General features: G+C 40.4%; 54 protein-coding genes, 1 pseudogene and 1 riboswitch. Of the genes and pseudogenes, 30 read left to right on the top strand and 25 right to left on the bottom strand.

Going from position 1 to position 54,075, the window contains the following annotated elements:
• Window positions 1-183 (top strand): hypothetical protein (locus NL42_RS02830; RefSeq protein ID WP_461311699.1); only part of this gene is annotated, 183 nt, incomplete at its 5' end.
• A gap of 56 nt (window positions 184-239) precedes the next feature.
• Window positions 240-1,061, top strand: coding sequence for a TorF family putative porin (locus NL42_RS02825; protein ID WP_461311698.1), 822 nt, complete (start codon window positions 240-242; stop codon window positions 1,059-1,061).
• A 42-nt stretch (window positions 1,062-1,103) separates the two neighbouring features.
• Here NL42_RS02825 and NL42_RS02820 read toward each other — a convergent pair whose 3' ends face one another.
• Window positions 1,104-1,982, bottom strand: coding sequence for a dihydrodipicolinate synthase family protein (locus tag NL42_RS02820; RefSeq protein WP_461311697.1), 879 nt, complete (start codon window positions 1,980-1,982; stop codon window positions 1,104-1,106).
• Between the two features lie 15 nt (window positions 1,983-1,997).
• The gene (locus NL42_RS02815; protein WP_461311696.1) at window positions 1,998-2,774 is read right to left on the bottom strand and encodes an aldolase; all 777 of its coding nucleotides are present in this window, start codon (window positions 2,772-2,774) and stop codon (window positions 1,998-2,000) included.
• Window positions 2,775-2,885: 111 nt separating this feature from the next.
• Between NL42_RS02815 and pdxR the strand changes: the two genes are divergently transcribed.
• Window positions 2,886-4,337, top strand: a complete 1,452-nt coding sequence (gene pdxR, locus NL42_RS02810; protein ID WP_461311695.1) for a MocR-like pyridoxine biosynthesis transcription factor PdxR — start codon at window positions 2,886-2,888, stop codon at window positions 4,335-4,337.
• On the opposite strand, the pseudogene NL42_RS02805 reads toward pdxR, so the two are convergent.
• The 4 genes and pseudogenes from NL42_RS02805 to NL42_RS02790 all read right to left on the bottom strand — a co-directional run.
• A pseudogene (locus tag NL42_RS02805) lies at window positions 4,334-4,441 on the bottom strand (magnesium chelatase subunit ChlI family protein); the annotation flags it as partial. The gene pdxR and the pseudogene NL42_RS02805 sit on opposite strands and share 4 nt — an antisense overlap.
• Before the next feature lie 6 nt (window positions 4,442-4,447).
• The gene (locus NL42_RS02800) at window positions 4,448-4,993 is read right to left on the bottom strand and encodes an NADPH-dependent FMN reductase (protein ID WP_461311694.1); all 546 of its coding nucleotides are present in this window, start codon (window positions 4,991-4,993) and stop codon (window positions 4,448-4,450) included.
• A 100-nt stretch (window positions 4,994-5,093) separates the two neighbouring features.
• Window positions 5,094-6,581: a YifB family Mg chelatase-like AAA ATPase gene (locus tag NL42_RS02795; protein WP_461311693.1), complete on the bottom strand. Its 1,488-nt coding sequence runs from the start codon at window positions 6,579-6,581 to the stop codon at window positions 5,094-5,096.
• 65 nt (window positions 6,582-6,646) lie between these two features.
• Complete coding sequence (locus tag NL42_RS02790; protein ID WP_003654412.1) at window positions 6,647-6,874, bottom strand: accessory factor UbiK family protein; 228 nt, start codon at window positions 6,872-6,874, stop codon at window positions 6,647-6,649.
• Between the two features lie 278 nt (window positions 6,875-7,152).
• On the opposite strand from NL42_RS02790, the gene glnK reads away from it, so the two are divergent.
• From glnK to NL42_RS02760, 6 genes are all read left to right on the top strand, one after another.
• A complete protein-coding gene (glnK, locus tag NL42_RS02785; RefSeq protein WP_000780326.1) occupies window positions 7,153-7,491 on the top strand; it encodes a P-II family nitrogen regulator in 339 nt (112 codons plus the stop codon).
• A gap of 56 nt (window positions 7,492-7,547) precedes the next feature.
• Window positions 7,548-8,942 (top strand): ammonium transporter, encoded by a 1,395-nt coding sequence (locus tag NL42_RS02780; RefSeq protein ID WP_461311692.1) that lies wholly within the window; start codon window positions 7,548-7,550, stop codon window positions 8,940-8,942.
• A 123-nt stretch (window positions 8,943-9,065) separates the two neighbouring features.
• Window positions 9,066-9,524: a transcriptional regulator NrdR gene (gene nrdR, locus NL42_RS02775; protein ID WP_003654416.1), complete on the top strand. Its 459-nt coding sequence runs from the start codon at window positions 9,066-9,068 to the stop codon at window positions 9,522-9,524.
• A 15-nt stretch (window positions 9,525-9,539) separates the two neighbouring features.
• Window positions 9,540-10,625, top strand: coding sequence for a bifunctional diaminohydroxyphosphoribosylaminopyrimidine deaminase/5-amino-6-(5-phosphoribosylamino)uracil reductase RibD (gene ribD / locus NL42_RS02770; protein ID WP_461311691.1), 1,086 nt, complete (start codon window positions 9,540-9,542; stop codon window positions 10,623-10,625).
• Window positions 10,622-11,914: a DNA adenine methylase gene (locus NL42_RS02765; RefSeq protein ID WP_336170003.1), complete on the top strand. Its 1,293-nt coding sequence runs from the start codon at window positions 10,622-10,624 to the stop codon at window positions 11,912-11,914. The genes ribD and NL42_RS02765 overlap by 4 nt, the downstream gene beginning before the upstream one ends.
• 43 nt (window positions 11,915-11,957) lie before the next feature.
• Window positions 11,958-12,617 (top strand): riboflavin synthase, encoded by a 660-nt coding sequence (locus NL42_RS02760; protein WP_005301612.1) that lies wholly within the window; start codon window positions 11,958-11,960, stop codon window positions 12,615-12,617.
• A 60-nt stretch (window positions 12,618-12,677) separates the two neighbouring features.
• Here NL42_RS02760 and NL42_RS02755 read toward each other — a convergent pair whose 3' ends face one another.
• From NL42_RS02755 to NL42_RS02740, 4 genes are all read right to left on the bottom strand, one after another.
• The gene (locus NL42_RS02755) at window positions 12,678-12,896 is read right to left on the bottom strand and encodes a hypothetical protein (RefSeq protein WP_461311690.1); all 219 of its coding nucleotides are present in this window, start codon (window positions 12,894-12,896) and stop codon (window positions 12,678-12,680) included.
• Between the two features lie 132 nt (window positions 12,897-13,028).
• Window positions 13,029-13,667, bottom strand: a complete 639-nt coding sequence (gene blhA, locus NL42_RS02750; RefSeq protein WP_461311689.1) for a cell division protein BlhA — start codon at window positions 13,665-13,667, stop codon at window positions 13,029-13,031.
• Between the two features lie 37 nt (window positions 13,668-13,704).
• On the bottom strand, window positions 13,705-14,112 hold the full coding sequence (locus NL42_RS02745; protein ID WP_016139524.1) for a DNA polymerase III subunit chi: 408 nt from the start codon (window positions 14,110-14,112) through the stop codon (window positions 13,705-13,707).
• Entirely contained in the window at window positions 14,105-15,553 is a 1,449-nt protein-coding gene (locus NL42_RS02740; protein ID WP_461311688.1) for a leucyl aminopeptidase, read from the bottom strand. Before NL42_RS02740 ends, NL42_RS02745 begins: the two co-directional genes overlap by 8 nt.
• Window positions 15,554-15,696: 143 nt before the next feature.
• Between NL42_RS02740 and lptF the strand changes: the two genes are divergently transcribed.
• The 4 genes from lptF to NL42_RS02720 all read left to right on the top strand — a co-directional run bounded on the left by lptF (window position 15,697) and on the right by NL42_RS02720 (window position 20,741).
• Window positions 15,697-16,797: an LPS export ABC transporter permease LptF gene (lptF, locus tag NL42_RS02735; protein ID WP_035366311.1), complete on the top strand. Its 1,101-nt coding sequence runs from the start codon at window positions 15,697-15,699 to the stop codon at window positions 16,795-16,797.
• Window positions 16,797-17,867: an LPS export ABC transporter permease LptG gene (gene lptG / locus NL42_RS02730; protein WP_461311687.1), complete on the top strand. Its 1,071-nt coding sequence runs from the start codon at window positions 16,797-16,799 to the stop codon at window positions 17,865-17,867. The genes lptF and lptG overlap by 1 nt, the downstream gene beginning before the upstream one ends.
• Before the next feature lie 126 nt (window positions 17,868-17,993).
• Window positions 17,994-19,541: a 2,3-bisphosphoglycerate-independent phosphoglycerate mutase gene (gene gpmI, locus NL42_RS02725; RefSeq protein ID WP_461311686.1), complete on the top strand. Its 1,548-nt coding sequence runs from the start codon at window positions 17,994-17,996 to the stop codon at window positions 19,539-19,541.
• Between the two features lie 15 nt (window positions 19,542-19,556).
• On the top strand, window positions 19,557-20,741 hold the full coding sequence (locus NL42_RS02720) for a S41 family peptidase (RefSeq protein ID WP_461311685.1): 1,185 nt from the start codon (window positions 19,557-19,559) through the stop codon (window positions 20,739-20,741).
• A 3-nt stretch (window positions 20,742-20,744) separates the two neighbouring features.
• Here the strand turns inward: NL42_RS02720 and NL42_RS02715 are convergent, their stop codons facing one another.
• From NL42_RS02715 to gacA, 3 genes are read right to left on the bottom strand one after another with little or no spacing between them, the layout of a single operon-like run.
• Window positions 20,745-22,163: a sigma-54-dependent transcriptional regulator gene (locus tag NL42_RS02715; protein WP_461311684.1), complete on the bottom strand. Its 1,419-nt coding sequence runs from the start codon at window positions 22,161-22,163 to the stop codon at window positions 20,745-20,747.
• A 24-nt stretch (window positions 22,164-22,187) separates the two neighbouring features.
• A complete protein-coding gene (locus tag NL42_RS02710) occupies window positions 22,188-23,756 on the bottom strand; it encodes a sensor histidine kinase (protein ID WP_461311683.1) in 1,569 nt (522 codons plus the stop codon).
• Window positions 23,757-23,766: 10 nt separating this feature from the next.
• A complete protein-coding gene (gene gacA, locus NL42_RS02705; RefSeq protein ID WP_003654436.1) occupies window positions 23,767-24,402 on the bottom strand; it encodes a response regulator transcription factor GacA in 636 nt (211 codons plus the stop codon).
• Window positions 24,403-24,614: 212 nt separating this feature from the next.
• On the opposite strand from gacA, the gene pbpG reads away from it, so the two are divergent.
• Complete coding sequence (gene pbpG / locus NL42_RS02700) at window positions 24,615-25,661, top strand: D-alanyl-D-alanine endopeptidase PBP7/8 (RefSeq protein ID WP_336170027.1); 1,047 nt, start codon at window positions 24,615-24,617, stop codon at window positions 25,659-25,661.
• A gap of 107 nt (window positions 25,662-25,768) precedes the next feature.
• Here the strand turns inward: pbpG and thrC are convergent, their stop codons facing one another.
• The 4 genes from thrC to xerD form a co-directional block, all read right to left on the bottom strand.
• Complete coding sequence (gene thrC, locus NL42_RS02695) at window positions 25,769-26,908, bottom strand: threonine synthase (RefSeq protein ID WP_003654438.1); 1,140 nt, start codon at window positions 26,906-26,908, stop codon at window positions 25,769-25,771.
• A 54-nt stretch (window positions 26,909-26,962) separates the two neighbouring features.
• Window positions 26,963-28,264: a homoserine dehydrogenase gene (locus NL42_RS02690; RefSeq protein WP_336170029.1), complete on the bottom strand. Its 1,302-nt coding sequence runs from the start codon at window positions 28,262-28,264 to the stop codon at window positions 26,963-26,965.
• A gap of 243 nt (window positions 28,265-28,507) precedes the next feature.
• Window positions 28,508-29,320, bottom strand: coding sequence for a DsbC family protein (locus NL42_RS02685; protein WP_016139513.1), 813 nt, complete (start codon window positions 29,318-29,320; stop codon window positions 28,508-28,510).
• Between the two features lie 146 nt (window positions 29,321-29,466).
• Complete coding sequence (xerD, locus tag NL42_RS02680; protein ID WP_461311682.1) at window positions 29,467-30,387, bottom strand: site-specific tyrosine recombinase XerD; 921 nt, start codon at window positions 30,385-30,387, stop codon at window positions 29,467-29,469.
• A gap of 143 nt (window positions 30,388-30,530) precedes the next feature.
• On the opposite strand from xerD, the gene NL42_RS02675 reads away from it, so the two are divergent.
• The 5 genes from NL42_RS02675 (at window position 30,531) to ftsW (ending at window position 35,644) form a co-directional block, all read left to right on the top strand.
• The gene (locus tag NL42_RS02675) at window positions 30,531-30,794 is read left to right on the top strand and encodes a FeoA family protein (protein ID WP_461311700.1); all 264 of its coding nucleotides are present in this window, start codon (window positions 30,531-30,533) and stop codon (window positions 30,792-30,794) included.
• Entirely contained in the window at window positions 30,791-32,644 is a 1,854-nt protein-coding gene (gene feoB / locus NL42_RS02670) for a ferrous iron transporter B (RefSeq protein WP_461311681.1), read from the top strand. Before NL42_RS02675 ends, feoB begins: the two co-directional genes overlap by 4 nt.
• A gap of 20 nt (window positions 32,645-32,664) precedes the next feature.
• Window positions 32,665-32,916 (top strand): DUF6587 family protein, encoded by a 252-nt coding sequence (locus NL42_RS02665; protein WP_461311680.1) that lies wholly within the window; start codon window positions 32,665-32,667, stop codon window positions 32,914-32,916.
• 160 nt (window positions 32,917-33,076) lie between these two features.
• A complete protein-coding gene (gene murD, locus NL42_RS02660; protein ID WP_461311679.1) occupies window positions 33,077-34,423 on the top strand; it encodes a UDP-N-acetylmuramoyl-L-alanine--D-glutamate ligase in 1,347 nt (448 codons plus the stop codon).
• Window positions 34,424-34,447: 24 nt separating this feature from the next.
• On the top strand, window positions 34,448-35,644 hold the full coding sequence (gene ftsW, locus NL42_RS02655; protein WP_016139507.1) for a putative lipid II flippase FtsW: 1,197 nt from the start codon (window positions 34,448-34,450) through the stop codon (window positions 35,642-35,644).
• A gap of 49 nt (window positions 35,645-35,693) precedes the next feature.
• Here ftsW and gluQRS read toward each other — a convergent pair whose 3' ends face one another.
• From gluQRS to NL42_RS02625, 6 genes are all read right to left on the bottom strand, one after another.
• Window positions 35,694-36,590 (bottom strand): tRNA glutamyl-Q(34) synthetase GluQRS, encoded by an 897-nt coding sequence (gluQRS, locus tag NL42_RS02650; RefSeq protein WP_461311678.1) that lies wholly within the window; start codon window positions 36,588-36,590, stop codon window positions 35,694-35,696.
• A 1-nt stretch (window position 36,591) separates the two neighbouring features.
• Window positions 36,592-37,128 carry an RNA polymerase-binding protein DksA gene (dksA, locus tag NL42_RS02645; RefSeq protein ID WP_336170043.1) on the bottom strand — a complete coding sequence of 179 codons (537 nt, stop codon included), beginning with the start codon at window positions 37,126-37,128 and terminating at the stop codon, window positions 36,592-36,594.
• A 210-nt stretch (window positions 37,129-37,338) separates the two neighbouring features.
• Window positions 37,339-38,151 (bottom strand): 3',5'-cyclic-AMP phosphodiesterase, encoded by an 813-nt coding sequence (cpdA, locus tag NL42_RS02640; protein WP_461311677.1) that lies wholly within the window; start codon window positions 38,149-38,151, stop codon window positions 37,339-37,341.
• Entirely contained in the window at window positions 38,148-38,783 is a 636-nt protein-coding gene (locus NL42_RS02635) for an NUDIX domain-containing protein (protein ID WP_461311676.1), read from the bottom strand. The genes cpdA and NL42_RS02635 overlap by 4 nt, the downstream gene beginning before the upstream one ends.
• A gap of 75 nt (window positions 38,784-38,858) precedes the next feature.
• Window positions 38,859-40,733, bottom strand: a complete 1,875-nt coding sequence (gene thiC / locus NL42_RS02630) for a phosphomethylpyrimidine synthase ThiC (RefSeq protein WP_461311675.1) — start codon at window positions 40,731-40,733, stop codon at window positions 38,859-38,861.
• An 88-nt stretch (window positions 40,734-40,821) separates the two neighbouring features.
• Window positions 40,822-40,956: riboswitch (TPP riboswitch) on the bottom strand.
• A gap of 34 nt (window positions 40,957-40,990) precedes the next feature.
• Window positions 40,991-42,076, bottom strand: a complete 1,086-nt coding sequence (locus NL42_RS02625; protein WP_461311674.1) for a hypothetical protein — start codon at window positions 42,074-42,076, stop codon at window positions 40,991-40,993.
• Between the two features lie 107 nt (window positions 42,077-42,183).
• Between NL42_RS02625 and NL42_RS02620 the strand changes: the two genes are divergently transcribed.
• From NL42_RS02620 to phoU, 4 genes are all read left to right on the top strand, one after another.
• A complete protein-coding gene (locus NL42_RS02620; RefSeq protein WP_461311673.1) occupies window positions 42,184-42,765 on the top strand; it encodes a TetR/AcrR family transcriptional regulator in 582 nt (193 codons plus the stop codon).
• Window positions 42,758-43,663: a DMT family transporter gene (locus NL42_RS02615; RefSeq protein ID WP_461311672.1), complete on the top strand. Its 906-nt coding sequence runs from the start codon at window positions 42,758-42,760 to the stop codon at window positions 43,661-43,663. The genes NL42_RS02620 and NL42_RS02615 overlap by 8 nt, the downstream gene beginning before the upstream one ends.
• Window positions 43,664-43,743: 80 nt before the next feature.
• Entirely contained in the window at window positions 43,744-45,090 is a 1,347-nt protein-coding gene (abuO, locus tag NL42_RS02610; protein ID WP_461311671.1) for a multidrug efflux outer membrane protein AbuO, read from the top strand.
• 105 nt (window positions 45,091-45,195) lie between these two features.
• The gene (phoU, locus tag NL42_RS02605) at window positions 45,196-45,918 is read left to right on the top strand and encodes a phosphate signaling complex protein PhoU (protein ID WP_013199117.1); all 723 of its coding nucleotides are present in this window, start codon (window positions 45,196-45,198) and stop codon (window positions 45,916-45,918) included.
• Window positions 45,919-46,227: 309 nt separating this feature from the next.
• On the opposite strand, the gene NL42_RS02600 is transcribed toward phoU, so the two are convergent.
• Together NL42_RS02600 and argH are read right to left on the bottom strand one after the other, a co-directional pair.
• Window positions 46,228-46,497 carry an oxidative damage protection protein gene (locus NL42_RS02600; RefSeq protein WP_004795121.1) on the bottom strand — a complete coding sequence of 90 codons (270 nt, stop codon included), beginning with the start codon at window positions 46,495-46,497 and terminating at the stop codon, window positions 46,228-46,230.
• 9 nt (window positions 46,498-46,506) lie between these two features.
• Window positions 46,507-47,940 carry an argininosuccinate lyase gene (gene argH, locus NL42_RS02595; protein WP_035366301.1) on the bottom strand — a complete coding sequence of 478 codons (1,434 nt, stop codon included), beginning with the start codon at window positions 47,938-47,940 and terminating at the stop codon, window positions 46,507-46,509.
• Between argH and NL42_RS02590 the strand changes: the two genes are divergently transcribed.
• From NL42_RS02590 to NL42_RS02560, 7 genes are all read left to right on the top strand, one after another.
• On the top strand, window positions 47,931-49,070 hold the full coding sequence (locus NL42_RS02590) for a sensor histidine kinase (RefSeq protein WP_461311670.1): 1,140 nt from the start codon (window positions 47,931-47,933) through the stop codon (window positions 49,068-49,070). The genes argH and NL42_RS02590 overlap by 10 nt on opposite strands.
• Before the next feature lie 60 nt (window positions 49,071-49,130).
• Complete coding sequence (locus tag NL42_RS02585; protein WP_005301691.1) at window positions 49,131-49,871, top strand: LytR/AlgR family response regulator transcription factor; 741 nt, start codon at window positions 49,131-49,133, stop codon at window positions 49,869-49,871.
• Between the two features lie 101 nt (window positions 49,872-49,972).
• Window positions 49,973-50,890, top strand: coding sequence for a hydroxymethylbilane synthase (hemC, locus tag NL42_RS02580; protein ID WP_461311669.1), 918 nt, complete (start codon window positions 49,973-49,975; stop codon window positions 50,888-50,890).
• A gap of 3 nt (window positions 50,891-50,893) precedes the next feature.
• Window positions 50,894-51,661: a uroporphyrinogen-III synthase gene (locus tag NL42_RS02575; RefSeq protein ID WP_461311668.1), complete on the top strand. Its 768-nt coding sequence runs from the start codon at window positions 50,894-50,896 to the stop codon at window positions 51,659-51,661.
• Window positions 51,662-51,669: 8 nt separating this feature from the next.
• On the top strand, window positions 51,670-52,512 hold the full coding sequence (locus NL42_RS02570) for a hypothetical protein (protein WP_461311667.1): 843 nt from the start codon (window positions 51,670-51,672) through the stop codon (window positions 52,510-52,512).
• A 9-nt stretch (window positions 52,513-52,521) separates the two neighbouring features.
• Window positions 52,522-53,715, top strand: a complete 1,194-nt coding sequence (locus tag NL42_RS02565) for a heme biosynthesis protein HemY (RefSeq protein ID WP_461311666.1) — start codon at window positions 52,522-52,524, stop codon at window positions 53,713-53,715.
• A gap of 7 nt (window positions 53,716-53,722) precedes the next feature.
• The coding region (locus NL42_RS02560; RefSeq protein WP_461311665.1) for an acyl-CoA thioesterase at window positions 53,723-54,075 on the top strand (353 nt) is incomplete at its 3' end.

Below are 54,075 nucleotides of genomic sequence, written 5' to 3'. Positions count from 1 at the left end.
AGGGGTTTTCATATGTTTATTATTTCTAAACACACAAGAATTTTATTTTATTCTATTGTTTTTTATAGGTATATATTTATAAAAAATAAGCAGGGGTTTGATTGTAAAACAAGTTTGATCTCAAAATTAATGAAGCGCGGTGATAGTAAATATGGAATTGGCACAGCAATTGCTAAAGCTTAAGTAACACAATGTGTTTTATATACATAAATCGTGCATTCATTATGGGGGAGATCAGAATGATGAAATTTGCACTTAAGACCTTAGGTCTTGGTATCTTTGCAGCAGGCTCAACTATGGTTATGGCTGAACCTGCACCATCTTTTTATGGCATCACGGCAACAGGGAGTGTAGCGGCAACTACAGACTACCGTTTCCGCGGAGTTACTCAATCCTCAAATAACCCTGCAATTCAAGGTGGTTTTACTTTTTCTCATAAGTCTGGTGCTTATTTATCACTCTGGGGTTCAAGTGTTGATTTTGGAGTAACTGGCAACTCAACAGAAACTGATGTGGCTTTGGGTTATACCAATACTTTGAAATTAACGGATACGCTTGCGCCTACTTATGATGTCGGTGTAATTCATTATGGCTATATTGGTTCGGGCCATAGTTTTGACCGTAACGGCATTGGTTATGATGGTAAAAATGGATTAGATTTTAATGAGGTTTACGGTAAATTAACTTTTGCTGATTCTTTATTTAAAGGGGATGCACTTAGCGTAGGTGTGAACTATTCAGATGATTACTGGGCTCATTCTAAGCAGTTCTGGTATTTTAATGTCGGTTATTCAGCGCCAATTGCAGATACAGGATTTACTGGACTTGCATCAGTTGGCTATAACAAATTCAAAAATAAAGATGCTTTAGCCGTAGTTGCGGGTGGACCAGGTGAAGACGATAGCTATATTGATTATAAAGTTGGTGTAAACCGTAACATCCTAGGCATTTTGGCTGAGCTAGATGTTGTTGGTACAGACATTAGCACTTCTGGCATGACTGATGCTCAGAAAAAACCTTACGACACAGGTCTAGTATTTAGTTTAACTAAAACATTCTAAGTTTATGCTGTAAAAAAGCGGGTTTATTGACCCGCTTTTTTATTAGTTTTCTATTTCAGAAAGTAGCTGTTTTAACTGGTTAAGCTCAATATCCGCAGCTTTAGACAGAGGCTTACGTGGAGAACCCGCAGCAACACCTTTTAGCTGTAAACCTGCTTTAATCGTTTTGGGTAAACCACCAGTTACGATAAAGCGTAGTAGAGGAAGTTGCTGATAAAATGATTTCTGGGCCTGTTCTAACTCACCATTTTTTACATGTTCGATAAGCTGTTGAGGTCGTTGACCTAACAGATTTGGCGCTGCTGTACACCAACCGCTTGCTCCAGCACATAAAGCTTCTAAAGCTAGAGGATTACAACCGTTATAAAATGGAAGTTCTCCTTTTGATAGCTCTTGAATTTGATGCATACGTTGAATGTCACCGCTGCTTTCTTTCACCATCGTGATGTTTGCAATGTTGTTAAACATACGCACGATTAATTCTGGAGACATATCAACACCACTAGTCGCAGGGTTGTTATAAATCATAATTGGCAAAGTCGTTGTTTGGGCAATTGCCTGATAATATTCAAAAATCTCTTGATCTGTTAGCTTCCAATAAGATACAGGAATCACCATAAGTGCATCTGCACCATAGCTTTGAGCGATCTGCGCTTTTTTAAGGGCTTGATCTGTCGTGAGTTCTGAAATTCCAATAATGACAGGCACACGTTTGTTAATGCTTTCAATTGACGTTTTAGCGACTAAACACCATTCATCCCATTCAAGATAAGCGCTTTCGCCAGTACTGCCTAAAGGTGCAATTGCATCGCAGCCGTTTTCAATAAGCAAATCGAGCATCTGTTTTAAAACAGGAAGATTAATGGTGTTGTCATCAGAAAAAGGAGTAACAGGGTAGCCAATAATGCCGTTTAGTTTCATGGTCGAAATCTCTTTTTAAATACAGTCAGAATGTTTTTTCAAAGCTTTACGTGCGTAGTAAGCAAAGTTCACTTTGTTGCGTTTATCAGTAGACAACCAGTCATGAGCTTCTGTTGCTAAAGCGTGGGGGATCGGCTGAATTTGTCCGGCAGACATAGCCAATAGTTGCAGTTGAGCTGCTCGTTCAATTAGAAGAGCCAAGTTGCACGCTTCTTCAATGGTTTTTCCTGTGACCAGTTGACCATGGTGAGACAACAAAACAGCACGGTTTTTACCCAGAGCAGAAGAAATCAAAATACCTTCTTCATTACCTACAGGAACTCCTGGCCAATGGCCTACAAAAGAGCAATCTTCATAGAGTGCACAAACATCCATTTGAGAAATCATGAGTGGAATTTGAAGCATCGACAATGCAGCTACATGGGTGGGATGTGTATGGATAATGCAGTTAACTTCTGGATGTTCTTTATAAATCCACGTATGAAAGCGGTTGGCTGGGTTTGCCATACCTTCTTGACGGATTGGTTCTAAGTCTTGATTCACCTCAAGCAAGTTTGAGGCAGTAATTTCATCAAAACCTAAACCAAAACGTTGGGTAATAAAGGAATCTTTATTTTCACTACGGCAAGTAATTTGGCCAGCTAAACCAGAATCATGGCCATGATCAAATAAAATACGACAAGTGAGTGCAAGCTTTTGGCGGTCAGTTAAATCTGAGTCACTAATCCACTTTTGCATGTCTTGCTGTGCATGTTGCATCAGGTCTTGTTTGTTTACAGAAGCAGTCTTCATCTCTTCTCCAGTCCAGTTGACCAAATTCAGTAGGTGAAGGCAGAATAGAAAATAACTGGATGAATCAATACATCCAGTTTTTATAAGTTATATGGTCCAGATGAGGCAAATATGCTAAGACCTTGGCAAGTGCATTTTCGTATCGATGAAAGAGAAGAAAAGACGGTTTTTTTAAAGCTTACTAACTTGATTAGTCAGGAAATTTTAAGTGGCCGTTTGGCGCAAGGTACTATGCTGCCGGGGTCTCGTAGTTTGTCGAAAGAACTAGGGATTAATCGAAAAACGGTACAAGCAGTATATGAAGAATTAGAAGCGCAAGGCTGGCTTGTGACTCGCCCTCGAAAAGGCACATTTGTGGCAGATGTTTTGCCAGAAAAACAACTTCAAATAGAGTCGATATCTGAAAGAAAAGTTAATAATAAGCCAATAATCCAAGAAGTTATTCAACACCCACATAATGATGGAGTGCCAGATCCACGGCTTATTCCCTACGAACTATTTTCACGCACCTATCGGCATGCACTGATTAAAATTACTCAAAACCAGTATATGGGATATGGTGATCCGCAAGGTATGGTTGAGCTAAGACAAGCCTTACAACAAATGTTGTCGATGGAACGTTTTATGAATGTTGCCGAAGATGAGATTTGTATTGTACGTGGTAGCCAGATGGGAATTTTTGTTGCATCCCGTGCACTGCCGAATCGGCAGGGAGTTATTGTTGTTGAAGAGCTGTATTATCCATCTGCTTTTAAAGCATTCCAGTCAAATGGTTTTCAGGTCGTTTCTGTCAAATTAGATGAACAAGGCATTGTTATTGAAGATTTAGAACGGATTTTAAAAGAACACTCGGTTGCTGCCATTTATACAACTCCGCATCATCAATATCCTACAACTGTCACGATGCCAATGAGTCGCCGTCTTCAACTCTTAGAGCTTTCAAAAAAATGGGGCTTTTATATTATTGAAGATGACTATGATCATGAATTTCATTATGACAGTCGGCCCATGCCACCCTTAGCAAGTTTGCCTCATTCTGAATTAGTCATTCATGTGGGTTCATTGTCAAAAGTCTTTGCACCCGGGATTCGTTTAGGTTACATCGTGGCATCGTCACCCATCATTCAATCGATTACTGAAGATATTTTATTGATTGATCGGCAAGGTAATAATATTACTGAACTTGCTTTAGCAGATTTAATGCAGCGGGGTGAAATCAAACGGCATATCCGTAAAATGAAAAAAATATATCAACAACGCCGTGACCATGCGTTAACTGAGTTCCACCGAATTTTTGCAGAGAGTGTTCAGGTACAACCACCCGCGGGTGGAATGGCTTTATGGGTAAAATTCCAGAAACCATTTACTCAAGATCAGCTTATAAAAATAAAAGAACTCAACATTGATACAGAGCATAAATTTAAAAAAATCGAGTCTTCTAATCGTTGTATTCGCTTTGGTTTTGCAGCTTTATCAGAGAAAGAAATCACTTCTTTAATCGAGACCTTAAATCAAGTTCTTAACAAAGGAACAGAGGACTCATCATCCGCTGTTTCATTTTAAGAATGATTGCCTCGATAAGAGAGTGCTTCTGTGAGATGAAGGCTTTGAATGACCTCACTTTGAGCCAAATCGGCAATGGTCAGTGCTACTCGTAAAACAAGATGAGAAGTTCACTCTAATTGATCTTTATATTTTTGAATTTCTGAGACAAAGCTAAGCAGAAAGGGTGTAATTTGTGACTTATATTGTTCAGTTTGTAGCATCTCAACAATTTGTTCAGGGGATTTGCTAAGAAGAGAGAAGCGTAAAAATAAATCTTCAAAAAAATTACTACTCACTGTCGACAATACTCTTCTTAAAGAAACCAGCATATCGTCGCCGCGGCTAGATGCATGAACTAGAACGATAGGCTTGTCTACGATTTCGGTGCGTGAAACCATCCAATCAATTGCATTTTTAAGACCGCCTGGAATACAACGAATATATTCAGGACTTGAGATGATAATGCCATCTGAGGCAGAAACGGATTTGATGAATTCTTCTACTACGGCAGGTGTTTTTCCTCCCTCATCATCTGGAGAAAAGATAGGAAGATTATTAATTTGATCGAAAACTGAAAACTCAATACTGGACGGTGAGATATCTTTCATCGCTCGTAATAGTGCGGTATTTGTAGATGCTTTTCTTGTACTACCTGAGATAGCCAAAATTTTCATAGCGTCCTCTGTGCCTATTTATATAGGCAGTGATAAATTCTTTGATTAACAACTTATATAAATATTAAAGAACAGCGGACTCATCATCCGCTGTTTCACTTTAAGAATGATTGCCTCGATAAGAGAGCGCTTCTGTAAGATGAATGCTTTGAATCATCTCACTTTGAGCTAAATCGGCAATGGTCCGCGCTACTCGTAAAACACGATGATAAGCACGAGCCGATAGATTTAAACGCTGTTGAGCCATTTCAATCATTCGTTGTGAAGTGCTATCAAGTACAGCGTGTTGTTCTAGTTGTTTCGGTGAAAGCGCTTGATTTAAACAATTTTGTCTTTGCATTTGTTGTTCATAGGCATAAATCACACGTTGTCGCACTGCCGTAGAGTCTTCAGCAGGCGTGGAATCTTGTAATTCCTGCGCCTTTAATGGTGGCACATCAATATGCAAATCGATACGGTCTAGTAATGGCCCCGATATACGATTTTGATAGCGCTTAATACTTTCAGGTGAACACTGACAACGACTATCTTGATTAAATGCATAACCACATGGGCAGGGGTTCATTGCAGCAATCAGTTGGAAGTTAGCTGGATAAGTAATTTGCCGAGCTGCTCGTGAAATAATGATTTCTTTTGACTCAAGCGGCTGACGTAAAACTTCTAGCACCTTTCTGTCAAACTCTGGAAGTTCATCTAAAAAGAGCACACCTAAGTGAGATAAGGTAATTTCGCCCGGTTTAGGATGAGAACCGCCCCCAACGAGTGCAATTGCAGATGCTGTATGATGGGGTGCTCGAAATGGTCTCTGACCAAAAGTATGTGATGTATTCGAAATCGAGTAAATACTCGCAACTTCAAGCGTTTCTTGATTAGAGAGCGGCGGTAAAATGGAAGGAAGACGTGAAGCGAGTAAAGTCTTACCTGTTCCAGGTGGGCCTTTAAAAAGTAAAGAATGCCCCCCGGCAGCAGCAATTTCGAGTGCACGGCGTGGTCGCAGCTGACCTTTTACATCTGCAAGGTCAAATTTATAAGGCATTTGGTTTGAGGTGGTCGTAGGCTCAACCGAAGTTAGAGATTTCGTGCCCAGAAAATGTTCACAGACTTCTTTTAAGTGACCTACTGGATAACATTTAAAATCGGGTAAGTGGCTAATATCCTGACTATTATCAAGCGGTAAAAGCATTTTATGCTTAGCTTGTTGGCAAGCCATGGCCAAAGTTAAAGTACCTGACACTGGTCTTACATGGCCATCCAGCGCTAATTCACCAATTAATTCAAAATCTTCGGCACAGTTTTCCGGAAGCTGACCAGAGGCAATTAAAATCCCTAATGCAATCGGTAAATCTAGACGTGACCCATCTTTGGGCAAATCTGCTGGTGCAAGATTAATGGTCAGCCGTTTAGTCGGGAATTGAAATCCACTGTTAATAATTGCTGAGCGAACTCGGTCTTTACTTTCTCTTACAGCCGCTTCAGCTAGTCCTACAATGGTAAGAGAAGGTAAGCCTTGACTCACATGGACCTCTACTTCAATGAGAGGTGCATGTAAACCCAAAAGTCCCCGTGTATAAATTTTAGAAAAAGACATCTTATTGTTCCATTATGGTGCTTCATTTTTAATCGTTGTAAAGTATAAGTGCGCTACATTGGTGCTTATTTTTTATTCTTTAAAGTTTCTTCTAATAGTTCCACTTGTTTTTGTAGCTCTGCTAAACGTTGGTTGGCCGATTGAAGGGCGGTCTTTTGGCGGTCAATTTCTTGTCTGGAAACAAGATCTAACTTTTCGACTGCTTCATTTAATAATGCACGTAAATTTTTTTCCAAATCTTTTTTAGGCTCATCAATTTGTTCCAGAATGGCCTGTAATAAAGTTTCTAGCATGAAATATCCAAAGTGTTGTATTACCTTATGCTTTACAGTTTACCACTGCTTGAACGTGGGATATAGGTTTCAATTCTTTTAGTACAAATAGAACATTAAATAAGCACTTAACTATACTGAAAATTCATTTTATTTTTAATAGCTCATCTACATCTTGATCACTAAATAGGTTATAAAGAAAGTTCATGCAATAGATTCATTTCCCTCAACCTTTGAAATATTGGCATGAAAATTGAACATAAAACCTTACTGGTGAAAAGAAGCCGAAGGAAACAAACATGAAGCTTGTAACTGCAATTGTAAAACCGTTTAAATTGGATGACGTGCGTGAAGCGCTCTCTGACATTGGTGTACAAGGGATTACCGTAACTGAAGTTAAAGGTTTTGGTCGTCAAAAAGGACATACAGAACTCTACCGTGGCGCGGAGTATGTGGTTGATTTCTTACCTAAAGTAAAAATCGAAATTGCGATTAGTGATGAAATGGTCGACGCGGTAATTGAATCAATTACACGTGTAGCAAGCACTGGGAAAATCGGCGATGGTAAGATTTTTGTGACTAACCTGGAACAAGTAATCCGTATCCGTACGGGTGAAACTGGACCAGATGCTGTCTAATTGGCACAAAGCTTGCTGAGTAGAAAATAACTCGTAAATGAGGTTGGGGGACACGAATGAAAAAAATGCTTATGGCGCTGAGTCTATCAGGCGCTCTTTTGGGTGGTACTGCCGTTTGGGCAGAAGAAGCTGTAACAACGCCTACATCGGAAGTTGCGGCTACATCAACATCTCCAGCTACTGCAACCACTGCAGAAGCACCAGTTGCTGAAACTCCGGCAGCTCCAGCACCAACACCAAAACTCGATACAGGCGATACATCTTGGATTTTGGTTTCAACAGCTTTGGTTTTATTAATGACCATTCCTGGGTTGGCACTATTCTACGGCGGTATGGTACGTAAAAAAAATGTATTAAGTACTATGATGTTCAGCCTTTCAGCTGCGATTTTAGTTAGTTTGCTGTGGGTGGTTGCTGGGTATTCAATCGCGTTCTCTGGCACAGGTGCATTTTTTGGTGATTTGTCTAAAGCAATGCTAAACGGAGTCGCGTTTGATGCATTGAGTGGAACAATTCCTGAAAGTCTCTTTGTTATTTTCCAAATGACCTTTGCCATCATTACAGTTGCAATTCTTAGCGGTTCTATTGCAGACCGTATGAAGTATTCAGCTTTCATGGCATTCATTGCAATTTGGGTACTTGTTGTTTATGCACCAATTACTCACTGGGTTTGGGCAACAGATGGCTGGTTATTTAAAGCAGGCGCATTAGATTTTGCTGGTGGTACAGTTGTACATATCAACTCAGGTGTTGCAGGTTTAGTTGCTGCTTACATGCTTGGCAAACGTATTGGCCTTGGCCGTGAGTCTATGGCTCCGCATAACTTGACTCTAACTGTTGTCGGTGCAAGCTTACTTTGGGTGGGTTGGTTTGGCTTTAATGGTGGTAGTGCTTTAGGCGCTGGTGCTCGTGCAAGCATGGCGATTTTAGTGACTCAAGTTGCTGCCGCTGCTGCTGCATTATCATGGTTAGTTGTTGAACGTATGATTCGTGGTAAAGCATCTGTATTAGGTGGTGCTTCTGGTGCTGTCGCTGGTTTGGTTGTGATTACGCCAGCAGCAGGTTTCGTCGGTGTAGGTGGTGCTTTAGTCATGGGCCTTATCGGTGGCGTAGTGTGCTTCTGGGGTATTACTGCACTTAAGCGCTTACTTAAAGCCGATGATGCTTTGGATGCGTTTGGTTTACATGCTGTAGGTGGTATTGTCGGTGCGATTTTAACTGGCGTATTTTACAGTGATGAAATTATCAAAGCAGCCAACGTTACCTTAGCACCAACATTCGCTGGTCAATTATGGGTACAAGTTGAAGGCGTATTGGCAACTATGATCTACAGTGGTGTTGCTACTTTTGTAATTCTTAAAGTGATTGATCTTGTGATTGGTATCCGTGTTAACGCCGATGATGAACGCATGGGTCTGGATTTAAGCCAACATGGCGAACGTATTGAATAATTCGTAATATATTCCAATCAAAAAACAGTCTTCGGACTGTTTTTTTGTCTTATAGAATGCTGGTTCTGTAAGTGTAGAAATTTTGCTACACTAGGTCAAAGTAATCGACCCTATAAATCCGCTATGCATTGTCCATTTTGCAACGCCGCAGATAGTAAAGTCATCGATTCACGTTTAGCCGCCGAAGGCTGTCAGATTCGTCGACGTCGTGAGTGTGTAAGTTGCGGTGAACGTTTTACCACTTTTGAAAGCTATGAAGTGGTAATGCCTCGTGTGATCAAATCGAATGGAAAAAATGAACCTTTCGATGAGGCCAAGCTACGCCGTTCGTTAATGCATGCTTTGCAGAAACGTCCAGTCACACAAGAACAGATAGAAACTGTTTTAAGTGATATTCAATTGCAGATTCGCCGTTTAGGTGAGCGTGACGTGAAGTCTCGAACAATTGGTGAAGTCGTTATGCAATCCCTATTTGCACTTGACCATGTCGCTTATGTCCGATTTGCTTCTGTTTATCAAGATTTTCAGGATGTTGAAGCTTTTCGCCGTCAAATTGAGCAAATGCAGCAACGTGAACAATAACTATTTGAGATTTTTATGTCTGAGTTGAAAAAAGATCAATATTGGATGCAGCAAGCTATTGAACTTGCCAAACGAGGTCTATATTCGACTAAGCCTAATCCAAATGTTGGTTGCGTCATTGTCAAAGATGATCAGTTAATAGGTGAGGGCTTTCATCCTAAAGCAGGTCAACCGCACGCAGAGGTTTTTGCCTTACGTCAGGCAGCCGAGCAGGCTCAAGGTGCAACAGCGTATGTGACGCTAGAGCCATGTGCACACTACGGGAGAACTCCTCCTTGTGCTGAAGCATTGGTTAAAGCCCAAGTTAAAAAAGTAGTGGTAGCATGTCCTGATCCAAACCCACTCGTTGCAGGTAAAGGCGTTCAGATTTTGAAAAATGCTGGCATTGAAGTAGAAGTTGGTATTTGTGAAGATTTAGCAGAAAAATTAAATCAAGGTTTCTTAAAGGCGATGTCTACGGGCATGCCTTATGTACGCTTAAAAGTAGCTTCAAGCCTAGATGGACGTACGGCAATGGCATCTGGTGAATCAAAGTGGATTACCGGTGCAGTTGCACGTCAAGATGTCCAGCATTGGCGTGCCATTTCAGGCGCAGTGATTACAGGCATTGAAACTGTGATTGCAGATGATTGTCAGCTTAATGTACGCTCACTGAGTCATATTGATATTGAGACAGTTGCTCAGCCAAAGCGAGTTGTTCTAGATCGTCAGGGACGTTTGCCGCTCGCTGCTAAAATTTTAGAAAACCCTGAAACTGTGATGGTGATGGGGCCATATCGTCAAGAACTTGCCGATTTAGGCGTGATACAATTAGAAATTCAGCCTTTAAAAATGCTGTTACAGATCCTCTCTAAGCAACATCAAATTTATGATGTGTTGGTGGAAGCCGGTGCGACCTTATCTACTGCCTTTTTACAAGAAGGTCTGGTAGATGAGTTGATCAGTTATATTGCCCCGACATTCTTGGGGAAAAGTGCAAGAGCCATGTTCAATGCAGAGTTTGAATATATGGCACAACAACTTCGTTTTACACTTCTTGATGTGACACAACTTGATCAAGATATACGCTTAAGGTTAATCCCTACGCAAGAGAAAGTATGAATCCAGAGTCTTCGGTTTATCACAAACGTCGTCATGCGGCCCGTACGACAGACGAATATCTTTTCCATCAGCTTGTTCCTTACCTAGGTAACAAGCGCCGATTGCTCCATCTAATTTTAGAAGCCCTTGAAATTACAGGGACGCTGAATAGCAAGAAAAAGAATCCTCCGATTTTTGCCGATTTCTTTGCCGGCAGTGGTGTCGTATCTCGTTTGGCGCGTCAAAATGGTTACCGTGTGATTGCAAATGACTGGGAACCTTATAGCCATGCATTAAATCATGCGATTTTAGCTTGTACCGATGCACCTGCTTTTAAAGAACTGGGTGGTTATCAGAAGGCAATCGATTATTTAAATCGCTTACCTGAAGTTAAAGGTTGGGTAACCCATAATCTTTGTCCACGTAACGATGATATTTATGATCCAGCTCGTGACCGTTTGTTCTTTAAACGCCGCAATGGTATGCGTATTGATGCGATTCGCCAGCAGATTGCAACATGGCAATCTCAAGGTGCAATTAATGATGTAGAGATGAGTGCTTTGCTCGCACCTTTGCTCTATTCAGCAAGTTTTGTTAGTAATACCAGCGGTGTATTTAAAAGCTTTCACCAAGGGTGGGGCGGTCGTACTCAAACTGCATTAGAACGAATTGAGTCATTACTTTGGTTAACACCAAGCCGTTTTTGCGAGATTGGTGACCGTAAGCGTCCTGCTGCTGAAATGTGGTGTGTAGATTCACAGCATCTAGCAAATCAAATGAGTGGTTTTGAAGTCGATGTTGCCTATCTCGATCCACCATATAACCAGCACGCATATAGTAGTAATTACCATGTTTTAAATGCATTAACATTATGGGATCAGGTCGATTTACCATCACCAGATACCAAAGGTTATAAGAGTGGAATTGATAGAGCTTGGCGTAAAGAGCGTCCAAGTCCATATAACTCTTCTAAATATGCGAAAGATGCGTATGAAAAACTACTTTCAACCATTAATGCTCGCTATATTCTGACCAGTTATTCAACTGATGGTAATATCGAGCCTAAAGATTTGCTTATGGCCAATCTGGAGCGCGGCAAAGTGACCTTGTTAACACAAGATGTTCCACGCTATCGAGTAAGTAAACAGCGACAGTCTGAACGTGCACGCGTGCTTGAGTTTATTGTGATTACAGATACTCATGCTAAGTCGGGCCCACCATTACGTCAGTTATTAGGCCAGCTTTACCACTTCGCCGAGCTAGGTGGTGTAGATACTTCAGGTAATAGTACACAGCTCGCACTTTGGTAAGCGCTGCAATTTAAGCAGTGTAAAAAGATTTGGAGATTGAGCCATGTTTACAGGCATTATTGAAAGTTTAGGAAAAGTTGAAAGCCTGCAAAGCGTAGGTGGCGATGTACGTTTACGTATTCAGACTGATCTGGATATGTCGGATGTACATTTGGGTGACTCAATTGCGACCAATGGTATTTGTCTCACCGTGATTGAATGGGGCGATAACTGGTACGCAGCTGATGTTTCTCGTGAAAGCTTGAATCGAACAACTTTGGGTAACTGGAAAGTTGGGCAACGTGTCAATGTTGAAAAGGCAATGTTGCCGACAACACGCTTTGGTGGACACATTGTAAGTGGTCACGTTGATGGCGTCGGTGAAATTACCGTAGTACGTGAAGATGCTCGCTCAATCTATTATGAAGTTACGGCACCCGCAGAACTTGCTAAATATTTAGCAGAAAAAGGTTCTGTGACTGTAGATGGTATTAGTTTAACGATTAATCACTTACGTGGAAATATTTTAAGCTTAAATCTAATTCCGCATACAGCAGAGCGTACTAACATTGGAACATGGCAAGTAGGCAGCAAAGTAAACCTTGAAGTCGATGTTTTAGCACGTTATATCGAGCGTTTATTGCTAGGTGACAAAGCTGCTGAACAAAAAACAGAGTCAAATATTAGTATGGCTTTTTTAGCTGAAAATGGTTTTTTAAAATAAAAAGCTAAATCGTTAAAATAAAAAACCGGACGCATGTTCCGGTTTTTTTGTTTTGAAAATTTAATGCTTGGTTAGCGTAACAGAGTGGGTGCCGACCCATGGCTTGTTATGCTGAGTGCGAGTAATTGAAAAATCACGATTTTCAGACTCGCGTGTAAGTAAGATAGATAAAGAGTTAAAGTCGTTATGACTCATATAAAATTCTTGTGCTGAAAATGTCCATTGCTCACCCTGATTAAGCTGTTCAACTTGCTTTGAAATCTGATGCAGAATGTCCATCTCTTATCCTCATTAATTATCTTAAAATTTCAGCTTTTCTTTCTTATAATCAATTGATCTATAAGAATAATCTATGTGTCTATTTTGTGACATATAGGTGTCATTTTTATGACAAGAAAAAGATTTAACGGTTTACTTTTCTATTTTTTCATCAGAAAACTTAGAATTTTTCAAAATATAATCTATTTCTTCTTGAGCTGCCGAATTTAGCTTGGCTCGGAAAGCCGTTACAGACTGTTCAATTAAGCTCTCAGCTTCAAGTTCTAAACGAATGCGTAAACTTTCAAGCTCAGATAAGATTTGATCATCAGTAATACTCAGTTTTACGCCAGCAGCGTAATTGACCGCTGGTGTTTCAGGGTTTTTCTGATAACGCGCAGTTTGCTCTGCAACCTCTTGTTCTAAATGACTACGTAATGTGTGTAATGTTTCAGTCTGTTCATTAAATTTTCGAACTTCGTCTGCTTGCAACTCCGCAGCATAGGCAGCTTCCGATGCACGTTTGTCCGCAAGCGCTTTTTCTAAAGCAAGTTGACGACGAATACGTGCTTGCTCAATAAGCTCGGCTTTGAGATCTGCGTAGGCTTGTTCAATTTTTTGCTGTGATTCTAACTGCGCTTTTTCGTCATTTAAAACCCAAAGCTGAATAGGCGTCTGAGGTTCTAGTAAGTCGCAAATACGTGCCAAATCCTGTTGATAGGTATGACGGACAGCTTCAGGCGCATTTAACCATCTTTTTTTAAAATCTTGCCCGACATTTAATGCCACCATGTTTCTCCTTGATCAACAGTATTTACATTTTAGCGCGTTATAATTTAAAGGTTCGCGGCTCTATACCCAAACGGCGATACATTTTAAATTTTTCTCGACCAATTTGCTTGGCTGTTTCATTATTTTCAACAATTTCTATAATGTGGCTAAAATGATCAACTTGTTCAAGTGCATGATTGTTAAAATTAAATACTAACAGGCCTTGTTCAAGCGGTTGTTTAGCCGAAATACATACAGCAGCATCAGTCTGGTCAACACCATGCGCAATGAAACTGACAGGGTCGAATTCCCATAATCTTTCATCAAGAATCTGTTGTAGCTGCACATCTGGGCAATACCACCAGATTTTAGGATGCTTCTGTAATATTTTTCGACATAAACGGCAAGCACTATCGACTTGCCGTTCTTCGCTGGTTTCAAACAGATAAAAACTAACTTTAGCCATTCGTATTTACACGATTCGCTAGAAATTGCATGAGAAGTGGTACTGGACGACCAGTTGCACCTTTAGCTGGACCAGATAACCATGCTGTTCCTGCTACATCTAAATGAGCCCAACGATATTCACGTGTAAATCGCTCAAGGAAACATGCAGCCGTAATCGCGCCGCCGTATGGACCGCCGATGTTCGCAATATCTGCAAATGGTGAATCAAGTAACTCTTGATAATCATCAATGACTGGCATACGCCATACACGGTCAAAAGATTGCTCGCCAGCTTGTTGGAGCTCGGCTGCCAAAGCATCATCTGGTGAGAATAACCCACTGAGTACTTTACCTAAAGCGACTACACATGCACCAGTTAATGTTGCGATATCAACCACGACTGCTGGATTGAAGCGTTTGATATAGGTCAATGTGTCACACAGTACAAGACGGCCTTCAGCATCTGTATTCAAGATTTCAACAGTTTGCCCGCTCATGGTTGTCACAATGTCACCCGGACGAGTTGCTTTACCAGAAGGCATATTTTCTGCTGCTGCAATTGCACCTACTACATGAATAGGAAGTTTTGCTTCGCATAATGCACGAATGGTACCTAGTACAGAGGCTGCACCACACATATCGAATTTCATTTCATCCATGCCAAGGCCTGGTTTTAAAGAAATACCACCCGTATCAAAAGTTACACCTTTACCAACGAGAACAACCGGAGCTTGATCAATCTGTGCTTGATATTCGAGCGTTACAATACGGCCCGGACGATCAGATCCTTTGCTGACTGCAAGAAAAGCATACATGCCTAAATCAGCCATTTGTTGCTCATTTAAAACAGTGACTTTAAGTAAGTCTGGGAATTCTGCTGCTAAAGCTAGAGCTTGTTCTGCCAAATATTCTGGGAAACAAATATTACCTGGGCGGTTGCCAAGATCACGTGCATAAGACTGTCCAGACTGTACTGCATGTACTAAAGCCAGTTGTTTTTCATCTAGGCTAGTTGTTGAACTAATTAAATCAACCTGTTGTAACACAAATTCATTTTTTTTCGATTTAAACTCATCATAACCATAAGCTGCTTGAGTTAAGCTCAAAGCAAATAAATAATGGTGCTCGACAGGTAACGCAGCAATATCAATTGCGATATGCTTAAATTTATTTTGTGTCGATTTGATAATCGTTTGGGCAAGTTTAGCGAGCTTGACTGCCTGAAGTTCGGCTGTTTTTCCTAAGCCAAGTAATTGGCTGTGAGGCTGATTTGAAATCTGGCCAAATAAAGGCAGAGTTTCATTGAAGTTGCCTTTAAATTGGGTAGCGTTCAGAACGCTTTCTAGGTTATTGATTTGATATGCGTTGACGTTGCTTTGTAACTGTTCTGAATCAACTAAAACCCACAAAGATTCATTAGATGTCTGTTCGGGAAAAGTTGTATAAGTTGTAAATTTCATGGCTGTCGTGATTGCCTATAGAAAGTTATGATGAATTAAAACATTGAAACACTTTCAAGCATAGCGTTGCAATGTGCGGTTTTATATTTTTAACATTCGGGTAAACTAGCAGTCGTCCCGATTAGCCTTTTGGAAGTATTACTTTGATTATTCGGCGTTATCTCGTCAAGCAAGTTGTCTCTACCTCATTGGTGGTCATTTCCTTATTGACCCTAATCATGATGGGTGGTCGTCTGATCAAATACTTTGGTGTGGCGGCGCAGGGGCGTTTAGATGCCAGTATCTTGTTTAGCATCATTGGATATCGTTTACCTGAATTTCTAACACTCATTTTACCACTGGGTTTTTTCATTGGTTTAATGTTGGTGTTTGGTCGCCTATATGTTGACCATGAAATGGCAGTCCTGAATGGTAGTGGTGTGAGTCGTCATCAATTGGCTCGACTACTTATTCCAATGACACTTGTTTATATGGTGTGTCAGTCTGTGCTTATGCTCTGGATGACGCCGTGGGGATTGCGTGAGTTTGAAAAATTAACCACCACCCAAGCGGTTCGGACAGGCTTCGATTTGGTTCGCCCAAGAGAATTTATTTCTTCTGGACCCTATACGATTTATGCAGGTTCACTATCTGAAGATCGAAAAAATCTAAAAGACATTTTCTTTTATCAACGCGCGACCAAAGAAGATAAACCAGATGTCATGATCTTGGCAAAAGAAGCGACTCGTGTAGAAGTTGCAAATGACACAGCCAATGTGGTTGATCTGGTGCAAGGCCGCCGTTATGAAATATTTCCGGGACAACCAAAATATACACAAGCCGAGTTTCAGTCTTATCGTCTACGTTTAGAAAATGACAAAGATGTTAAGTTTGAAAGTGGTGATGTAGAAGCATTATCAACGACTAAACTTTTTGCAAAAACGAATGATCCAGTCATAAGAAGTGAGTTGGGATGGCGTTTGTTTGGGCCATTCACCATTCTTATCGCTTTAATGCTTTCAGTAGCATTGTCTGAAGTGAGTCCAAGACAAGGTCGTTATTATCGTCTTATTCCTGCAGTTTTTATTTTTTCCAGTCTGATCGTATTAATGATTGCAATCAAGACTCGTATTAGTAAAGAAGAACTCGATATTTGGGCTTATCCTGCCGTGTTGGTTGTTTATGGCGTTGCAGCTGCCTTATTTTCTCGTAAACAGAAGTTGGCACCAAAAATCAAGAAACAGATCAAGCGAGTGAAATTATAATGTTAGCACGTCGAATAGTCGCCAAATATGTGACGAAAACCACTGCGCTTGCAATGTTTGGCACCACAGTTGTTTTGTCGATTTTACAGATCTTATTTACGTACCTTGGCGAGTTAGGTGAGCTCAAACCAGACTATAACGCATGGCAAGCTCTCATCTATGTATTCTGGGGAGCACCTCGTTATCTATATGAAATTTTGCCTATTTCTGCCTTAATTGGTGCTGTAATTGGTTTAGGGTCACTGGCAACTAGCAGTGAACTTATTGTCATGCGCTCAGCTGGTATTAGCTTATGGCGTATTGTCGGTTGGGTGATGCGCTCAGCTTTACTACTTATTATTTTGTCTTTTGTCTTAAGTGAATGGGTTATTCCATATACGAATGAAAAAGCAGAAAGTGTTAAGAGTCACCGCTCTGTAGCTGCTTTAGGCGAAGTGAAAGGTTATTGGTCACGTGAAGGGCAGCGATTTATCTATATCGACTATGCTAACTCTCAGGGCAATTTAAAAGATATTCAAGTGGTCGATTTTGACCAGAACTATTACTTGCAATCATTAATTAATGCTCAGCAAGGACAGTTCGTAAAAGATGGTCAATGGGCTTTGAAGAAAGCAAAACAAATGGATATTTTGGCGGCAGGAAATGCCATAAAAACTGACCATGACGAACAATCGCTTTCTTTAGCATTACAGCCTAAATATGTGCATATGGTGACTTTAGATCCTGAAGATTTATCTCCAAGCCAGCTGATTAGTTTCATGCGCTATATGGATGAATATAGTCAGGTTCCAAAGACCTATCAATTGGCTTTCTGGCAAAAAGTTGCCTCGCCATTTTCGTTGATTGCTCTGGTTCTCGTGGCGTGTTCATTTATTTTTGGGCCATTACGCCAGCAATCGATGGGTTTCCGTTTGGTGATCGCATTGTTTATTGGTTTGAGTTTCTATTATTTGCAGGATTTCTTGGGTTACGCCAGCTTGGTTTATGCCCCATCTCCAGCATGGTTTGTACTCGTACCTATCTTGTTAATGTTTGGCGCCGGAAGTTATTTGCTTTACCGTGCTCGCTAGTAATAATTGATATTTATGGTTTTCATCAATCGTAGATATTGATGAAAGCCATAGGAAAAAATAGAGTCTTGACCGAAAATTCGGTAAGATATCGTGACGAAATTGTAGACAAAAGAGAAATAGATTATGACGGATGCAACTGCTGGCAAGATCCCTCACGTTCTGGTCATTATGGATGGTGTTGGACACCGTGAAGCGACTGAAGATAATGCTTTTCTTGCAGCAAAAACACCGAATTTGGCGGCAATGACAGCAAAGCATCCAAATAGTCTAATTTCTGGTTCTGGTGAAGATGTTGGCTTACCTGATGGGCAAATGGGTAACTCTGAAGTTGGCCATATGAACCTTGGTGCTGGTCGAGTGTTGTATCAAGACTTTACCCGTATTACTAAAGATATTCGTACTGGCGACTTTTTTAAACATGAAGTGTTGATCGACGCTGTTGAAAAAGCCAAAGCTGCTGGTGGCGCCGTTCATATTATGGGATTGCTCTCAGACGGTGGTGTTCACTCGCATGAAGACCATATTGTGGCGATGTGTGAGCTTGCATTGAAACGTGGTGCAAAAGTTTATTTACATGCTTTCCTTGATGGCCGTGATACACCTCCACGTAGTGCTCAATCGTCTTTAGAAAAACTAGATGCATTATTTGCTCAATACCAAGGTCAAGGCCGTATTGCGACCATGATTGGCCGCTACTTTGCAATGGACCGCGACAATCGTTGGGATCGCGTTGAGCAAGCTTATCGTCTGTTGACCGAAGGCGAGGCACTTCGTACTGTGCAAACAGCAGTGGAAGGGTTAGAGTTAGCTTATGCAGCCAATGAAAACGATGAGTTTGTAAAAGCGACTCGTATTGGGGATGTTGCTAAAGTCCAAGACGGTGATAGCGTTGTATTTATGAATTTCCGTGCTGACCGAGCTCGTGAAATTACTCGCGCATTTGTAGAAAAAGACTTTGCTGGCTTTGAGCGTAAAGTTGTACCAAATCTTTCTAAATTTGTGATGCTTACACGTTATCAGGCTAGCATTGATGCGCCAGTTGCATACATGCCAGAAGCTCTCAAAAATTCATTGGGTGAATATTTATCTTCTCTTGGAAAAACTCAGTTGCGTATTGCCGAAACTGAAAAATATGCGCATGTAACGTTCTTCTTTAGTGGTGGGCGTGAAGATGAATATCCAGGTGAGAAACGTATTTTAATTCCATCTCCAAACGTTGCGACATATGATCTTAAGCCTGAAATGAGTGCTTATGAAGTAACTGATGAATTGGTTAAAGCCATTAATTCTGGTGAATACGATTTATTGGTTGTGAACTATGCCAATGGTGATATGGTAGGCCATACAGGTATTTTTGATGCTGCAGTTAAAGCAGTTGAAGCGGTTGACCTTTGCCTAGGACGTGTCTATGAAGCGGTCATGGCAAAGAAAGGCCATATGTTGATTACTGCTGACCATGGTAACGTTGAACAAATGCAAGACTACGAAAGTGGCCAAGTTCATACTCAACATACAACGGAACTTGTACCGTTTATCTATGTTGGCCCAACACAAGCAACAATTGCAGAAGGTGGTGTGCTTGCCGATGTAGCACCAACGATTCTCAATTTAATGCAGATTCCTGTTCCTGCTGAAATGCAAGGACGTAACCTGATTACATTATCTGCATAAACCAAAGGTGATTGGATGCTGCAACACATTAAATATAAAAAACTTCTTGTAAGTATGTTGCTGTGTTGCAGCCAATTTGCTTTTGCAGCGCCAGTTGTAAAAGAGAAATTGTCACCTTTGCATTCTGATTCGGAAGAACCGGAACATAGTTATGCAGAGGTACCGATCGAGTCGATTCAACAGTTTGTACAAATCTATGGAATCGTTCGAGATAACTATGTCGATGTGAAGTCTGACGATGCCTTATTTCAACAAGCCATTAAAGGGCTAGTGAGTGGGCTAGATCGTTATTCACGTTATTTGTCAGCAGAAGAATATCGACAACTCATCCAATATACCGAAGGTGACCTTGCCTCGGTTGATTTTGCTTTAAGCCCTGAATTGCATCTCCATAAGTGGATGATTCGCGATCTTAAAACGGGTTCAGACTCATATAAGTTAGGTTTGAGAAATGGTCAGACGATTCTCAAGATTGATAACCAAGATTTAAAAAATTTAAACCAAGATCAGGTACTTGGTCTGCTTTACGGTTCTATTGGAAGTACGCTTCAAGTACAAGCAGAAGAGTTAAGTGGAAACATTAACTTAGTTCGTAATAAAAAAATAGAAACCGATATCGAACCTGTAATGCTACATAATCAGGTTTTAGTACTCAAAATTAGAGTATTTCAGCAAGACACAGCAAATGAAATTAAGCGGTTAATTGAAGAAAATAGTTCACCACGTTTAAAAGCTGTTTTAATCGATTTGCGAAACAATCCGGGTGGATTGTTATCGGCAGCAGTCGAGTCGGCAGATTTATTTTTAAATAACGGAATTATTGTTTCAACTAAAAGCCGTTCGGAAGGTAATCAGCAATTTCAGGCTTTGCCCGGCAATGAATTTCAGAATATAAAATTAGGTATATTAATTAATCATCGCTCTGCATCGGCAGCCGAAGTTTTTACTGCGGCCATGAAAGAACACCAGCGTGCGTGGGTTATGGGCGAAAAAAGTTATGGAAAAGGAGTTGTGCAAAAACTATTTCCTTTGCCAAGTGGTGCGGCATTACAAATGACCGTCTCACACTATTACACGCCAAATGGCAATATGATTGAAGGGCAAGGTATTCAGCCTAATCAGAGCTATCCTTTGCCCCCAGAAATGAAAGAAGACGTCTATTTAGATCGCGTTGCAGATTTATTTCTAAAGAAAAAGTAGTTTTTATACTTCTTCTCCCAATTCGGTATCTAAGCCAAACTTTTTCAGTCGATAGCGTAAAGAGCGAAAGGTCATTCCTAGCTTTTTAGCTGCTAAAGTCCTGTTCCAATGTGTCATGTCCAGTGCGTTCAATAGAAGATCTTTTTCAATATTTTCTAAGTAGCGTTCTAGGCCTTCCAGTGGTAATTTTGGTCGGGCATGAGTAATCGCAGTTGATGCCTCATTCTCTGGTTTAGTGGCGATTTGAGAGTTAACGCTACTGCCTCTGAGAAGAGGTGCTAGATGTGTTAAATCAATACATTCATCATCACTTAAAGTAATAGCTCGTTCAATCATATTTCTTAATTCACGAACATTACCCGGGAAATCTTGCTGTAATAAATAAGTTTCACCAGTTGTAGTTAATTGTTTGCTTGGAATTTCCCATTCCATACAAACTTTTTGAATAAAATGATTGGCTAATAACAAAATATCGCCACCGCGCTCACGCAGTGGCGGCAACATGATATCCATCACATGAATACGGAAAAATAAGTCCTGACGGAATTTCCCTTGTCGGACTAATAAATCTAAATCTTGGTGGCTGGCGCTGATTACTCGAAAATCAACATCAATTTCCTGATCTGAACCTACTGGGCGAATTTTCTTTTCTTGCACTGCCCGAAGCAATTTAACTTGCATACTTAATGGCAATTCGGCAATTTCATCTAAAAATAAACTGCCGCCATGAGCAGATAAAATAAGGCCTTGTTTGTCTTGGGTCGCTCCAGTAAAACTTCCTTTTTTATGTCCAAAAAGTTCACTTTCCATGAGCTCAGTTGGAATTGCGCCACAGTTAATCGCAATAAACGGGCCTTCACTGCGATTACTCAAGCGATGAATAAGATTAGCAACAACCTCTTTACCTGTACCAGACTCACCTGTAACAAACACAGGAGCTTGAGAGCGGGCTATTTTTTTTATAGCAATACGTAGGTTTTGTATTGGTGGAGAACGTCCGATTAATAGGTCGTTTTCCAATGTGGTTTCACCGAACTCATGCTCTAGTTTTGGCTGATTTAACGCTTTTTTTAATAACTGATCTAAATGAATTTGGTTAATAGGTTTACTTACAAAGTCAAAAGCTCCTGCCTTTAACGCTGCAATTGCAATATCCATATTGCCGTATGCAGTTAAAACTGCAATTGGTGTGTGTGGGTAAGTTTGAGAAACGTGTTTAACCAATTCTAAACCGCTACCGTCGGGTAGGTTCAAATCGGTTAAACATGCATCGTAATGAAACTGAGTAAAGAGTTGTTTGGCCTGTTCAACCCGATAAGCAAGATGTGTTTTAATCCCCATTCGTGCAAGAGTCATTTGCATTAAAAGGCACAGATCTTCTTCATCGTCTACAAGCAAAACCAGTGGTTGCTGTTCTGCCATTTCCCCAAAAACCTAATAAAAAAATCAATATATTATTGGGCATTCCATTCGGAAGCATGCCCCTTGTTTTTGCTCTACATAAGTGAGCTTTGCATGGTTTGCCTCACAAAAACTATGAGACAAATATAATCCTAAACCAGTTCCATTAATTTCGGTACTAAAAAATGGTTTAAATAGTTGAGATATATCACGTTTTGAAACCCCTTCACCGTAATCGATCACATCAATATAGATTTTATTTGTTTGTGAATGAATGTTGATCAGAACATGGGGGGAATCGGGCGCATTATGGCGTAAAGCATTTCTGACAAGGTTAATGAGCACTTGTCTGAGTTGTTTCTCATCAAATAATAATTTTAAGCATGAATCAGAAATTTTAAGCTGTATAGAATGTTTAACATCTAATAAATCTTCGTCTAATAACGTCTTTATGAAGTCGTTTAGTTCAATCTGGATTGGATGAGTTCTTTCACTGCTAGCAAGTCCTAATGTGTCTTGCACAATACTATCAATGCGTTTTGTTTGCTTACCAATCATACGGCGTAAAGTATTTTGCTGTTCTAAATCACTATCTTTAAATAATTCATTTGCCTGAACAATGGCTGCTAGCGGGTTACGAATTTCATGTGCAATACTGGCTGAAAGCTGCCCTAAGGCGGCAAGTTTGAGTTGTTGAGCTTGCTGATTAATCTGCTGTGCATCTTGTAAGATGAGTAGCGTCAATGCTTGTTGCGGCACTACAAGATGTTGCACTTTAATGTTAATAGAATAGGCCGATAGTCGAGACTCAAAAATAAATCGATCGCCTTCTTGTAGGTTATCAAACTTAAGAATTTCAAATAAATCGGGATGCCATTTCGCTAAAGGATATTTTTCACTGGCAAACTGTGGCGGAATACCTAACAAAGAGCAGGCTGCTGGATTACTTAGAACAATGTCATAGTTTTCATCTAGAACTAGATAGCCTTCTTCAATTTGTTCCAAAATATAGCGGTTAATATTTTGTAGTTGATAGAGTTCTATGGATTGGTGGAAAGTCAGCGCTTCAAGTAGTTTAAAGCGCTGTACCGCAATTTGCCCGATGCCATGCACCACAAAAAATAAGAAGGCTAATAAGGCGCTATTACCAATCGTATTTAGATTATTGTAGTCAAATAAACTACCCACAAAACGTTGGTAAATAATCGCAATGACCGCAAGTAATGTAATGAGTAAAGACATTCTTGCGCTGAGTAAAATTGCCGAAGTAAATATAGCAATAACATACAGCAAGCTGAGTTGCAGATTTGGTTCGCCTACAGAAAATGTAAGTAAACTCAGGCAGATAACATCGACTACAAAAAATAAAATAAGCTGCTTGGTTGCTTGAGTTGCAACAAACTTAAAACACAAAAGCTGAAGAAGGCTTAATATGGAATAGCCAAGCAGTGTGTAAGAATATAAAGTGGGTTGTCGTAGACTATTGTCGATTTGAGCGTCGGTTAAAACCAAAATAATATTTAGGCTAACCGCAATAATAAGACGATATAAACCATACCACGTGCCCAAACGAAAAATCGTATTGGACAACGAAGAGTTTAAGGGAAATTGCATATAGTTTTGATTACGGCTTGATCAGACCATAACGGATCGCAAGATGAGTCAGTTTAACGTCGCTATCGATGGCGAGTTTTTCAAAAATACGGTAGCGGTAAGTATTGACCGTTTTAACACTTACAAAAAGTTTGTCCGCAATTTCCTGAGCGCTAATACAATTTACAACCATCATTGCAACTTGCATTTCTCGTTCGGATAGAGCGTCAAAAGGCGACTGCTGTGTGTCCGATAGATAGGAACTCGCCAACTGTTCAGCAATATCAGCACTAAAGTATTTGCCGCCTTGCATGACTTTGTTGATTGCCCGAACCATTTCTGTAATTGGAGCACCTTTAGTGATATAGCCTTTAGCTCCTGCTTTAAGCAGAAGAGAAGGGTATGGCTCTTCTGATAAACCACTTACAGCAATAACTTTTGTGTCTGGTGCGGTTTGTAGTAAACGGCGTGTCGTTTCTACACCCCCGATGCCTGGCATGTTGACATCAAGCAGCACAACTTGAGGATGTTTCTGACGAACAATAGCAATTGCTTCTTCACCCGATTCGGCTTGTCCAATGACCTCTACATCGGCATGATCTTCTAACATACGGCAGATGCCTGTACGTACAAGTTCATGGTCATCCACAACTAAAACTGTAATCAAGAAGACCTCCTTTCTTTCAAAAAACAAGTTTTTTGTTACATAAAGCAAAATTAGCTTGCAATGGAATGACAAAATTAGCAATCCTATTCTTATATAGTGAGCGAATAGTTGTGCACAATTGTGTCGGTAAAAGCGTTATACCTTATACCTCAAATGTAAGGCATAATTATAGTAAGCGCAAATGTGTATCACCCTGAGTCGAGTATTGTGCCGTGAAAAATTCTAAAAAGTCTTTAATACATGTGCTAAGCATGTCTATTTTGCTTAGTTTGAGTTCAACAAGCTTTGCAGAACTCGTCAATAACCCGTCCTCAGGGAGTGGTGGGAGTGCAAGTTTAAATTGGTCTTCAGCTGACGCTAGTCAACTTTTGAATGATGAAGATGATGAGCCAACTATACAAGGTTCAACATCTGTAACTACAACTTTACGTGGTGGTAATGCACCCAAGGTTGTGGCATCTGCACCAAAATTTGCTCAAATCCGTGATACCTCTGGCTACAATGCCCAGCCGAGTGTAAGTGCTCGTGCCGCATTGGTGATGGACGCGCAAACTGGTGAAGTATTATTTAGTAAAAATACGAACGCTTCAGTGCCAATTGCATCTATTACCAAGTTGATGACAGCAGTGGTAACAGCAGATGCTCGTTTAAACATGTCCGAAGAAATTATGCTTGAGCAAATTGATTTTGCTGGGGCAAACGGTAAAAATTCAAGTTCAACACTGCGTGTTGGCGACAAAATGAACCGTGCAGAAGTGTTATTGTTTGCTTTAATGAAGTCTGAAAACCCAGCAGCGGCAGCTTTAGCGCGTACTTATCCAGGTGGTCGTCCTGCATTCGTAGCTGCAATGAATTCTAAAGCACGTTCTTTAGGTATGAACGCAACCCATTATTATGAGTCAACAGGTTTAGATCCACGTAATGTATCTTCTGCGCGTGACTTAGGAATTTTGGCAAGTACAGCTTCTCAATATGGCTTGATTCGTCAATTCTCAACTACACCAACTTATGACTTTAACTTGGGTTATCGTGTGTTGAAATCTAACAATACCAATGCTCTAGTGCGTAATGGTGGTTGGAACATTAACTTGTCTAAAACAGGTTATATCAATGAGGCCGGTCGCTGTGTTGTGATGCATACGACTGTAAACTCGCGTCCAGCCGTGATTGTGTTGCTTGGTGAGCCAAGTTCGCAAGCACGTAATAATGATGCCACTAACCTATTGGGTTGGTTAAGTAATTTACCAAAACGTATTTAATTTAATTATTCTAAAAACGCTTCTCTCAAGAAGCGTTTTTTTTATGACTATAAAAAGGCATAAAAAACGGCTGTATTGAACAGCCGTTTTTTTCGAAAATTCAGATTTTACATATTAGATAAAATCGAATCTTTTACTTGGCTCATTGTTGCATCAATTGACAACATAACTGCATCAGCACATTGTTTGATTGCAGTGTCAGGATCTTTCAAGCCATTACCAGTTACTGTACATACAATGACAGAACCTTCAGCAATCTTACCTGCTTTAATGTCACGAATCGCACCGCCAATAGAAGCAGCAGATGCAGGCTCAACAAATACACCTTCATACATAGAAAGTAAGCGTTGAGCTTCTAAAATTTCGCTATCTTGAAGTTCATCAAACCAGCCTTTAGAGTCGCGTACCACAGCTTTTGCATGGTTCCAGCTTTGTGGATTACCAATACGAATTGCAGTTGCAACTGTTTCTGGGTTTTCAACTGGAGCGCCACGTAAGAATGGAGCTGCGCCAGAAGCTTGGTAACCAACCATTGTTGGTAAACCTTCAGGTTTTGGACCAGTGAATTGATCAGTAGCTGCATCATAAATCACTTGTTCAAATTGATCAGCAGGTTGATTTGCTACAGCTTCGGTATAACCCATCCAGTGAGCTGTGATGTTACCCGCGTTACCTACAGGTAAGCAGTGATAATCAGGTGCACGGCCTAAAGCCTCAACGATTTCATAAGCAATGGTTTTTTGACCTTGCAAACGGTAAGGGTTGATTGAGTTTACAATCGTTACTGGCGCTTGATCAGCAACTTCTTTTACAAGACGCATACCATCATCGAAGTTACCACGGATTTGCATAGTGATCGCACCATACATCATCGCTTGCGCCATTTTACCCATCGCAATTTTGCCTTCTGGAATCAAAACAAATGCTTTGATACCTGCACGTGCAGCATAAGCGGCAGCAGCAGCAGAAGTGTTACCAGTAGATGCACAGATAATCGCTTTAGAGCCTTCTTCAACCGCTTTGGTTACAGCCATGGTCATACCACGGTCTTTAAATGAACCAGTTGGGTTTAAACCCTCATATTTCACATAAATTTCAACATCTTTGCCAATAATACGTGGAATATTCTCTAGTTTAATGAGTGGGGTGTTACCTTCACCCAAAGAGATAGCACGAGTAGTTGCCGAAACTGGCAAACGGTCACGATAACGATCTACAAGACCAGTATAACGATTGGCATTAGACATGATGGTGTTCCAATTAGAGGTGAAGCGGAAGAGGGAATCTTTCCCTCAACCTGATTAACTATCGAGCGATTCTAAACGAATTCTTACGATTTCGCCACGAATAGCAGGTAATGCTTGGATTTGTGCAAGAGCCTCATCCATTTTAGATTCAACGATTGGATCAGTCAGAATCACGATTGGAATAAGGTCTTTTAAACGGGATTGTTGCATGATGGCATCAATACTAATTCCAGCGCGGCTTAAGATAGTAGTGACATCTGCAAGTACGCCAGTTTGGTCTTCTGCATTTAAGCGGATGTAATAACCTGTGGTCATTTCTTCACGGCTTAAAATTGGCACATTTGTTAATGCTTCAAATGCAAGTTGAGGAATTGTCCCAGCACCATCTTCGGTATAAGAGATGTCGCGGACAATATCAATTACATCGGCAACAACAGCAGATGCTGTTGGACCAGCACCAGCACCAGCGCCATAATAAAGTGTAGGGCCTACAGCATGAGCTTGAACTAAAACAGCATTTTTAACGCCGTTTACATTTGCAATAAGCTGCTCATCTGGAATGAGTGTTGGGTGAACACGTAATTCAATACCCTTTTCAGCACGACGTGCAATTCCGAGGTGTTTAATGCGGAAACCGAGATCTTCGGCATATTTCACATCTTGTGCGGTAATTTTGCTAATACCTTCGGTATAGACCTTATCGAATTGAAGAGGAATACCAAAAGCACAAGACGCTAAAATTGTAAGTTTGTGCGCAGCATCAATACCTTCAACGTCAAAAGTTGGATCTGCTTCTGCATAACCCAATTCTTGAGCTTCTTTTAATACATCATCAAATGCACGGCCTTTTTCACGCATTTCAGTCAGAATAAAGTTGCCTGTACCATTAATGATGCCTGCCAACCATTCAATGTGGTTTGCAGCAAGGCCTTCGCGGATGACTTTAATAATTGGAATGCCGCCAGCAACTGCTGCTTCATAGGCAATTTGTACAGCATTGTCTTCAGCTGCTTTAAATAATTCATTGCCATGTTCAGCGAGTAAAGCTTTATTTGCAGTCACGACTTGTTTGCCGTGTTTGATCGCTTCCATGATAACTTCGTAAGCAGGATGAATACCACCCATCACTTCCACAACCATATCAACGTCTGGTTGACGAACGATATCAAGTAAATCTGCGCTTTGTTTAATCCCTTCCAGTTCGAGATCTGGACGAGGACGACGTGTTCCAACGTGGGTAATTTGAATTTCTCGACCGGTGCGACGTTTAATTTCAGCGGCATTTTCTTGTAGTAGTTTAAGGGCTCCTCCACCTACGGTTCCTAGACCGAGTATTGCCAGGCGAACTGGTTTCACGTCACACTCCATTCATCATTTAATCATTTAGTTGAAGCTAGATCATAGCTAAAAAAAACGCCAGACTCTAGCGCTTTTAGTGCCTGTTCAATGAATTAGAGTGCGATGTTTGGAAAACAAGAGTAGATCAGTCTTTAAACACTGATAGGTAAAGCATTATTTATTGAAAAAACAAAGCGCTGCAATGAGAGCAGCGCTTTTTATAAGAGATGAACGATTAATCATTCATCAATTTTGAGTAGATTATTTATCCAGACGTTTAATTAATTCATCTGGTGTTAGATATCCACCCAAGTACTCACCATCAACATTATAAATAGCAGGTGTACCATTTACACCCATGTTTAAGCCAAGTTGATATTGCTCTCGAACAGGGTTTTTACATTGAGCAGGCGGAATATTGACACCTTGTACTGCTTGGCTAAAGGCAGCTTTGCGATCTGCGCTACACCATACAGCTTCCATAGTCGGCATAAATTGCTCACCACGTGGCCAAGCAATATAGCGTACCTCAATACCCTTTTCATTAATTTCAGGGATGTGCTCATGTAGCTTATGGCAATAAGGACAACTTGCATCGGTAAACACATAGATCACGTGTTTAGCCTTACCTTTTGCAGGGTAGACAATCAGATCTTCATTTTTTAAAGCCGCAAGATGCTTTTTATTTTCTGAAGCTTGAAGATTATCTCCAATATTATGAAGCTCTTTGCCTCCTAATCGAATGACATCACCCTGAATTAAATATTTTCCATCACTGGTCGTATATACCGAAGTCATTCCTTCGAGATTTACCCAATACAAATTAGGAACTTCAGTCGGCTTAATATCTAAGATTTTGGCGTTGATATTTGCATTCTTAAATTGTTTCTGCAAAGTTTCGATCAAACGCTGTTTATCATTGCGTTCGATAATGGTTGAAGCTTCCCCTGTAGCAGGTGCAGTTGCTGTGAGCGCATCTTCTTTTTGTGGTTTGTTTTCTTTAGAACAAGCACTGAACAAAAGGCTAGATGCCAACGTGCAGGCAAGAAAAATTTGAGAGCGGGTAAAAGACATAGATAACCCTTATTTCATCAGTATTTATAGTCAGAAGCTGCTAAGCATAACAAAAAATCTAACGTTTATTGTTAAAACTTTCTTAACCTTTGTGAACGAAATCAAACGATTGATATGAAATGCTTGTCTGGAGCTTTAAAGCTTTATCATCCTCTAGGGTGATGTTTTTCATGCAATTGTTGCATTCGTACTTGTGCAACATGCGTATAGATTTGTGTTGTAGATAAATCGCTATGACCCAGTAACATTTGCACTACGCGTAAGTCAGCACCATGATTGAGCAGATGCGTTGCAAAGGCGTGACGTAAAGTGTGAGGTGAAAGTTCAGCTTGAATATTGGCTTGAAGCGCATAGCGTTTAATAGCATACCAAAAGTTCTGACGACTCATAATCCCACCATGTTGGGTCAAAAAAAGATAGTCAGTCGAGCTTTTGTAGAGTTGAGGCCGAGCATTACTTAAATAGCGTTCTACCCATTCACAGGCAATTTGTCCTAACGGAACCAAACGCTCTTTATTGCCTTTACCAGTAACTCGTAAATAGCCTTGCTTTAAATTAATGAGTTCCAGTCGCAAGTTAAGTAGCTCTGAAACACGTAAACCACATGCATAAAGCACTTCAAACATTGCGCGGTCACGTAAGCCAAGTGCTGTATTGATATCTGGCGCATGAATCAGTGAATTTACATCTTCTTCAGATAGATCTTTAGGTAATGCTCGTCCAATTTTTGGAGAGTGGTGGGTAGCAACCGGATTGTCACTACGTAACTTCTGTTCACGTAAAAATTTGTAAAATTGACGTAGGGCAGATAAGCAGCGGGCAATCGAGCGAGGGCTTTTTCCTGCTTTTGTCAGTTCAATAAGAACATCTGCGATGTCATCACTTGTCCACTGTGGAAGAGCTGTTTTTTTATGAAGTTCGCTGCATTGAATGAGGTCTGATAAATAAGCATTTCGTGTATGTGGACTTACCGTCTGTGCAACGAGATAGTCGCGGAAACCTTGTAAAAAGCTTAAATGTTCAGGAATTTGAACAGGGCTTGGAATACGCGGTTTCTTATTTAACATACACTAGATCCTCTAAACCTCTGTACTGTAAAAGAAACTTTAAGGTTTGTCGATTAAACTCAATAAGAAGTGAAATTTAACCTTATTTGGTAATTATTCTCATTTATATGTATACTAGAAAAAAAGGTTTAGGATCGGATGCGGTGCGTTTATCAGCTTTAAAAGTGAAGCAAGCGGCGACCATCACCAAAGTGAATCGGATATCAATAGAGTCCGAGCAGCAAGATTTGGTCGCAATTCGTTTGGAGAGTCTGGGCTTTGTGCCGGGCACACGAGTGGAAGTGATTACCAAGGGTATTTTTGGTGGTGATCCGATCTTGATCCAAATTGGCTTTACTCGTTTCGCTTTACGTAAAGCAGAAGCGGAAAAAATCGAAATTCAAGTAGCAGAAGGAGTACCCGCATGAGTGATGCGTTACGTATTGCCCTTGTGGGAAACCCGAACTGTGGTAAAACCTCTCTTTTCAACCATTTAACTGGAACTCGACAAAAAGTTGCAAACTATGCGGGCGTAACTGTTGAGCGTAAAGTAGGTCATTTTCAGTTACCGTCAGGTCGAGCAGTGCGCGTACTCGATTTACCGGGTACATATAGTCTAAATGCAACTAGTCCTGATGAAGTTATTACCCGTGATGTTTGCTTGGGTAAGATTGCCGAAGAGGGTCAGCAAGATGCCTTTTTGTGCGTGGTTGATGCGACTAACTTAAAATTGCATTTAGGACTATTGCTCGAAATGATCGAGCTTGGTCGTCCGATTTTAATTGTACTGAATATGATGGATGAAGCGCGTCGTCGCGGCATCCAAATTAATACTCAAAAGTTGTCTCAACGTTTGGGCGTACCAGTCGTTGAAACAGTTGCTGTTCGTAATGCGGGCATTGAAAATTTATTACATGCTCTTGATCAAGAAAAATACAGTGTGCCACAGACTGAACTGAGTGGCTTGACTGGAACTCATCATCAAAAAATCGATATGATTTTTAAAGATGTTGTTCAATATGTCGATCAGGGCGATAAGCGTACTGATTTTCTAGATCGAATTTTCTTACATCCAGTTTTGGGCCTACTTAGCCTTGCCCTCATGATGTTTATTGTGTTCCAAGCAGTTTTTGCTTGGGCAGCTCCATTCATGGATGGCATCGAAGGCTTCTTCGGTTGGTTGGGCGAAGTGGTGGGAACTGTGATTACACAGCCACTACTGCATAGTTTGGTTGTTGACGGAATTATTGCGGGTGCCGGTGGCGTAGTTGTGTTCTTGCCACAAATTTTAATCTTGTTCTTCTTCATTTTAGTATTGGAAGAATCGGGTTATTTACCGCGTGCAGCATTCTTGCTTGATAAATTAATGTTTCAAGCAGGTTTAAGTGGGCGAGCTTTTATTCCTTTACTTTCAAGCTTTGCCTGTGCAGTACCGGGAATCATGGCAACGCGTAGTATTAGTGACCCTCGTGATCGTTTTACGACCATTATGGTTGCGCCATTAATGACCTGTTCGGCACGTTTACCTGTATATGCTCTGCTGATTGCTGCATTTATTCCAGAGAAAATGGTCTGGGGTATTTTCAACCTACAAGGTCTGGTGCTATTCGGTCTGTATATGGCTGGTATTGTGAGTGCACTTTGCGTTTCATTTTTAATGAAGTTTTTGCAAAAAGATAAATCACAGCATGCTTTACTGCTAGAGCTACCGAGTTATCGTTTCCCTGATTTAAAAAGTGTAGGAATCGGTTTGCTGGATCGTGCAAAGATCTTCTTGAAACGTGTCGGCGGAATCATTTTTGCGCTCTCTATTTTGCTCTGGTTTTTGTGTACTTTCCCGCAGCCACCAGAAGGGGCGACATTACCTGCTATAGATTATAGTTTTGCCGGTATGCTTGGACACCTTATTCAACCTTTATTTGCTCCAATTGGTTTTAACTGGCAAATCTGTATTGCTTTGATTCCAGCAATGGCAGCGCGTGAAGTTGTGGTTGCAGCATTAGGTACCGTTTATGCCTTGTCTGCAACGAGTGACGATGCGGTAGCTCAAGGTTTGTCGCATCTGATTAGTGCAGATGGCTCGGGCTGGTCTTTGGCCACAGGATTGTCGCTTTTAGTGTGGTTCATTTATGCCCCACATTGTTTAGCCACATTGGCAACGGTACGACGTGAAACAGGTTCATGGAAACATGTTGCTGTCATGACTGCATATCTGTTCGGCTTGGCTTATTTGGCATCGTTTGTTACCTATCAAATTGCTTCCCACTATTGGGGTTAAGGCAAGAAAGGAGGTTGTACATGATTCAATATCTGATTATTGCGGTTTTAGTGAGTTGGAGTGCTGTAGTTGTTTTTAAGAAAGTATTTCCAAAAACAGCAAATTCAGTCTTTTCTTCATTCTCTGCATTTTGTGAAAAGCAGGGTTGGATAACCTTGGCAAAATGGCTTAAACCAAAAATGACCATTGGTTGTGCTGGTGGTTGTGGTTGTTCAAGCGAAGATAAACCTACGAATACAGTTCAAGAAATTAAGCCGATTAAATGGCAATAAATTTAGTATTTCTTGTTTCGTCTAAAAAGCCATCATATTGATGGCTTTTTTACGCACTGACACAAAAAAAGATGAATAAAGTTCAAACTGAAAAAGCATTCAAAACAGCAAAGTGCTAACATTTTTGCCATTCTGTCGATTGATAAATTGTGGGGCAAAAATGTTAATACAACGTGGTGGATTGAAAGTTGTCGCAGGCTTAGGAATATCAGGTGTTTCTGCTGTTAATTTCCTGCATGAACAAGGCTACCAAGTTGCAGTAACGGACTCTCGTCCAACCCCTCCTGGTCATGACCAGATTCCAGCTGGCGTTAAAACCAGTTTTGGTCAACTTGACCAAGAATTATTATTACAAGCAGAAGAAATTATTTTAAGCCCAGGCCTTGCACCGCAATTACCAGAAATTCAGGCAGCTATTGCTCAAGGGATTTCAGTAGTAGGCGACATTCAACTATTACGCCGTGCGACCGAAGTGCCTATTGTGGCTATTACAGGTTCTAATGCCAAAAGTACCGTAACGACTCTAATTGGTTTAATGGCTAAAGATGCGGGTAAAAAAGTTGCTGTGGGTGGAAACCTAGGACGCCCAGCTCTAGACTTGCTAAAAGACCAACCAGAGTTGCTTGTACTTGAGCTATCAAGTTTTCAGTTAGAAACCACATCTCATTTAAATGCTGAGGTTGCTGTAGTTCTTAACATGAGTGAAGATCATTTAGATCGTCATGGTGATATGTGGGGTTATCACCAAGCAAAACACCGTATTTTCCAAGGCGTTAAAAAAGTTATATTTAACCGTGATGATGCTTTAAGTCGCCCTCTTGTTCCAGATACAACACCAATGCAAAGCTTTGGTCTAAATGCACCAGACTTAAATCAATATGGTGTTTTAAGAGATGGTGATGGCACGCTTTGGCTTGCACGTGGTTTGCAGCGTTTAATTAAAAGCTCAGATTTATATATTCAAGGTATGCACAACGTAGCCAATGCTTTAGCTTGTTTGGCATTAGGTGAAGCAATTGGTTTGCCTATGGAATCTATGCTTGAAACGTTAAAACAATTTAAAGGACTAGAGCATCGCTGTGAGTATGTGAGAACTGTACATGATGTACGTTATTATAATGACTCTAAAGGGACTAACGTTGGTGCTACACTTGCAGCAATTGACGGTTTAGGGGCTGCAATTGAGGTTAAAAAAGGTAAGGTTGCTTTGATTTTAGGTGGGCAGGGTAAAGGTCAGGATTTTGCTCCATTACGTTCTTCTATCGAAAAATATGCCAAAGTTGTGGTATTGATTGGTGAAGATGCTCCAGTTATTGAACAGGCTATTCAAGGCGCAACTAAAACTTTACATGCAGCAACGCTTAAAGACGCTGTAGAGCTGTGTCAACGTGAAACACAAGCTGAAGATGTGGTGTTGTTATCACCAGCCTGTGCAAGTTTTGATATGTTTAAAAGTTATAATGACCGTGGTCAGCAGTTTGTTGCCTGTGTCAATTCGTTGGTTTAAAGAAAACATGATTAGGAATGTTGTATGGCAGGCTTAGCTCAGACCACAATCCAGAAAATCAATCATTGGTATGAACGGATATTGCCTAAATGGCCAGCGGAAGTGACGCCACGTAATGTCCTGATTTTCTGTGTCGTTGCATTGTTGTGTATCGGTTCAGTGATGGTGGCGTCTGCTTCGATGCCCTATGCTGAATATATGCATGAAAACCCGTTTCACTATGTGATTCGTCATGGTATTTCGATTGTCGCTGCGGCTGTGGTGGCATATTTGACCTATCGGATATCACTCAATACGTGGTTTAAAAATACTTTCCCGCTGTGGCTGTTGACCATGGTTCTTTTGCTTGCTGCTTTGGTGGTAGGTTCAGAAGTGAACGGTTCTACACGTTGGATTAAGATCGGTGGCTTTACCTTGCAGCCAACCGAGGTTGCCAAAGTCATGATGGCAATCTTTACCGCAGACTATGTTGTGCGTCGTGCCAAAGAGGTTCGTACTCATTGGAAAGGCTTATTACGTTTAAGTGGAGTCATGGCAATTACGGTTGGTTTGATTATTGCCGAGCCCGATTTGGGTGCGACGATCGTAATTGTATTGATGATGGTCGGAGTGTTCTTTTTAGCTGGTGCACCACCAACACAGTTCTTAATTATGTTGGGTGCGATTGTAACCGGTATTGTATTTTTGATCTTATTTGAGCCGTATCGTTTCCAGCGTTTGATTTCGTTTACTGACCCATGGGCAGATCCATTAGGGGTAGGTTACCAGTTATCAAATGCATTAATGGCCTTTGGTCGTGGTGAGTGGTTTGGTACAGGCTTAGGGCACAGTGTCCAAAAGTTGTCTTATTTGCCAGAAGCACATACTGACTTTATGTTGGCTGTGTTAGGCGAAGAATTTGGTTTCTTTGGTATTTCTATTGTCATTGGTTTGTCTTTCTTGATGTTGGCATGCTGCATCAAAATTGGTCATCGTGCATTGAAACATCATTATCTTCGCGCAGGCTATTTAGCTTACGGTATTAGTATTATTTTCTTGCTCCAGATATTGGTAAATGCGGGCATGAATATGGGTTTAATGCCGACTAAAGGTTTGACTCTGCCATTTATTAGTTATGGTGGTACATCTTTAATGATGTGTGCTGCGATGATTAGCTTGATCTTAAAGATTGATTCTTCGACACAAGAAGTGAACCCGGAAAGGGAAGAATCAAACTTCTAGTTGAATATTTAGCCATGAGAAAACCCGATTTGATATCGGGTTTTTTTATTTATAGATAGATTCCGCTCAGCTGCTCTACATGTGGAATTAAATCTATATTCCACTGCGCTACCGCTTGTTTAAGCATAACTTTAGGTTGGTCTAAATCAACATTAGGTTGTCCCAGTGCTTGTATGGCTTGTTGCAGCAATTTAGGCGCTTTAGATAAATCGAGTGCCTGAGCAAGGTTTTGCTTAGAGAGTTTTTGCCCTTGATCATTCATAGCCAGAGGAAGGTGCATATAGCTCAGTTTAGGGTATCCTAAGAGCTCACCAAGCCAGATCTGACGTTCAGTGTTATCTAGTAGGTCTGAGCCTCGAACGACATGGGTGATGCCTTGCAGATAATCATCCACGACTACAGCAAGTTGATAATTAATAATCCCATCACGGCGTTTAAGAACAAAGTCTCCAAGGTCATGGTGCAGATTAGAGCAATGACGTCCTTGCAGTCGGTCATCAAAACAGATTTGTTGATCTTGAACTTTTACCCGAATTGCTTGGTCTTGAAAATCAAGATTGAGATCACGGCAAGTTCCCGCATAGATTGCGTTTGAACCCAGCATTTTGCGTGTACATTGACAAGCATAGATAAGACCTTCTTTTTTAAGTTGATCTAATACACTTTCGTAAATGTCTAAACGGTTTTTTTGAAAGATGATTTCTGAATCGGGTTCGAACTGGAAAGCTTCCAGTGATGTGAGAATATGATCTTCACTACCGGGATAAATACGAGGGATATCTGTGTCTTCGACGCGAACAAGCCATGTGCCTTGATGGGCTTTTGCATCACAATAACTGGCAACAGCAGTGATAAGTGATCCAAAATGCAAAGGGCCGGTTGGCGATGGCGCAAACCGGCCTGAATATGCAAAGCTAGGTTTCTCTTTAGGAGTTACCTCGGTCATATTAACCGTTATTTTGCTTCTCTTTGATTTCTGCCAAAGTTTTGCAATCAATACATAGAGTTGCAGTTGGGCGTGCTTCTAAACGACGTACACCGATTTCGATACCACATGTTTCACAGAAACCGTAGTCTTCGTTTTTAATTGCTTCCATAGATTGTTCGATTTTACGAATCAACTTACGTTCACGGTCACGTGTACGCAATTCAATTGCAAACTCTTCTTCTTGGGTCGCACGGTCATTTACATCGGGCAATGCAGTTGATTCGTCTTGCATCGTATTCAACGTACGATCAACTTCAGACATTAATTCAGCTTTCCATGCCTGCAGAATTTGTCTGAAATGCTCGAGCTGTCCTTCAGACATGTACTCTTCATTTTTCTTAGGTTGATAAGGTGCAATACCAAATAAACTTGCAGTTGTGCCTATATCAGAAGTTTTAGGTTTCACTTTACGTGCACGTTTTGCAGAAGCTTTTTCGCCTTCCACTACAACTTCTGTATGTTCATCCAAAACTTGGTTGTGGTTGTCATTCGCCATAATAGGGCATTCCTCATCATACACGTATTATCTATACGCAAAAAATATGGTGATATGCAAGTGTTTTTATAGAAAACCATCGATGGATTTCCCCATCGGGTCGTCATCATATAGATTTTTCCTGCAAGATGATAGTCATTCCACCTCGTAAATATTTTCAAAACGTGTTTAGCCTAGTCATAATTGCATATAAGCATATAAGAAATAGAGCTAATAGCCTGAAATATCAGTATTTATAAGGCCCTGAAAATTTTCAAGACGGAAGACTTTTGTTTCAAAACTACCATCGTTTTTTAGACGAATGTAACGGTAGCCAGGAGCATTTTGGTCTAGGGCAAATTCATTACTAAACGGCTTAAACTGAACGCTTGTCGAGGGTGTCGAGAAAAACTCGATCCCTTGCCAAGTGTTTAGTGAGTCTTGGTGAACGTGCCCGCAGATTAAAGCTTTTACATTTTTAAATGGAGCTAATGTTGTAAGCAACGCATTAGAATTTTGTAACTTGTGGTGATCAATCCATTTAGATTTCATTGCAAAAGGATGATGATGACAAGCCAGCAAAACAGGGTTATCCGAAAACTCTTCAAGTAATGTCGCTAAATTTTGTAGTTGTTCTGGCGACAGGTGCCCATCAATCTGACCTTTTACCGCACTATTTAATAAAATAACGCGCCAGCTTCCTAAACAAATGACCACAGGTTCCTGATGGTTTTCTTTATGTAATGGAAAATGGTCAACGTTATCATGATTACCCAGTGTCTGAAAAAATGGCAGGCCTAACGTTTGCATATATTGAATATAACGTTTGTAGGTAATAGGCGTTGGTGCTTGAGCCAAATCTCCAGTGTGGATAATAGCATCAGCTTCAGGATGTCTTTTCAGGATCTGTTGAATAATGGCATGAAAACTTTCTTCAGGATTCATTCCCACAAATTCTAAGTGCGGATACTCTAATAAGTGAGTATCTGTAATTTGTATAATGACATGGTCTTTTTGTGAAAGTGTTGAGACTTGAAAAGTCACCGTCCTACCTCGTCGGATTTTATTATCGTTGTGATGTGTTGAGATAGCCATTGTAACGCCATAATGACAGGAGCATTTCTCAAACGTCCTCGACTCAATAATGTTGATATTTCGCTGTAGTCAAACAAGTGTAAAAGAATATTTTCACCTTCATCAGGCATGCCAAAAACTCCGCCTTTTGTTGGTAAGTCTGTTTCAGCAGCATATAAGTGAAATAGTTCTGAACATGCCCCAGCAGATGGATAAAAGCTAAATAGATGATGTAAATGATTAACTGTACATCCTGACTCTTCAAGCGTTTCACGACGAATACAGCTCTCAGGAGTCTCGTCTCCATCTAATACACCTGCAATTATTTCCAATTGCCATGGTGAATCGGGGTCATTAATCGCACCAACTCGAAATTGTTCAATAAGTGCAAATTGTTGTCTTTGATCGTTGTAAAGTAGAACGCCAGCCGCTTCAGGACGATGAACAAGTTCACGTTGTAATACATGAGTGTATTCAGTTTGATTAAATAGACGATGTCGAAGGCTGACTTTTTCAACTTGAATAAAACCACGGAATAGAGATTCGCGTGATGTTACTTCGACATCTTTAGATGTATAACTTGGACGTTCAACAATACTCATGATTCGATCAGGACGAAATCTATTTATTTCATCCTAACCGAGAATCATGGCTAGGCAAGTGTTTTTTTTGAATATTTACACTTTATGATACAGTTTTTGACCTTGTTCTTGATAAACCTCTTTCATGGCTTTGAGGCCTTCTTCAACCTCTGAATTACTATTAGTGAGGTTGTTGGCATAGTCACGAACATTCTGGGTGATTTTCATCGAACAGAATTTTGGTCCACACATTGAACAGAAGTGAGCAGATTTATGAGCCTCTTTTGGTAAGGTTTCATCATGCATGCTACGCGCTGTGTCAGGGTCTAGACTTAAGTTGAACTGATCATCCCAACGGAACTCAAAACGTGCTTTTGACAAGGCATTATCGCGAACTTGAGCACCCGGATGGCCTTTCGCAAGGTCAGCAGCATGTGCCGCAAGCTTGTAGGTAATAATCCCGTCTTTAACATCTTTTTTGTTTGGTAAACCCAAATGCTCTTTCGGTGTCACATAACAAAGCATTGCTGTGCCATACCAACCAATCATGGCTGCGCCAATTGCAGAAGTAATGTGGTCATAACCCGGAGCGATATCAGTCGTTAAAGGCCCAAGCGTATAGAATGGTGCTTCTTTACACACTTCTAGCTGAAGGTCCATGTTTTCTTTAATCATGTGCATTGGTACATGACCAGGACCTTCAATCATGACTTGAACATCATGTTCCCATGCACGGTGAGTAAGTTCACCTAGAGTTTTAAGTTCGCTGAACTGTGCTTCGTCATTTGCATCTTGGATACAACCCGGACGTAAGCCATCACCTAAGCTAAACGAAACGTCGTAAGCTTTCATGATTTCACAGATTTCATCGAAATGAGTGTATAAGAAGTTTTCTTCATGATGTGCTAGACACCACTGCGCCATGATTGAACCACCACGAGACACAATACCTGTTAAACGGTTTGCTGTAAGTGGCACATAGCGAAGCAATACACCTGCGTGAATCGTAAAGTAGTCAACGCCTTGCTCAGCTTGTTCAATCAGTGTGTCTTTGAAGATTTCCCAAGTCAGGTCTTCTGCAACACCATCAACTTTTTCAAGCGCTTGATAAATAGGTACGGTACCGATTGGAACAGGTGAGTTACGAATAATCCATTCACGTGTTTCATGGATATTTTTACCTGTCGACAAATCCATAATGGTGTCAGCACCCCAACGGGTTGCCCACGTCATTTTTGCAACTTCTTCATCAATTGAAGAACCAAGTGCTGAGTTACCAATGTTGGCATTAATTTTAACCAAGAAGTTACGGCCAATAATCATTGGTTCAAGTTCTGGATGGTTAATGTTGGCAGGAATGATCGCACGACCTTCAGCAACTTCTTGGCGAACAAATTCAGGTGTAATTTCTTTTAAGTTTTTTGCACCAAAATTTTGTCCAGGATGCTGACGCATATCAACACCTTCACGCTGGCGCTGATTCTCACGAATTGCGATATATTCCATTTCGGGTGTGATAATACCTTGCTTGGCATAGTGCATTTGAGAGACATTTTTGCCAGCTTTGGCACGGCGCGGGTTTTGAATATGAGCAAAACGAATGTCAGCGGTGCGAATGTCTTTTAAACGTTCTTGACCAAAAGTTGAAGTTAAACCAGAAAGTATGTCAGTATCGTTACGTTCTTCAATCCAGTTTTGGCGAACTGAAGGTAAACCTTTATCTAAATCAATTTGAACATTTGGGTCGGTATAAACACCTGAAGTATCATAGACCATAACAGGGGGATTATGTTCACCGCCAAGACCAGTTGGAGTATCTGTTAAAGAAATTTCTCGCATTGGAACCTGAATATCAGGGCGAGAGCCTTCAATATATACTTTTTTAGAAGCGGGTAGGATGCGGGTTAAATCTTTTGCATCTTGTTCATGTTGTGCTGAAATTTCAGCAGAGAGATTCGTTAACTGGTTCATTACATGATCCTTATGAATAACATCAACGAATCAAGCACGACCAAAAACGATGGCGGATTTATCTTTGCTAGATAAATTTAAGGCTTATGTTTTTAGATGGCTTGATTCCTACGCAGGTCTTAACCTGATCAGGTTCAACGGTACTCATGTTCAAACTTGTGTTGCGATAACACAAAATTTACACAATCTCAGCGAGTTATTACTCGCGCTCCGTCAAGCGATTTACAGACTAACATGTTTTAGGTTGGGTGGCATTGTCAATTTGTATCTATACAAACCGCATCCATATGGCAGTCACGATAGACTTCAGTGTTCCATGGAGAGTCTAATTTTAATAGATGCTCAAGTTGCTCATGAGTCATCTGATAGTTTGATTTTTTATCGCCATTCTTATCAGTTAAATCTATTTTAAATTGCTTATTACGCTCCTCTACAGGCGTGGCAATAAACTTAAGAAATAGTTGAGTAGGTTTCGCTAAACTCGATTGGCTTTGTGTAGATAGAAACTGAATTTGTTGAAGCGCATCTTTATCAATCCATGTGTTTGGTGCATATTCATCTGACACAGGCGTGTTATCGAGACCAAAGAAAATAAAATAGCGATATTCGTTAAAGAGTAGTCTTGCATCACTAATAAAATGGCTTTTTGGATACTTTTGAATAAATTTTTCCCAAAATAATGCCCGTTCAGTGAGTTCTTTCCAAGAAATAGCCAAAGCACCATCGTTATAAAAAATATTTTGATTGTCTTTTGCCATACGAGTTAAGAACTCTTTTTGGTCTGCGGGTAAGGCTTTAGAAAAAACATCAACTAAATAGTTTGGCTGACGTCGATAGGTAAACATGCCTTCGCCTTGATAGAGAAGTTCAATGTAGGTTTGGCCTTCATGTTGAAGTAAATATTGATCACGTGGGCTCAGTTGGCCGAAGAGTTTTTTCTGAGTTTGGATGACCTTTTTAAGGTCTTGTTGTTTATGTTCTAAAACAGCATAGCCAAAAGCTTCAAACGCTCTACCTGTTTTTTCAGTGTAGTCTTGTTTAATAAAACGTTGATACATGGCGGTTGATGCATCAATCAGCTTAAGCTGTTCATCATTTTTTAAAGACGGAACACAGGTTTTAAGTTTTTCATTAATTTGATTTAAGTCTTCTATTTTGCTGTTTTGATTAATCGTGTGCATAGCTACCATAATTTGTAAGCAGCTACTGTCTTGTTTTTGAGTGGCCTTTTGCTCAGTTGATTTTTGATCTTTAGATACGGTCTGATCTTGCTCTGATGTTTTATTACATCCAGCTAAAAGTAGTGCGCTGCACATACTCATCATTAGAACTTTTTTCATCATTGTATTTTTATCAAAGTGAATATTGCTCAAATTATAACTCGGAAAAAGATTGCATCATTGTTAGAAATCTTTATTATTAGGTAGGTCGGTCTACTTAAATTAAAGCTATGAATGATAAAACAGCAAGACAGAAAATTCTCGATGCCGCTTCAATTTTGTTTTATAACGATGGCATTACTGCAACTGGAATTAACTCGGTTACGGCTAAAGCAGATGTTGCTAAGATGTCGCTTTATAATAATTTTTCTTCAAAAGGTGAGCTTGTCGATGCCTACATTGCTGCACGCCATCAAGAGTGGCTTGATCTCTACCAAAAGCGTTTAGAAAAAATAAAAACAGCTAAAGAAGCCATCTTGGCCGTATTTGATGCCTATCAAGACCATGCGGAATTTGCCTATGAAAAAGGCTTTCGAGGTTGCGGGTTATTGAATGCTGCGGCTGAGTTTCCTGCAAATAGTGCAGGGCGAAGTTCGGTAAGACAACATAAAGAAGAAGTCGAGGCTATTGTTGCTGAGCATTTAAAAAAATTAATCCCAGAGTCACAGCGGATTAGTTATGTGGCTACGCAGCTTTCTTTTCTTTTAGAAGGTTCTATGGCACGAGCAGGCTTAGAAGGAAACAGTCGTCAACTCCTGTTAGCAAAACAAATGGCAGAAGACATTTTAAATAGAGAATGTCCCCATGATTAGCCATATTAAAAATAGTAGTTATGGCGGCACAATTGCGATTTTAGTTGCCTCTGTTTTGTGGGGAACAACAGGTACTGCGGCCGCATTTGCACCGACACTTGGCCCACTCGCTATTGGTGCCGCAGCGATGGGTGGAGGAGGTCTTTTACAAGCTTTAGTTGCATCTCGAGCGATACGTGAAAACCGACAATTTATAAGGGAAAATCTTTTAATACTGCTTTTGGGGGTAGCGGCGGTTGGTATTTACCCTTTGGCTTTTTATTCCTCAATGCATTATGCAGGTATTACGATTGGCACCGTGGTTTCAATTGGTTCTGCTCCACTGATCGCAGCAATTTTAGAGCGATTTTTTGATCGCAAAGCTTTGTCCGCCATCTGGTTTGTAAGTTTTCTTTGCGGTGTTATTGGCATAAGTTTGTTATCCATGGGTGAAAACCATGCGGTCCAAGAGGGTACAAATGAATGGAATAAAATCTTCGGTATTTTTCTTGGGCTTGTCGCAGCTATAACTTATTCACTTTATTCATGGGCTGCAAAAAGATTAATAGATCGGGGTGTTGATGCTAAAGCTGCAATGGGCATGATTATGGGTGGTGGGGCCGTTATTTTGCTTCCTACTTTGTTGGTTACAGGTGGTGGGTTATTACAAAGCTCAACCAATTTACTTGTGGCTGGTTATATGATGCTGATTCCTATGTTTTTGGGCTATTTACTTTTTGGTTTTGGACTAAAAACAGTAAATGCCAGTAAAGCAACGACCTTAACTTTATTTGAACCTTTAGTTGCTGCGATTTTTGCCATTGTGTTGGTGGGTGAGCATGTGTCATGGTTGGGTTGGATAGGCATGCTTTTGATTTTTATTTGTATTTTAATATTATCAAAAACTGAGAACGCTTAAAAAACTAAAACTTTTAATGGCTTGAGTTTGATTCGAATTTTTCTTAGTCTTAAAGGTAAGTTTTATCGTTGATTTGAACAATGAAAATAAAATTAATGGTCGCTGTTGGCCTTTGGAGTTTTGCATCTTCGAGTTTTGCTCTAGATTTGGTTGATACTTATGAGCGCGCAAAACAAAATGATCCGACATGGCAAGCCAATCAACAACAATTTGCAGCAGATCAACTTAATTTAGGCTTGGCAACGGGAGCGTTATTACCCACCGTTACACTGTCTGGAAACATTACGCGTAATCGACAAACTGTAAAGCGTTCAAACTTTCCAGGTGTTGATCAAGAAGGTCTTTCAGATGCTTTGGTGAGTAATACTTCAACGACTCGGCAAGCGACCTTAACAGCCCGTCAGCCCTTATTCCGAATGGATGCTTGGGAAGGTTATAAACAAGTTAAAACTTCGGTTGCCTTAAGTGAAATTACCTTAAGACTGCAAAAACAGGATCATGTTTTAAATGTAGCAGAAGCCTATTTTAATGTACTGCGTCAGCAGGCACTGAGTGTTGCATACCTACAAGAAGAAAAAGCTTTGCTTGAGCAGCTTAATATGATGAATGCCAAACTCAAAGAAGGTTTGGTGGCACGTAGTGATGTGAGTGAAGCAAATGCTCAATACCAAAATGCCAGAGCCAATCGTATTTCAACCAATGTTCAATTACTTTTAGCCCAAGAACAGCTGTCTGAATATATTGGTTCTTATCAAGATAAGCTTGCTGTATTACGAAGTGACTTTAGTTTTCAAAAGCCTTATCCAGCAGAACTTAATGATTGGATTTCTTTGGCCCAGCAAAAAAATCTAAAGATCCAGCAAGCCCGTTTACAGCAACAATATAGTGAAGATCAGCGCCGTGTAGAAAAAGCCGCGCTTTATCCTCAAATAGATGCTGTGGCGAGCTATGGTTATACCAAACAGACCCCAGAGACTCTTATTTCGACTGATGGAAAATTTGATCAGGTTGGGGTAGAAATGAACTGGAATTTATTTAATGGTGGACGGACCCGAACATCAATTAAAAAGGCGACTGTAGAAGCCAGTAAAGCTCAGGCTCAACTTGATGCGGCCATTCGCCGTGCCAATGTCGATGTGAAAAGTGCCTTTATGCAGGTCGATACCGATCAAGCAAAACTCGAAGCACGAAAAGCTGCAATGGATTCATCGTCTTTAGTTTCTCAAGCCTCGAAAGCGAGCTATAACGAAGGCTTAAAAAGTATGGTTGATGTTTTATTAGCGCAGCGTAATGCTTTTTCGGCAAAACAGGATTATCTTAATAGTCAGTATGACTACTTATTGAATGTACTTCGGTTGAAAGCTGCGGTAGGCCAGTTAGGTGAAAAAGATCTGGTCGAGCTAAATAATTGGTTAACCTATCAGTAATAAAATGCTTTTATCTGAAATTTAATTTTGTCATAAAAACTTAATGATTGCTGTGTTTTAATGCTCAATCATTTTATTCCTGCGCCATCATGTTGGAGGCTTCCCTTGAGTCCAAGTAATCCGGTGTTAACCCATCATATTTCTTCTCAATTTAATGAAGATTTGCAAGATGTAAACACAAAGTTTATGACCATGGGTGGCTTGGTCGAACAACAGGTCGCAAATGCAATTCATTCTTTGCTTGATACAGACGCAAATTTAGCGATTGATGTTCAATTTAAAGATAATGCAGTCAATCAATATGAACGTGATATTGATGAAGGCTTGACGCTAATTTTGGCGCGTCGTCATCCAGCAGCCATTGACTTGCGTATGGTTATTGCCATGAGCAAAGCCAATACTGACCTTGAGCGTATTGGTGACGAAGCTGCAAAAATTGCCCGTATTGCACAAAACCTTTGTGAAGAGGGCGGTTCGCCTCGTGGCTACATGGAAACACGTCATATTGGTAACCAAGTGCGTGTCATGATTCATGATGCTCTTGATGCTTTTGCGCGTTTAGATGCAGACCAGGCTTTACGTGTACTTTTAGCCGATGCTGACATTGACCGTGAATATCAGTCAGCAACGCGTACATTAATGACCTATATGATTGAAGATCCGCGTCATATTGCTCGTGTAATTAACGTCATGTGGGTTCTACGTTCTTTAGAGCGTATTGGTGACCATGCACGTAACATTGCTGAGCAAGTCATTTATATGGCAAAAGGCTTTGATGCTCGTCATACCAAAATTGAAGAAATTGAAGCTAAAGTCCACGAAAAGTAATTTTGAGCTGAAATATTTAAAGGCCTTGTTTGAAACAAGGCTTTTTTTATTTGTTTAAAAATAATAGATAAAAAAATGTCCCGAACTTTGGGGGGAAGTTCAGGACAGAAAATCAAGTGCATAAACACGACAGGGATCGTGTTCTTCTTGCTATGAATTGATATTAAGTTCTGAGCTTTTCTATGTCATGTAGAGTCCTGTTCGCTCTATGTAAGGCTTTTTATGCTTGTGTAAGTTTCACGTAAAAAAAGGCGGGTCTATGTGTATAGGACCCGCCTTTTTAATGATGATGAAGTTAAAACAAACCGATTATTCTGGTTTCCAGCCTTCGGCTTTTTCTACGCTTTCATCATTGTTAAAGAACTTCTCACGTTGTTCTTCAAGGAACTTCTTCGCATCTGGTTCAAACACGTTTAAGCGTTTTTCATTAATCAGCGTAGTTTGGTGTTTTAACCACTCTTGCCATGCTTGCTTAGAAACATTTTCAAAAAAATCTTGGCCTTTAGCGCCTGGGAAAGGAGCGAAATCTAGACCTTCCATTTCCTTTTGATATTTGCGGCAAAAAACTTGTCGACTCATGGTTTATCCTTAAGCGTATAACTGTTCTAAACGTGTATGGGCACGAGCAATCGCAGCTTCAACCTGTTTTGGTGAAGTTCCGCCAATATGATCACGTGCATTTACAGAAGCTTCTAGGGTTAAGGCTTTATCAAATACATCTGCTGTAATTAGGTCAGAGAATTGCTGTAACTGCTCAAGTGTTAACTCAGATAAATCTTTTTCTTCAGCAACACCTAACGCAACAGCTTTACCTACAATTTCATGCGCATCACGGAAAGCAACGCCTTTTTTCACTAAATAGTCAGCAAGATCGGTTGCAGTCGAGAATCCACGAAGTGCAGCTTCACGCATGATTTCAATATTTGGAACCAATGCAGGAATCATGTCTGCGAAAGCCATGAGCGAACCACGAACCGTATCGATTGCATCAAATAAAGGTTCTTTGTCTTCTTGGTTGTCTTTGTTGTACGCCAATGGTTGACCTTTCATGAGCGTAAGTAAGCTAATTAAGTCACCAAATACACGGCCTGATTTACCACGAATAAGTTCTGGAACATCCGGATTTTTCTTCTGTGGCATGATTGAAGAACCAGTACAGAAGCGGTCAGGAATATTCACAAATTTGAACTGTGCAGAAGTCCAAAGGATTAGCTCTTCAGACATACGTGATAAATGCATCATGATCAGTGCAGCAGCAGCATTAAACTCAATGGCGAAGTCACGGTCAGATACCGCATCAAGTGAGTTTTCAGATACAGCTTCAAAACCTAACAGTTCCGCTGTGTAAGGGCGGTCAATTGGGTAGGTGGTACCAGCAAGAGCAGCTGAACCAAGCGGCATACGGTTAACGCGCTTACGACAATCTTGAAGACGTTCAGTGTCACGAATTAACATTTCAAACCAAGCCAGTAAGTGGTGACCGAAAGTCACAGGCTGAGCAGTTTGTAAGTGTGTGAAGCCCGGCATAATTGTATTTGTATTTTTGGCAGCCAAGCCTAACAAGCCTTTTTGTAAGCGTTCTAATAATTTTAAAATATCATCTATTTCGTCGCGTAGGTAAAGACGAATATCGGTTGCAACCTGATCGTTACGGCTACGACCTGTGTGCAATTTTTTACCTGTAATGCCAATACGTTGAGTCAAACGTGATTCAATGTTCATGTGAACATCTTCAAGATCGATGCGCCACTCAAAGGTACCAGCCTCAATTTCTGAGCGAATGGTGTTTAAACCTTCAATAATGTCATCGCGTTCTGCTTCTGTGAGTACGCCAACTTTCGCAAGCATGGTAGCATGCGCAATGGAACCCGCGATGTCTTGTTTATAAAAACGCTGGTCAAACTGAACAGAGGCGGTAAATTCGGCTACAAAAGCATCCGTCGCTTCAGAAAAACGACCACCCCACATACCTGAGGTTTGGTCTGGGGTTACTGAATTAGGGGGATTTGAAGATGTGGTCATGGTGGCTCAGTAAAATAAAAAAGAGTATATCACTTGCCGAAGCTCAACAAACAAAGTTGTTTCCTACAGCATACCGAAATCAAAATTCTTCCTATTTTTTTACGAAAAACGGGCGTTGGCAACACTTATTCGAATTAATTATCGCAAGTAATGTTTTGGCACTGGTCTTGGCATTGGCTGAAGCACAGTCTTGGCAAGCGTTAAGCGGTGGGCGCCTTTTACAATATATCGTTTTTATTAACTGGGTCATCTTGTCATTTTTTGCCTTGGTTGAACGCTTTCAAGGTTTCTTTAGCAGTTTACGTCAAGAATTTGCCTTGGCTATTGGCTTTGTCATGCTGCAAGGTATTGTTGTTTTAACCACATTCATGAGTAATTTTTTTCAGTTTGGTCTTTTAAATAAACATGTTTCTTTAACGCAGGGCTGGAGCATTTATTTTACCAATGTACCTTTATATTTAAGCTATGGAATATTACTAGGGGCTTTCTGCTTACGTTATCTATATGTCAGAGAACAGTGGCTGCATCAACAGTCTGCGGAGTTAAATGCCCGCATTCAGGCTATGCAAGCGCGAATTCATCCTCATTTTTTATTTAATAGTTTAAATAACGTGGTGAGTTTAATTGCGATAGATCCAGATAAAGCAGAAAGCATGCTCATTAGCCTGTCACGTTTATTTCGTGCCAGCTTTCAAGAATTGAAATTGGTGAGTCTGTATGAAGAAATCGAATTGAGTAAACAATATTTAATGATTGAGCAGGTGCGTTTGGGAGAGCGTTTAAAAGTAGATTGGAAAATCGAGCTTTCACCTGTGCAACTGAAACAGGTCACCATTCCTTTATTGACATTACAACCTTTGTTAGAGAATAGTATTTTTCATGGGGTAGAACCAATGATGGGTAAGGCAACCATAGGGGTATTGGTTGAAATATTGCAAAATCAGGTCAGTATAGTCATTACCAACCCATATACAGACGATACAATAAAATCAAGGAAAGGGCATGGAATCGCGCTTGAAAATGTAAAACAGCGCCTGAAAGCATATTATGGGAATTCCGTAAGATTTCAGGTTTATAAAGGTGAAACCTTATATACCACCATTATGAGCTATCAATATCAAACAAAATAATAAGTTAGTCAGAGTTAACCATAAAAACATGGATCAAGTTAACGGTGACAAGGAGGATGAATGAAGGTGCTGATTTGTGATGACGAACCACTTGCAGTGGAGCGATTATCACGTTTAGTTTCAAAGATGGGACATGAAGTTGTATCAACGGCTCATCATGGACAAGAAGCCTTGGAACAGGCGCGGCTTCATCAACCGGATGTAATCTTACTTGATATTCAAATGCCAGGTATGAATGGTCTTGTCTGTGCAGAACAGTTAAGTCAGTTAAATCCACGACCTGCGATTGTATTTTGTACGGCCTATGACCAACATGCATTGGAAGCATTTAAATCTCAGGCTCAAGCTTATCTTCTTAAACCAATTGATCCTCAAGAGCTTGAACAAGTTTTTAGTCAGTTGACTCAGCTTACTCGAGCACAGCTTAATGCATTGCCACAACATGATTTTTTACATGATCTAAAAACACAACGACATCAAATTGCTGCAAAAACCTATCGTGGGGTTGAGCTAATTCCAGTTGAAAATATCTATTATTTTTTAGCCGATCAGAAATATGTCACGGTGCGTCATCAAAATGGCAGTGTATTAATTGATGAAACTTTAAAAGAGCTTGAAACCGAATTTGCAGATCAATTTATTCGTATTCATCGAAATGCATTGGTTGCAGTTGCATATTTAGATGGTCTGGAATTGGTTAGCTCGGGGCAATATCAGGTTCGATTACGTGGCTTAGATGAACGACTTTCGGTGAGTCGGCGACATTTATCTATGCTTAGAGAGCGAATCCATCAGCTCTAAAGTTAAAAAGAGTTATCTGGTGCGTGCGAGATTTTACTTGCAATTTTAAGGGATCAAGTTAAGTTTAGGGTGTATCGTTTGACCAGCCCATGCTTGAATTTATGAAAACCTTGAAAATTGCTACACGACAAAGCCCACTTGCTCTTTGGCAGGCAGAATATATTCGTGCCCGATTACAGGAGCTTCACCCAGATTTAACGGTGGAGTTGGTTAAATTTGTCACGCAAGGCGATAAAATCTTAGATACGCCTTTAGCAAAAATTGGTGGGAAAGGGCTATTTGTTAAAGAGTTAGAAGCAGCACTTTTAGATGGGCGTGCAGATTTAGCTGTACATTCAATGAAAGATGTCCCGATGGCTTTGCCAGAAGGTCTAACCTTGGCAGTAATTTGTGAACGTGAAGATCCATTAGATGCTTTCGTTTCAAATCAATTTGAAAAATTTGCTGACCTACCTCAAGGTGCAAAAGTGGGCACCTCAAGTTTACGCCGTAAATGTCAAATTTTAAAACAACGTCCTGATTTGCAAATTATTGATTTGCGTGGAAATGTTGGCACACGTTTAGCGAAACTTGATGATGGTCAATACGACGCTATTATTTTAGCTAGCGCTGGTTTGAAGCGTTTAGGGCTGTCAGAACGTATTCGTCATTGTTTAACGCCAGACATTAGTTTGCCTGCGGTGGGTCAAGGTGCATTGGGCTTGGAATGCCGTGCAGCTGACCAAGACGTATTAGCTTTAATTCAACCGTTATTACACGAAGAAACAGATGTTTGTGTACGTGCTGAGCGTGCCTTTAATGCCTATCTTGAAGGTGGTTGTCAGGTACCAATTGCAGGTTATGCCACACTACAAAATGGACAAATCTATATTGAAGGGCGTGTTGGAAGCCCCGATGGCCAAACGTTATTACGTGCTGAACTGACAGATGAAGCCAGCAATGCTCATCAATTGGGTGAAAACCTTGCTCGAAACTTACTTGATCAAGGTGCGGGCGAGCTATTAAAGGCTCTCTACTAAACCATGTTGTTTATTAATGCTCGACCTGATTCTCGTGCAGCTGAATTGACAGATGCTTTGCAAAATGAAGGTTTTCAGGTTGAGTCTTTACCTCTTTTAGAACTCGTTGCTAAACCCTTTTCCGAACACTTACTTCAGCTTTACCAGCAATTAGTTAATGCACAAGCTATTGTTGTCGTTAGTCCAACCGCTGTTGATGTGGGGATGCAGTACTTAATACAAAGCGGCTTAAAATTAGCTGACTTGAATCATATTCAGTGGATTGCCGTTGGACAGTCAACGGCCAATTGTCTAAATGAATATGGAATAGAAGCACATATTCCAGATGTTGAAACCTCTGAGGGGATGTTAAATCTACCGATTCTTCATAATATGAAGCAGGCTGGTAGCATCGCTTTCTGGCGAGGAGAGGGTGGACGTCAATTTATGATGGAGACCTTGCAGCAGCAAGGCATTCAGATTTTAAATTTCGTTTTATATCATCGGCAGTGTCCAGAAGCCTCCTATTCTACATTCAAACATCTGACACAGAATTCAAATTATAATTTAAACAAATGGCTGGTCTTAATTACCAGTGAGGCCAGCTGGAAATATTGGTTAGAGCTTTGTTCAAAAAATAATGTACAACCTGATTGTGTATATTTGGTTTTAGGACCACGTCTTTTTCAAATTGTTAAAGAATATCGCGAACAGCAGCAGGCTCATTTTCACATTATTCAACTTGAAAATTTATCGCCTTCGGGGATGATTCATCACATTCAGGCATTATAAGGATTCATATGAGAAAACTTGTTTCTATCATCATTTTACTGGGCGTGGCTTGGTTGGCTAAGCTCAGTTACGATATGTGGCAAATTTCTCGTACTGTTCCCGAGCTTAAGCAAAGTCTGCTTCAATCAGAACAGCACTATGCCAATCTAAATGATCAATTGGTTGCTCTACAGCGACAACTACAGAATCAACCTGTAAATACGGGCGATAAACTAAGTTCGGCGACTCATCCAGATGCTCCACCAGCAGGTATTGCTCCTACAGTTTTAATTAAACAAAAGTTAGATTTAATTCAATTTGCAATTGATCAGCAGCAATTGATTTATGCAGTTGATCAATTAAGTCAGTTACAGCAATCCCTTACGCACTATGAAATTGCACCTGCATTGCAACATAGCTTGAACCAATCGCTTGAGCAGGATAAGCAAGCGGTTCAACAATTCAGTTTGGCCCAAAATCAACGCCATCAATTGATTGATGATTTATTGCAGACGATTGATAAAAATATTCAGCAAGCCTTAGCTCAGCCTAGACTTGAGATGGATCAATCTGAGTCTGTATCTTGGTGGAAAAGATGGTTCCGTATAGAAAAAGTAGAAACGCCATCTATTAATTTAATGAATCGAAGTGTAGTGCTCAAAGAAGTGCAATTAAGATTATTAATTGCGGAGCAGGCACTCAATCAAGGCAAAATGACTGAGTACCAAAACGAGTTGCAATCTGTGATGCAAAAGCTAGATGAAATGCCTGATGCAACGAGTCAGCAGTTAAAAAAACGTATTGCTAAAGTGGCACATTTATCGTTAGTGCCTGTTCCTAAATTATCTACACTTGGTCTAATTGGCTCATAAGGAGGAGATATGAAACACCTCCTGTCGGTTTATTTCGTAATTAGCTTAATACTCTTTGCCGCTTTAGCTTTATTTAGTTATGGCTATGGAATGGGGTATGTCTATATCTACTGGCGACAACTGCAGTTGCAAACAAATGTCTGGGGTTTAACCCTAGCTTTTGTGGTAGTGAGTTTTATTGCTCAACTGGTGTGGCTTTGGGTTAAACGTTATTCCTCGCGTGAGCAGAGGAAAAGTGAAAACATCTTCCAGTTTAAAAACCTTCATCCCTATGAACAATTAGGTATTGTCTGGTTATTGGAGGCTGCCGAAGACCAACGTATATTTATTGAACGTGTTTTTACTCAGTCAGCGCTTTTAAAAAATATCATTGATGCCAAGTTTCTGGTTTTAAATGGAGACTATCCAAGAGCATTAGCTGCTTTAGATCAGTCACCGCCTATGGCATTTGAATTGGCAGAGTTAGAACGAATCGAAATCTTTTTAGCCCAAAACGAAGCAGATCGCGCATTAACTCATCTTGAGTTTTTATACCAACATCAGTTGTCGCCTTGGCTTGAAGAAATTGAAACTGCCTACCAGCAACGATTAACTGCATTATGGGGGCAATTGGCGCTGCAACACCCATGGATATATTTGCGTTCAATGAAGTATGGTTTGCTAGATGCTGAGCACCGTGATTTATGGCTACAGCAACTTCTTCAGCAGTTTGATGAGGCTTCAATTGATGACCAGCATGCCTTGCAACAACGTTATCTGGATTTAGAGTCTGAGATTCAAACTCGACCTTATAGCAGTAAGTTGTTATGGCTCAAACTATTGGCGCGTATGCCTGATATGAGCATGCAGCATGCGGCGTTAACACTACACCTATTAAAAGAGCAGTTCGATCCTGAAGTGTTTTACCTGTGGTTCCAGCAACAATTGCTTAAACAAGTTCCAGACTATGCCGATGTCGAAGAAAAAATTATCGAGTTTGAAAATCAATATATGAATTTGCCAGTTTTAACCTTTGCAAAATGGCATGTCTATATGGCAACTGGACGTCAAGCAGAGGCTGAAAAATTATTATCATTATATCCAGATAATATTTTAATGAGCTATTTGCGTATTAAGTCTACGCTTAATGACGATGAAATGTTAATCAAACAGTTAAACCTAATCTTTGAAAATGATGCGAATTTTTTAAAATTTAAAATATGAGGCAAAAATGAAAGAACTGTCTGTCTACCCGATAATATATGAACAGAAAGTAGCGTGGGGAGATATGGATGCTTTCGGTCATGTCAATAATGTACAATATTATCGATATATTGAAAGCTCACGTATTTTATATATGGAAGCTATAAATATATTAACCCCACAATTATATACCGTTGTAGCCTCAAGTCAGTGTAAATATTTAAAGCCAGTTTTTTATCCAGATGTATTGAAAGTCGGTGTTCGCGTGGAAGAGCTCCGTAATAGTGCATTCCGTATGGCTTATATATTATGGAGCGAGACACAACAACAAATCGTGGCTACTGGCGAAGCTGTTATGGTCTGCGTAGATAAATTAACAGA

It is taken from the genome of Acinetobacter sp. GN11 (assembly GCF_054823985.1).
Note: the sequence above shows the minus strand (reverse complement) of the source record. Positions and strands in the feature narration are given on the sequence as shown.

Excerpts from the sequence above, each read along its gene's own strand:
- NL42_RS02765 (WP_336170003.1), top strand. The coding sequence starts at position 10,622 with ATGAATCCAGAGTCTTCGGTTTATCACAAACGTCGTCATGCGGCCCGT.
- NL42_RS02685 (WP_016139513.1), bottom strand. The coding sequence starts at position 29,320 with ATGTCTTTTACCCGCTCTCAAATTTTTCTTGCCTGCACGTTGGCATCT.
- nrdR (WP_003654416.1), top strand. The coding sequence starts at position 9,066 with ATGCATTGTCCATTTTGCAACGCCGCAGATAGTAAAGTCATCGATTCA.
- NL42_RS02780 (WP_461311692.1), top strand. The coding sequence starts at position 7,548 with ATGAAAAAAATGCTTATGGCGCTGAGTCTATCAGGCGCTCTTTTGGGT.
- NL42_RS02625 (WP_461311674.1), bottom strand. The coding sequence starts at position 42,076 with ATGATGAAAAAAGTTCTAATGATGAGTATGTGCAGCGCACTACTTTTA.
- abuO (WP_461311671.1), top strand. The coding sequence starts at position 43,744 with ATGAAAATAAAATTAATGGTCGCTGTTGGCCTTTGGAGTTTTGCATCT.
- NL42_RS02565 (WP_461311666.1), top strand. The coding sequence starts at position 52,522 with ATGAAACACCTCCTGTCGGTTTATTTCGTAATTAGCTTAATACTCTTT.
- NL42_RS02590 (WP_461311670.1), top strand. The coding sequence starts at position 47,931 with ATGTGGTCATGGTGGCTCAGTAAAATAAAAAAGAGTATATCACTTGCC.
- NL42_RS02665 (WP_461311680.1), top strand. The coding sequence starts at position 32,665 with ATGATTCAATATCTGATTATTGCGGTTTTAGTGAGTTGGAGTGCTGTA.
- NL42_RS02620 (WP_461311673.1), top strand. The coding sequence starts at position 42,184 with ATGAATGATAAAACAGCAAGACAGAAAATTCTCGATGCCGCTTCAATT.
- xerD (WP_461311682.1), bottom strand. The coding sequence starts at position 30,387 with ATGTTAAATAAGAAACCGCGTATTCCAAGCCCTGTTCAAATTCCTGAA.
- murD (WP_461311679.1), top strand. The coding sequence starts at position 33,077 with ATGTTAATACAACGTGGTGGATTGAAAGTTGTCGCAGGCTTAGGAATA.
- NL42_RS02795 (WP_461311693.1), bottom strand. The coding sequence starts at position 6,581 with ATGTCTTTTTCTAAAATTTATACACGGGGACTTTTGGGTTTACATGCA.
- NL42_RS02820 (WP_461311697.1), bottom strand. The coding sequence starts at position 1,982 with ATGAAACTAAACGGCATTATTGGCTACCCTGTTACTCCTTTTTCTGAT.
- thiC (WP_461311675.1), bottom strand. The coding sequence starts at position 40,733 with ATGAACCAGTTAACGAATCTCTCTGCTGAAATTTCAGCACAACATGAA.
- dksA (WP_336170043.1), bottom strand. The coding sequence starts at position 37,128 with ATGGCGAATGACAACCACAACCAAGTTTTGGATGAACATACAGAAGTT.
- NL42_RS02790 (WP_003654412.1), bottom strand. The coding sequence starts at position 6,874 with ATGCTAGAAACTTTATTACAGGCCATTCTGGAACAAATTGATGAGCCT.
- NL42_RS02760 (WP_005301612.1), top strand. The coding sequence starts at position 11,958 with ATGTTTACAGGCATTATTGAAAGTTTAGGAAAAGTTGAAAGCCTGCAA.
- NL42_RS02570 (WP_461311667.1), top strand. The coding sequence starts at position 51,670 with ATGAGAAAACTTGTTTCTATCATCATTTTACTGGGCGTGGCTTGGTTG.
- argH (WP_035366301.1), bottom strand. The coding sequence starts at position 47,940 with ATGACCACATCTTCAAATCCCCCTAATTCAGTAACCCCAGACCAAACC.
- NL42_RS02720 (WP_461311685.1), top strand. The coding sequence starts at position 19,557 with ATGCTGCAACACATTAAATATAAAAAACTTCTTGTAAGTATGTTGCTG.
- NL42_RS02825 (WP_461311698.1), top strand. The coding sequence starts at position 240 with ATGATGAAATTTGCACTTAAGACCTTAGGTCTTGGTATCTTTGCAGCA.
- feoB (WP_461311681.1), top strand. The coding sequence starts at position 30,791 with ATGAGTGATGCGTTACGTATTGCCCTTGTGGGAAACCCGAACTGTGGT.
- NL42_RS02585 (WP_005301691.1), top strand. The coding sequence starts at position 49,131 with ATGAAGGTGCTGATTTGTGATGACGAACCACTTGCAGTGGAGCGATTA.
- NL42_RS02710 (WP_461311683.1), bottom strand. The coding sequence starts at position 23,756 with ATGCAATTTCCCTTAAACTCTTCGTTGTCCAATACGATTTTTCGTTTG.
- NL42_RS02715 (WP_461311684.1), bottom strand. The coding sequence starts at position 22,163 with ATGGCAGAACAGCAACCACTGGTTTTGCTTGTAGACGATGAAGAAGAT.
- ribD (WP_461311691.1), top strand. The coding sequence starts at position 9,540 with ATGTCTGAGTTGAAAAAAGATCAATATTGGATGCAGCAAGCTATTGAA.
- gluQRS (WP_461311678.1), bottom strand. The coding sequence starts at position 36,590 with ATGACCGAGGTAACTCCTAAAGAGAAACCTAGCTTTGCATATTCAGGC.
- NL42_RS02800 (WP_461311694.1), bottom strand. The coding sequence starts at position 4,993 with ATGAAAATTTTGGCTATCTCAGGTAGTACAAGAAAAGCATCTACAAAT.
- ftsW (WP_016139507.1), top strand. The coding sequence starts at position 34,448 with ATGGCAGGCTTAGCTCAGACCACAATCCAGAAAATCAATCATTGGTAT.
- NL42_RS02575 (WP_461311668.1), top strand. The coding sequence starts at position 50,894 with ATGTTGTTTATTAATGCTCGACCTGATTCTCGTGCAGCTGAATTGACA.
- lptG (WP_461311687.1), top strand. The coding sequence starts at position 16,797 with ATGTTAGCACGTCGAATAGTCGCCAAATATGTGACGAAAACCACTGCG.
- NL42_RS02615 (WP_461311672.1), top strand. The coding sequence starts at position 42,758 with ATGATTAGCCATATTAAAAATAGTAGTTATGGCGGCACAATTGCGATT.
- blhA (WP_461311689.1), bottom strand. The coding sequence starts at position 13,667 with ATGGTGGCATTAAATGTCGGGCAAGATTTTAAAAAAAGATGGTTAAAT.
- NL42_RS02815 (WP_461311696.1), bottom strand. The coding sequence starts at position 2,774 with ATGAAGACTGCTTCTGTAAACAAACAAGACCTGATGCAACATGCACAG.
- thrC (WP_003654438.1), bottom strand. The coding sequence starts at position 26,908 with ATGTCTAATGCCAATCGTTATACTGGTCTTGTAGATCGTTATCGTGAC.
- NL42_RS02745 (WP_016139524.1), bottom strand. The coding sequence starts at position 14,112 with ATGGCTAAAGTTAGTTTTTATCTGTTTGAAACCAGCGAAGAACGGCAA.
- pdxR (WP_461311695.1), top strand. The coding sequence starts at position 2,886 with ATGCTAAGACCTTGGCAAGTGCATTTTCGTATCGATGAAAGAGAAGAA.
- NL42_RS02635 (WP_461311676.1), bottom strand. The coding sequence starts at position 38,783 with ATGAGTATTGTTGAACGTCCAAGTTATACATCTAAAGATGTCGAAGTA.
- NL42_RS02740 (WP_461311688.1), bottom strand. The coding sequence starts at position 15,553 with ATGAAATTTACAACTTATACAACTTTTCCCGAACAGACATCTAATGAA.
- NL42_RS02755 (WP_461311690.1), bottom strand. The coding sequence starts at position 12,896 with ATGGACATTCTGCATCAGATTTCAAAGCAAGTTGAACAGCTTAATCAG.
- NL42_RS02600 (WP_004795121.1), bottom strand. The coding sequence starts at position 46,497 with ATGAGTCGACAAGTTTTTTGCCGCAAATATCAAAAGGAAATGGAAGGT.
- glnK (WP_000780326.1), top strand. The coding sequence starts at position 7,153 with ATGAAGCTTGTAACTGCAATTGTAAAACCGTTTAAATTGGATGACGTG.
- gpmI (WP_461311686.1), top strand. The coding sequence starts at position 17,994 with ATGACGGATGCAACTGCTGGCAAGATCCCTCACGTTCTGGTCATTATG.
- hemC (WP_461311669.1), top strand. The coding sequence starts at position 49,973 with ATGAAAACCTTGAAAATTGCTACACGACAAAGCCCACTTGCTCTTTGG.